We start from the raw sequence: 57,671 nt of genomic DNA on the forward strand, positions 1-57,671 counted from the left end.
ACGAGTCTGAGGCATTGGGCCGTCAGTCGCAGCAACAACCAGGATCGCGCCGTCCATCTGCGCAGCACCGGTGATCATGTTTTTAACATAGTCGGCGTGGCCTGGGCAGTCTACGTGTGCGTAGTGGCGAGTCGGGGTGTCGTACTCAACGTGAGAGGTGTTGATGGTGATACCACGAGCTTTTTCTTCTGGTGCGTTATCGATCTGGTCGAATGCGCGAGCAGAACCACCGTAGGTTTTTGCCAGAACGGTAGTGATTGCAGCGGTCAGCGTTGTTTTACCATGGTCAACGTGGCCGATAGTACCGACGTTAACGTGCGGTTTTGTACGTTCAAACTTTTCTTTAGACATCGATTGTCCCTCTAAGACACGGATAAATCGGTGATATCACCACATCAACCAGGCGAAATGCCTGAATTGTTGAATACAGTAAAATTGAAACAGAGAGAAACGGGAAGGAGAAGTGAAGTGGTGCTGATACCCAGAGTCGAACTGGGGACCTCACCCTTACCAAGGGTGCGCTCTACCAACTGAGCCATATCAGCACGTATTGGAGCGGGCAGCGGGAATCGAACCCGCATCATCAGCTTGGAAGGCTGAGGTAATAGCCATTATACGATGCCCGCATCCTGAAACTCGGCTACCCAGTTCTTTCTGTAACAAAAAAAGAGATTTCTCTCTTTTTCAGTTTGAGCTGGCTAATTTTTCCAACCAGCTCCGGCGGCATTTACGCTGCCAGAAAGTGGTGGTGGGGGAAGGATTCGAACCTTCGAAGTCGATGACGGCAGATTTACAGTCTGCTCCCTTTGGCCGCTCGGGAACCCCACCGGACTTGATGGTGCCGACTACCGGAATCGAACTGGTGACCTACTGATTACAAGTCAGTTGCTCTACCTACTGAGCTAAGTCGGCATCAAGTAGCGCGCATTCTATGGATACCTGCGCGGTCATGCAACTAAAAATTTGCATAAAACGTTCTTTCGCTCACATTTTATGCGAACGAAGCGCTAAGCGCTGTAAAAGTAGTCATTGTGGGTCAAATAATCAACATGCACGCGTGATTTACACCGTATACACCATAGCGTGACGGCTTCCGCGTAACGCAGCGCTATCCATCTTTTTTCTTATTATTCCTGCCATCTGGTGTTAACCTCCTGCCCATTGTCCAAAATTAACTGTGTGATGAGCCACGATCCGGCAGTATAGCGCTGGCTCACTGAAGCATGCTTATGAGCAAAAAAGAGCAAACGTTAATGACGCCTTATCTTCACTTTAACCGCAGCCAGTGGGCTGCCCTGCGTGATTCCGTCCCTATGACGCTGACGGAAGGTGAAATCGCACGGTTAAAAGGGATAAACGAAGATCTGTCCCTGGAAGAGGTGGCAGAAATTTATCTCCCCCTCTCTCGCTTGCTTAACTTCTATATCAGCTCGAACCTGCGCCGCCAGGCTGTGCTGGAGCAGTTTCTCGGGACGAACGGTCAACGCATTCCTTATATCATTAGTATCGCAGGCAGCGTGGCCGTGGGTAAAAGTACCACCGCGCGTGTCCTGCAGGCGCTGTTGAGCCGCTGGCCGGAACACCGCAGCGTGGAACTGATCACCACCGACGGCTTCCTGCACCCGAACGAAGTGTTAAAAGAACGCGGGCTGATGAAGAAGAAGGGCTTCCCGCTCTCTTATGATATGCACCGTCTGGTGAAATTTGTCTCTGACCTGAAATCCGGCGTGCCGCACGTGACTGCGCCAGTCTATTCGCATCTGATCTACGATCGCATCCCGGGTGGGGATAAAACGGTGGTCCAGCCGGACATCCTGATTCTGGAAGGTCTGAACGTACTGCAAAGCGGGATGGACTATCCTCACGATCCGCATCACGTATTCGTCTCGGATTTCGTCGATTTCTCTATCTATGTCGATGCGCCGGAAGACCTGCTGCAGAACTGGTACATCAACCGTTTCCTGAAGTTCCGCGAAGGGGCATTCACCGACCCGGACTCCTATTTCCACCATTACGCCCAGCTTTCTGAAGAAGAAGCGATCAATGTGGCAACGGGGCTGTGGAATGAGATCAACTACGTGAACCTCAAAGAGAACATCCTGCCGACGCGCGAGCGCGCGAGCCTGATCCTCACCAAGAGCGAGAAGCACGCCGTAGACCAGATTCGCCTGCGGAAATAATCAAGCAGACATAAAAAAACCGGCTTAGCGCCGGTTTTTTCGTTATGCCTGTGGCTTCTCGCCATTTTCATCCTGATCGACCGCGAAGCAGGCAACCAACTGGCCGCCATAATCCTTCAGCTGCGGCTGGAGCTGGGTGCACGGGCCGAAGCGACGACTGCAGCGGGCGTTGAATGCACATCCCGGCGGTGGATTCAGCGGACTTGGCAGTTCGCCCGTCAGCTTAATACGCTCGCGACGATCGTCCGGGTTGAGACGCGGCGTCGCAGACAGCAGCGCCTGGGTGTACGGATGGCGAGGGTTATTAAAGATCTGGTCTTTGGTCCCCTTCTCCACGCAGCGCCCCAGGTACATCACCATTACCTCATCAGCAATATGCTCCACCACCGACAGGTCGTGGGAGATGAACACGTAAGACAGCCCCAGCTCCTGCTGGAGATCCATCATCAGGTTCAGTACCTGCGCACGTACGGATACGTCGAGCGCGGAGACCGGCTCATCGGCAATCACCACGTCCGGATCGAGCATCAGCCCGCGAGCAATCGCGATACGCTGACGCTGGCCGCCGGAGAACATGTGCGGATAGCGATCGTAATGCTCGGTTTTGAGGCCGACCTTCGCCATCATCGCCAGCGCTTTTTCGCGACGCTGCTCCTTACTCAGATTACTGTTGATCAGCAGCGGCTCTTCCAGAATCTGTCCGACTTTTTTACGCGGGTTCAAAGAACCATACGGGTTCTGGAACACAATCTGGATTTTCTGGCGGCGCAGCTTCTGCGCCTGCGGATCGTGCTTGAGCAGATCCTGCCCCTGATAATAAAGCTCCCCGCCAGTCGGCACTTCAATCATCGTCAGCAGACGGCCCAGCGTGGATTTGCCGCAGCCTGACTCCCCCACCACCGCCAGCGTTTTACCGCGTTCGAGGTTAAAAGAGACGCCGTCCAGCGCTTTCACCAGGCGTTCAGGGGCAAACAATCCCTTCTTCACCGGGTAGTATTTTTTCAGATCGATGGCCTGCAACAGCGGTTGTTGCGTGGTGGCCTGTTGCGTACTCATAGTGTTGGCCTCCCGGCATCATCGAGTGGGTAGTGGCATTTCGACTGACGACCGTCAGCCAGCTGGTTCAGCTCTGGCTCTTCTGCCCGGCATTTGTCCGTCGCATACGGGCAGCGCGGATTGAGCAGACAGCCCTGCGGACGGTCATATTTACCCGGTACCACACCCGGCAGCGACGCCAGACGCGCTTTATCCTGAGCAAACTCCGGCAGCGCGCGTAAAAGCGCCTGGGTATACGGGTGACGCGGCGCGCGGAAGATATCGTGCGAATTTCCGGTCTCGACCACCTGCCCGGCATACATCACGATGATTTTGTGCGCGGCTTCGGCCACCAGCGCCAGATCGTGCGTAATCAGCACCAGCGCCATATTCTCTTTCTGCTGCAGCTCCAGCAGCAGCTCGATGATTTGTGCCTGGATGGTCACATCCAGCGCCGTCGTCGGTTCATCCGCAATCAGCAGTTTTGGTCGACAGGCAATCGCCATCGCGATCATCACGCGCTGGCTCATCCCGCCTGAGAGCTGGTGCGGGTAAACGTCCAGACGTGATGCCGGGTCCGGAATACCCACCTGATTCAGCAGATCGATCGCGCGCTGACGACGGGTTTTCTTATTCCCGCCCTGATGCACCTTAATCGCTTCCATAATCTGGAAACCGACGGTGTAGCACGGGTTCAGGCTGGTCATCGGATCCTGGAAAATCATCGCCACTTCCGCGCCCACCAGCTGGCGGCGCTGTTTTTCAGAAATGCGCTTCAGGTCCTGACCGTTGAACTGCAGGTTTTCCGCCATTACGCGGCCCGGGTAATCAATCAGCCCCATGATCGCCAGTGAGCTCACTGACTTACCTGAACCGGACTCCCCGACGATACCAACCACTTCGCCCTGATTTACGCTGTAGCTGATGCGGTCCACGGCGCGAAACGGGGTGCCTTCGTCGCCAAAGTGCACCGATAATTTATCTACATTTAATAACGCCATCTCGTGCCTCTTACTGCTTCAGTTTGGGATCAAGCGCATCACGCAGGCCATCACCCATCAGGTTAAATGCCAGCACCGTCAGCAGGATTGCCAGACCCGGGAAGGTGACAACCCACCAGGCGCTTTGTGCGAACTGCAACACGTCGGAGAGCATGGTGCCCCACTCCGGTGTTGGCGGCTGCGCACCCATGCCCAGGAAGCCAAGAGCGGCCATATCAAGAATGGCGTTAGAGAAACCGAGCGACGCCTGAACAATCAGCGGCGCAAGGCAGTTAGGGAAGATATTAACGAACATCTGGCGCATCGCACCGGCACCCGCTACGCGAGACGCGGTGACGTAATCGCGGTTCACTTCCACCAGCACCGCCGCGCGGGTTAAACGCACGTAGTGAGGAAGCGCCACGAAGGTCAGCGCCAGCGCGGCGTTACCGATCGACGGACCGAAGATCGCCACCAGCACCAGCGCCAGCAGCAGGCTTGGCAGCGCCAGCATGATGTCGACGATACGCATGATGATGTTATCAACGATGCCGCCGAAGTAGCCGGCAACCAGGCCGAGTACGACGCCCATGATCAGCGACAGCACAACAACCAGGCAGCCAACCAGCAGCGACAGACGCGCGCCATACATCAGACGCGACAGCACGTCGCGGCCCACATCATCGGTACCCAGCAGGTGCGCCAGGCTGCCGCCATCCTGCCACGCAGGCGGAGCGAGCAGCGCATCGCGGAACTGATCCGCCGGGTTATACGGCGCAAGCACGTTTGCAAACACCGCAATCAGGATCATGATTGCGACATACACCAGCCCCACCACCGCGCCTTTGTTGCGCTTGAAGTAGTGCCAGAACTCCTGCATCGGCGTCATCGGAACCGGTGCAGCAACAACTTTGTTTTCAGAAACCTGTGACATGATGGCCCCTTACTTCTTATGACGAATACGCGGGTTCACCACGCCGTACAGCAAATCGACCAGCAGGTTGACGAGGATAATCATCGTCGCGACCAGCAGTACACCGCCCTGCACTACCGGATAATCACGGCGCTGCAGCGCGTCAATCAGCCAGCGGCCCAGGCCCGGCCAGGAGAAGATGGTTTCGGTCAGGATCGCCCCCGCCAGCAACGTCCCCACCTGGAGACCGATAACGGTCACAACCGGCAGCATGGCGTTACGCAGCGCATGGACGATAATGACGCGCATACGCGTCAGGCCCTTGGCGCGGGCGGTGCGGATGTAATCCTCGCCCAGCACTTCCAGCATCGATGAACGGGTCATACGTACGATCACCGCCAGAGGAATGGTGCCCAGCACCATGGCAGGCAGGATCATATGCGCGACGGCATCCATGAAGTTGCCCTCTTCACCCCAGATAGCCGTATCAATCAGCATAAAGCCGGTGAGCGGGTTGGTGTCATCCAGGAAAACCATATCGCTGACGCGCCCGGAGACCGGTGTCAGGTTAAGCTGCACCGAGACCAGCATGATCAGCATCATGCCCCACCAGAAGATAGGCATGGAGTAGCCGGTCAACGCCAGGCCCACGGCGGTATGGTCGAAAATAGAGCCACGCTTGACGGCAGCCAGTACCCCGACAGGAATACCCACCGCAGTGGCGAAAATCATGGCGCAGACGCCAAGCTCCAGTGTCGCTTTAAAACGCGGCACGAACTCGTCCCACACCGGAAGACGGCTTTTCAGCGAAATCCCTAAATCACCGTGCAACACGCCCCAGATATAATGGAGGTACTGCTGCCACATCGGCTTATCGAGACCGAGTTCCGCCAGCAGCTGTGCATGGCGCTCAGGGGAAATACCACGCTCGCCCGCCATAATCATTACCGGGTCGCCGGGGATCATATGGACGAAGGCAAAAGTGAGAAGGGTGATACCGATAAACGTGGGGATAACAAGTCCCAGACGTCGGAGGATGAACTGCAACATAACCCGGATTCTCTCTGATGACGCACGACCAGTGGCGTGACGTCTGTATTGCTCACAAATGTAAATTCCCTCTCCCTTCGGGAGAGGGTTAGGGTGAGGGGATGCATGCACGCCCCTCACCCCTGCCCTCTCCCAGAGGGAGAGGGAGAACACCCTACTTATTATTCAACAGATACGTTTTCGAAGTGGTGTTTGCCCAGTGGATCAACCACGTAGCCTTTCACTTCTTTACGCACTGGCTCGTACACGGTGGAGTGAGCAACAATCAGCGCCGGAGCCTGATCGTGCATAACAACCTGCGCCTGCTTGTACAGTTCAATACGTTTGTTGTGATCGTCGGTCGCACGCGCCGGCTGGATCAGGTCTTCAAACGGCTTGTAGCACCAGCGAGAGTAGTTAGAACCGTCTTTTGCCGCCGCGCAGCTGAACAGGGTGGCGAAGAAGTTGTCCGGATCCCCGTTATCACCGGTCCAGCCCATCATGACTGCCTGGTGCTCACCCGCTTTGGCGCGCTTCAGGTACTCGCCCCACTCGTAGGTCACAATCTTGGCCTGAACGCCAATCTTAGCCCAGTCTGCCTGAACCATTTCTGCCATACGGCGTGCGTTCGGGTTGTACGGACGCTGTACCGGCATCGCCCACAGCTCAACGGTGAAGCCTTTATCCTGGCCCGCTTCTTTCAGCAGCGCTTTCGCTTTCTCAGGATCGTAGCTGTAGTCTTTAACGTCGTCGTTATAGCCCCACATGGTTGGTGGGATCAGGTTTTTGGCTGCAACGCCTGCACCCTGGTAAACCGCCTTGATGATCGCTTCTTTGTTCACCGCGTAGGTCAGCGCCTGACGCACTTTCACGTCATCAAACGGTTTCTTCTCGGTGTTGAAGGAGAGATAGCCCACGTTCAGGCCAGCCTGCTCCAGCAGGTTGATGTTCTTGTCCTGCTTCATGCGGGCGATGTCAGCCGGGTTCGGGTACGGCATCACCTGGCATTCATTTTTCTGCAGTTTTGCGTAACGCACTGACGCATCAGGCGTGATGGAGAAGACCAGGCGGTCGATCTTCGGCTTGGTGCCCCAGTAGCCTTCGAACGCTTTATACAGAATGCGGGAATCTTTCTGGTACTGCAGCAGCTGGAATGGACCGGTACCGATTGGGTTCAGGTCGACTTTCTCCGGCGTACCGGCTTTGAGCATGTTGTCCGCATACTCTTTAGAGAGGATTGAGGCGAAGTCCATGGCCAGGTCAGCCAGGAACGGTGCTTCCGGACGCGTCAGCACGAACTGAACGGTATTATCGTCCACTTTTTTCACTTCAGAGATCAGGTCCGGCAGACCCATCCCTTCGAAGTATTCATAGCTGCCGCCAGACACTTTGTGGTACGGGTTCTGGGCGTTTTTCTGACGGTCGAAGGAGAACACCACGTCGTCGGCGTTAAATTCACGCGTTGGTTTGAACTCTTTGCTGTCCTGCCACTTCACGCCCTGGCGCAGGTGGAAGGTATAGGTTTTACCGTCTTCGCTGACGTCCCACTTCTCGGCCAGACCCGGAATCACTTCCGTGGTACCGGTTTTGAATTCAACCAGACGGTTATAGATCGGTACAGAGCTTGCGTCGTAAGTCGTACCAGAGGTAAAGAGCTGTGGGTTAAAGCCTTCCGGCGAGCCTTCAGAACAGTAAACCAGGGTTTTTGCCTGTACGCTTGCTGCCACGGTCATAGCCACCAGGCTCAGACCAAGCTTCAGCATCCCTGACTTCTTCAAGGAAATACTCATTATTCTGCTCCAATGTGATGTTTTGCTTTGTTGTGTTACGCCGCCAGACCTTTATTTATTTTTTACCCGGTCCGGTCGGTGATGCCCGAAGGCTTTAAAGGGATGGAGAATCCTTTCAGAAGAGCGTTTGAGTTGCAGCGCAGATCGTCCCTGAAATGCCCCTCATGCCCTACAATCTGTCAACAGAATGTGAAAACGTCAATACAGGTGACGGGGATTTACGCTGAGTGTGAGAAACCGCAAACAAAGATTAAAAAAACTATGTACGCCAGTTTTCAGCAGGGAAATTTATGCTACTCGCCATGTTGCAGCACAACTCTCTCCCTATTTCGCCACAATCAGTGATTAACTTTTATTCAGAATGGGTAAATTTTCTTGCAGAATGGTGATTATCTGAGCACTAAATACCGCGAACGTTAAAACGCACAGCGAAAAATGCTGAGGTTATCCATAAGCAACGCGAAAAAAGATCAATCTATATATAAAAAAATACAATGGATTATGTCACAAAATCGTTAACAGGCAGGTGGAAGCAGGTCTAAGGGGCGTTTTGGATACTCTGACGAGATAAGGCCATAATGCAAAAAGGGCTAACCTTACGGTTAGCCCTTTTCAGAATGTGGTCGGCGAGAGAGGATTCGAACCTCCGACCCACTGGTCCCAAACCAGTTGCGCTACCAAGCTGCGCTACTCGCCGAATGCGGAGCGCATCTTACTGCTGAGGTGCGCCCCCGTCAATCCCTTATTTTCAAAAAGCCATTCAACTGGCGATATTCTCGCCAGAGCAGCTACTGCGCGGCTTTTGCGGTGTTATCAGGGAGTTTACACCAGTTGTTGTTTTCGTTAATCCCACCATTCGGTGAGGTATAGCCGAGACAACCCATAATGGTGTCGTACAGCTCAACGTGACGACGCGGCACCTTCATCTCCGCCTCTTTCTTTAGTTGAGCAAACATCTTCGCTTTCTCCGGGTCTTCCAGATACTTGTCAGACATCCACACCATCATCGGTACACGGAACTGCTCCGGCGGTGCCATCTTGCGCGGCGTACCGTGCAGATGCTCATACTCATTGATGGATTCACCGTGGTCCGCCGCATAGAACACAATCGCTTTCTTATCGCGTACCTGGTCAATCACCGAATCAATAAAGTGATCCACATACAGTACGGAGTTGTCGTAGGAGTTGATCAGCTGCGCTTTGGTACAGTCTTTATCCACCCCGACGCACTCAGGCTTCCATTTGGCAAAGTTACGCGGGTAACGTTGGGTGTAGTTAAAGTGCGACCCTTTGGTATGAAGAATAATCAGATGCTTACCATCAGGATTATCGCTCAGGGACAGTTTCATCTCATCAATCAGCAGCATGTCATCGACAGATTTGCCACGGTTACGCGGCTCTGCGCCAATCTGCTCACGGTATGCAATGTTCTGCGCCATGGTATTGCTGTAGAACCACATTTCGCTCTGCATCGCATAGAGGGCAGACGTGAACCCAAGCTGATGCAGCACCGAGAAGACGTTTTGCTCTTTCAGCGTACGCTGCGGGTTGTCGCTCGCCCCGCCCTCGCGCACAAACATACAGCGCAGTGAGAGCTTGGTGGCGGTATCACAAGAATAGCCACGATAGGCAATCAGGTTTTTCTCCTGCGCCAGTTTCGGCGTGGTATCACGGTTATAGCCAAGAATACCCATATGATCCCAGCGCGTGGTTTCTCCGATAATAAAGACGACATAGGTATCGTCGATATCTTTTGGTGCGACGTAGGTAAACTTCTTCACCGGGTTCATCAGCGATTTGTTACCGGAAGATTCATCCACCTGCGCCCACGCATACAGCCCCAGCGCGGAAATCCAGTTAGACGGTAAATACGAGTTCGCCACTACACCGCCGTAGCTTGGCATATCCACGCCTGAGGTACGCTCATCATGCTTTTGCTTCACTTCCAGCAGACGAATTGGTCCCCAGACCATCAAACCGGCCAGCAGGACTATCGCGACGCTTCTGAAACGTTTGCCTGGCGTGCGAATCTGGTGCACTAGCGTGTACCGGCAACGGTTGCTCCAGATGAGCAGCAGCGGTAAGGCACTGACGGCTACCAGCCAGAGAATAAAGTGCAGCCCTACAACCTCTTTAGAGAGGTCGATATCCGTGGTCATCACTGAGGCAATAATGCCGTAGCCAATCACCACGTTCATAAAGGTCATGTAATAGCTGGCACCCGCCGAGCACAGCACGATAAACGTAGCCAGCACTCGCCACACGCGACGGCCAAACAGGGTAAGAATGCGGAATAAAAAGAAGGTGACCAGTACAGCAGCGACCAATTCGACAACCGCTGCAATTCCTTTCCAGACGGTAAAATCATGCGCGTAACCGTCAAACCGACGGATGAAAACTGCGCCATTCATAAACAGGCCGATGTACAACGCCAGCAAAAAGCAGAGCTTTTGTTGTGCCATCGATTTAATGTATTTCATGCAAACTACCCGGAAAAAGGGACGAAATCACCGATCATTTTTGTTTTAAAAATGAATAGGTTAAAGAATCGCTTAAGAAGTCGTTATCGGAAACGTCTACCCGCGTGGTAAGTAGACCACAGGGAAAAGAAAAAGTGGCAGCAGAGTGTGTGATCGGTACAGATATTTACAAAAAATTAAGAACGAGACGGTTTACCCAGATCATCAGTTTTTACACAAGAAAAAGGCCGGATAACCGGCCTTTTTCATCGTCATTAAGCATGCACCTCTTTGAACACTTCGCGCTGCGGCTGACGAATCGTGGTCGAGAGCGCCAGCGAGATAATCAGCAAGGCAAATATCACGCAGAAGGTCACGTAGAACCCGCCGAAGAGGGAGGCAATCAGCGAGCCGCAGATACTGCCGATCCCGAAGCCCAGATAGATAACGCCGTAGTTTTTCGCGAGATTATTCAGGCCAAAGAACTCGCTTACCAGTGACGGGAAGACGGTGATGGTGCCGCCGAAGTTAAAGGCCACGCAGGCAATCGCCGCGAAGAAGGTGGCTTCATTCAGCGGAGCGAACAGCAGCGCCGCCATACCGACCAGCGAGACCACCTGCCCAATCGTGATCACGCGGATGCGGGCAATTTTGTCAGACAGAATACCAAGGACCAGACGACCCGAGAGGTTAGCAATGGAGATCACGGTCACCGCGTTGGCCGCCGTGGCGGCATCCAGTTTCACCATCCCCTGCGCGATATCTTTCGCCACGCCGATGACATACAGACCGCTCATGCAGGCCGTCAGGAACATCACCGCCAGCATCCAGTACTGTGGCTTACGCATGGACTGCGCGAGGGTAAAGTCGTTCTCCACCACGCCGTTCACGGATTTAACCTCCTGCTGCGGCGCATCTTTCATCAGCGTGGAGCCGAACAGAATCATCACCAGAACAATTGCGCCCCAGATCATAAAGGTTTTTTCGAGGCCAACGGACGCCAGCAGGTGGGCGTCGATAAATTTGAACCCGAGGCTGCCCAAACCGTAAGAACCAATGGCAAACGCGGAGATTAAGCCTTTACGTTCCGGGAACCACTTCACGCAGTTTGACAGCGTCAGCAGGTACCCCGCGCCATCGGCCAGCCCCACCAGCACGCCGGCGCTCAGCCACAGCATCATCAGGTTGCTGGAATGCGCCGTCAGGAAAAAGCCCAGCCCCAGCAGAATGCCGGACGCCATGGTCACGCGCTTCACGCCAAAACGCTCCTGCAGCTTGCCCGCGACGGAAGATGAAATCGCCAGACCCAGGCTCAGCAGACCAAAGGAGAACGCGACCTGGCTGACCGGCGCGCCGAGTTTGTCGGAAAGCGCGCTGTTAAACAGGCTCCAGGTATAGACCGACCCCAGCGCAAACTGGGTGACGATGGTACCAAAGAGCGTGAGCCAGCGCGTGCGGTTATAGGTTGATGTGTTCATGGCAGTTGTCCTGCAAGAGAAATTAAGGAAGTTCGCTGAGGACAACGATAAACAAAACCTTAATACGCCTGGGGTAAAACGGCATGAAATGCAGGCGGAACGGAATGAAATGCCTGGAATCGGGAATGAATGGCCTGTCATGGGAATAAAGCGATAGCCTGTTAGTATCTGCTATCGCTGTAAAGCCCGTGGTTGTTGTATTCGAGATGTTATCGTAACGTTTAAAAAAGTAACAACTCTAGAAATTTGCGCTAACGCCAAGGGTGTATAAAAACTCCTCACCGGTGGAGGTGTGTTCCCCCTGAGCCAGCGACGCATACGCCGCCATGTGCGTATTAAAGGGAATATCCGTTCCCACGGTGACATCCATCCAGCTACCGTTTTGGGCAGGAGCTGGCGTTTGCGGCATGCCAAACTGCGATTTCCACTGATTTTCACCAAACTGCTGGTTGTAGCTGATCTGCGCCCAGGGACGGAGATCGCCGTACTGGGTATTCACGCGCCACCCCAGCGTGCTGACGCTGGCATGCCAGAGCGGGTCGGTGAGTGCCTGCGTCGACGCGCTATCACCAAACTCGTTGATCATCATGGGAGCCGTGCCGTCGTACCGCCACGCCACTACCGGCCCGGTGGTGATACGCGCTGAAACCGGAAAATTCCAGCCCATGCTCATCGCCCCCTCCGTGGTGCCGCCTGACGGAATATTCAGGGCAAGACCTGGCGCGTTTTGCGAAGACTGGATACGCTCCGCCAGAATATCCTCATAACGCGGTTGGTGATCCGCGTCCCATGTATAGCGTTCCGCCATATTATTTTGGGCGTCTGAAACGATATATTCCTGTTGCCAGGCAGACGCTGTATTACAAAAAAACAGGCAGGCTGAAATTCCCACCAGGCCAGAAGCAGCATGGCGACCACTGATTTTTTTTATCATCATCAACGCGACCCCAGAGAGAGCCGAATTCGGCGATATTTGTCGTTATTCAGGAAGACTTTAGAAGGCATTTGGCCCTGTATTAACTATTGTCTTTATACCAGGCACGTCAAGACAGACGGAATGAAATTTTTGCGAAATCAGTATCAATAAGGGAGATGACGGATGGAACGTTGCGGTTGGGTGAGCCAGGATCAGCTTTATATCGACTATCACGATCGGGAATGGGGCGTGCCGGAAACGGATGGCAAAAAACTCTTTGAGATGATCTGCCTGGAGGGCCAGCAGGCGGGGTTATCATGGATTACGGTATTGAAAAAACGCGAAAACTATCGCAACGCCTTTCACCAGTTCGATCCTGTCGCCGTCGCTGCGATGACCGATGAGGACGTTGAGCGACTGGTGCAGGATGCCGGCATCATCCGCCATCGCGGTAAGATCCAGGCCATCATCGGTAACGCACGCGCTTATCTGGCGATGGAGCAAAACGGCGAATCATTTTCAGATTTTGTCTGGACGTTTGTGAACAACGATCCGCAGGTTACCCAGGCCGCCACGCTCGCGGACATCCCGGCCTCCACCCCGGCCTCGGATGCGCTCTCGAAGGCCCTGAAAAAACGCGGCTTTAAGTTTGTCGGCTCCACCATCTGCTACGCCTTTATGCAGGCCTGTGGCCTGGTCAACGACCACGTTACCGGCTGCTTCTGTCATCCGGGAGGCCATCATGATCCGCAAATGGCAAAGTGAAAATACCGCGCCGCTTCTGAGCCTCTGGCTTGAAAGCACCACGGAAGCACATCCGTTTATCGAGCCGGGTTACTGGAAAGAGAACGAGGCCATGGTGCGGGATGTTTACCTGCCTTCAGCCGAAACCTGGGTCTGGGAACAGGATGGCAAACCTTGCGGATTTATCAGCGTGATGCAGTCTCAGTTTGTCGGCGCGCTGTTTGTGGCACCGTCATGCATCGGGAAAGGCATCGGGCGCGCGCTGCTGAACTATGTTCAACAGCGCTTCCCGCACTTAAGCCTGGAGGTGTACCAGAAAAATGTCCGGGCGGTGAACTTCTACCATGCGCAGGGCTTTCGCATTGAAGACAGCGCCTGGCAGGATGACACCCAGCACCCGACCTGGATCATGAGCTGGCAGGCGGATCAAACGCCGTTAAGGTAAGCGCGGGCCCCTGATATTTCTCGACCCAGGCCAGGGCCGTATTCCCAGCGCAACCGTTCCCCAGCTTCGAGCTGGGGAGATCTTTGGTCAGCACGTTAACCGCCCCGTTTTTACAGATACCACCTTCGGCGAGATCAAGGTCAGGCCATGCGCCCTGATGAATGCAGATCACGCCCTGTTTAATCCCGTCGCTCACCACCGCCCCTGCCAGCACCTGCCCACGCGAGTTCCAGACGCGCACCACGTCGCCGTCCGCAATCCCGCGGGCCTGCGCATCGAGGGTATTCAGCGTGATCGGCTCTCGCCCGGCGACCGCATACTGCTCGCGCAGGGAGGTATAGTTAAGCTGGCTGTGCAAACGGTGCGCGGGATGCGCTGACAACACCTGCAGCTGCTCCGGCCGGGCATTACCGTGCCACTCGTCCGGCTCAAGCCACATAGGGTGTGGCGGGCAGTCGGCATAACCAAAGCTGGCGATGCGCTCGCTGTGGATCACAATCTTTCCGCTCTCGGTTTTCAGCGGGTGGTTCTCGGGGTCGCGGCGGAAATCGGCAAAACGGACAAACTTCGCGTTCTGTTCACTCTCCGGCATCTCGACGATCTGGTTCGCCTCCCAGAACTCAGCAAAGGGCGGAAGCGTCACGCCCTGCGCCGCGCCGCGCTGTCCGGCAATCTGGTAGAAGGTCTCCAGCCATTGCAGATCGCTTTTCCCTTCGGTAAAACGCGCGCGACCGCCCGCTTCCCACAGCTCGCTCAGTTCAGCAAACACGTCAAAATCATCACGTGCTTCATCTCGCGGGGCCACTACGCGCTTCATCGGGACCATATGCTGGTTGCTGTAGTCGCCGGTCATGGTGAGATCGTTACGCTCAAACGAGGTGGTCGCCGGGAGCACGATGTCGGCGTGTTTGGCCGAGCCGGTCCAGAAGCACTCGGAAATCACCACCAGCTCCGGCTTTTGCCAGGCGCGGATCAGGCGGTTGGTATCCTGATGGTGCGTGAAGTTCGACCCGCCCGCCCACCAGACAAATTTAATATCCGGGAAGTGGCGGTCGAGACCATTGTGCTGATAAAAACCGCCCGGATTCTCCAGGGCCTCAACAATACGCGCCACCGGAATTTTATCCACCGCATCCACGCCGCCCTGCACCGAGCCTTGCAGAGACGCCAGCACCGCCGCTTTACGCGTGGGGTTACCGCCATTGGCAAAATGATAGGAGAGACCAAAACCGCCGCCCGGCGTACCGATCTGCCCAAGCATCGCGGCAAGGGTCACCAGCATCCAGTGTTTCTGCTCACCAAACTGCTGGCGCTGCATCCCCCAACCGGACATTAACATCGTGGTGTTTTTATGGAACAATGCCGCCAGTTCGCGGAGCTTCTCTGCAGAAACGCCACAAATCGCTGCTGCCCACGCTGCCGTTTTCGCCACCCCATCGGACTGGCCCGTCAGGTAGTCGGCGAATTTATCGAAGCCGGTGGTACAGCGCGTCAGGAATTCGACATCGTGCCAGCCGTTTTCGACCAGCGTATGGGCGATACCCAGCATCATTGCCACGTCGGTGCCCATATGGGGGGCAATCCACTCGGCGCTGTCGGCGAAGAAATCCATGGTTTCAGAGCGCATGGGGTCAATGCAGATGATGCGCTTGCCACTTTTGCGCAGCGCGTCGAAATATCCAATGCCCTGCTCGTCGCTGGCATTCCAGGCAATTTTCAATGTGTTAAGGGGGTTAGCGCTCCAGAGCACGACCACATCGGTATGCTCCAGCACCAGCGGCCAGCTGGTCTGCTGCTGGTATACTTCGTTCCCTCCCACGACGTACGGCATGATCGCCTGCGCCGCACCGGTGGAGTAATCCCCCAGATGACCGGTATAGCCTCCCGCCAGGCTCATATAGCGCTGCAGCAGCGTTGAAGCCTTATGCAGAACCCCGTTAGAACGCCAGCCGTAGGACCCGGCGAAAATGGACGACGGACCGTAACTGTCGCGAATGCGCTTGTGCTGGGCGTGGATAAGCGCCAGCGCGTCATCCCAGCTCACGCGAACAAACTCATCCTGACCGCGAACTCCCTGCGGCTTATCCGGCGAGGCCAGAAAACCTTTACGCACCATCGGCCAGCGCACACGCGTTTTGCTATGCACCTGATCGCGAACGACGGTCTGTAACGAGTTGGGATGTTGGGTTGGCAGTGCCCCGCGGGACGACAGAACATTTTCGCCATCAGTTTCGACCAGCATCGGTCCCCAGTGGGCGGCGGTCAGAATGGTTTTCGTTGAGGTGCTCAAGCGTGCGCTCCTGGTTGCGTGCAGGTTTTACGGCCTTCTTGCTGAGGCAGTTTATGGTTTGTCACAAATTTCAGAGTTATACCCGGAATTTTCTCCGTATCTGGACGTCATAATCAACTGCCACGCTCGCCGTGGCAAAGAATAAAAAGGATTAAGGAAAGAAGATGAAAAAACGCGTACTCGTTATTGCCGCTCTGGTGAGCGGTGCCCTGGCTGTTTCTGGCTGCACAACCAACCCTTACACCGGTGAACGCGAAGCGGGTAAATCCGGCATTGGCGCAGGTATCGGCTCGCTAGTCGGCGCAGGCGTTGGGGCGCTCTCCTCCTCCAAGAAAGACCGCGGCAAAGGCGCGCTGATTGGCGCAGCGGCAGGCGCAGCGCTTGGCGGCGGCGTAGGCTATTACATGGACGTGCAGGAAGCGAAGCTGCGCGACAAAATGAAGGGAACCGGCGTGAGCGTGACGCGCAGCGGCGATAACATCATCCTGAACATGCCGAACAACGTGACCTTCGACAGCAGCAGCGCAACGCTGAAACCGGCGGGTGCGAATACCCTGACCGGCGTGGCGATGGTGCTGAAAGAGTACAACAAGACCGCTGTAAACGTGATGGGCTACACCGACAGCACCGGCAGCCAGGATCTGAACATGCGTCTGTCCCAGCAGCGCGCCGATGCCGTGGCCAGCTCGCTGATCACCCAGGGCGTTGAAGCGAACCGCATCCGCACCAGCGGCATGGGCCCTGCCAACCCTATCGCCAGCAACAGCACGGCGGAAGGCAAAGCGCAGAACCGCCGCGTTGAGATTACGTTAAGCCCAATTCAGTAATCGCATTTCCCCCTCTCCCCGTGGGAGAGGGTTGGGGTGAGGGCACCAGACCGCACCCCAGGTAAGCGCAGCGCCACCGGGCAAATTACTTGATTCGTCCGATTTTCCCGCTAAGGTATTCTCACTAAATTCAGGGAAATCAGCGATGAGCAAACCAGCCCGGGCCACCATCAGCGACGTGGCGAAAGCCGCCAAAACCGGTAAAACCAGCATTTCGCGCTACCTCAATGGCGAGAAACACCTGTTGTCCGACGCATTGCTGGCGCGTATTGAACAAGCCATTGCCGATCTCGACTATCGTCCCAGCCTCATGGCGCGCGGGCTTAAACGCGGTCGCACCCGCCTTATCGGGCTTATCATCGCCGATATCACCAACCCCTATTCCGTGAACGTGCTTAGCGGTATTGAAGCCGCCTGTCGTGAGAAGGGTTTCACGCCGCTGGTCTGTAATACCAACAACGAAGTCGATCAGGAGCTGCATTACCTCGACCTGCTGCGCAGCTATCAGGTGGAAGGGATCGTGGTTAACGCGGTGGGCATGCGCGAAGAGGGGTTAAACCGCCTGCAGCAATCCTCCCTGCCGATGGTCCTTATCGACCGTAAAATCCCGGAATTTGCCTGCGATGTGGTCGGGCTGGATAACACCCAGGCCGCCACGACCGCCACCGAACATCTGATTGAGCAGGGCTTCGAGGCCATTCTGTTTCTGAGTGAACCGCTGGGGATGGTCAACACCCGTCGCGAGCGCCTGAGCGCATTTCGCGCCACGCTGGAGCGATATCCCGGCGTGATAGCCGAAAATGCCGAAACGCCGCTTCACGAAGCGGGGCAGCTCGACAACACCCTGCGTCAGTTCCACACGCGCCATCGCGGGATGCGCAAAGCCGTTATCTCCGCCAACGGGGCGCTGACGCTCCAGGTCGCCCGCTCGCTCAAGCGTATTGGCCTGCACTGGGGCAGCGATATCGGTCTGCTGGGGTTTGATGAGCTGGAGTGGGCGGAGCTGGCCGGCGTCGGCATTACGACACTCAAACAACCCACCTGGCAGATTGGCTATGCTGCTGTTGAACAAGTGGTTCGTCGTATTGAAGGCACCAGCGATGCCGTTCGCGAGCAGGTCTTCTCCGGCGAGTTGATCGTTCGCGGCTCCACCGCGCGTTAAATTTCCCTTGTGATAGCGATCATAAATTCAACATCCTGACCTTTTCTTTGGAACCGGTTCCATCTAGCGTAATAGTATTGATATGTTGCGATGGAGTCCGAAGATGGGCAGGAAAATTATGGTGGTCACCGCCGCGTACGGTGCGGAACAGGTGCGACAGGCGGGCGGTCAGCGGGCGATGCTGCCCGTAATTGCAGGCGCAGGGGCAGACGGCGTGGAGATCCGCCGGGAACTGTTCAGCAGCGACGAGCTGCTGGCGCTGCCGGCGCTGGGAGAATCCATTGAGCTGCTCGGCCTGCTGGCGTGCTACTCCGCCCCCGCCGCCCTGTTTATGCCCGACGGCACCCTCAACCCGGACCTGACCCGCTATCTCTCTGAGGCCAGCACCCTGAACGCCCTGTGGCTGAAGGTTTCCCTTGGCCATTTCCGCGACGCGCAGCCTCTCGACGCCCTGCGTAGCCTGCTGAACGCAAGCGGCATGGTGCTGGTCGTGGAGAACGATCAGACCGACTGCGGACAGCTCGCCCCCATGCAGCGCTTCCAGGCCGCCTGCCGGGAAATGGCGCTCCCCGTCACGCTGACCTTCGACATGGGCAACTGGCTGTGGGTTGGCGATTCGCCTGAAGAAGCCGCACGTCATCTGGCCCCTGCGGTGAGCTATATCCACGTTAAAGCCGCCGTGCCGCATAAAGATAACTTCCGCGCCGTGGCACCGGACCACGCCGATGCGCGCTGGCTGGATCTGCTCGGGCAGCTGCCTGCCGATGCCCCACGCGGGATCGAGTTCCCGCTGGAAGGGACGGATTTAACCGCGGTTACCCGCCATTACGTCAACCTGCTGCGCGAGGAGTAAATCATGCACAAGACGCTGGATGTCATCACGATCGGCGAAGCCATGGCGATGTTTGTCGCCACTGAAACGGGCGAACTGAGCGCGGTAGAGCACTTTATCAAGCGCGTCGCAGGCGCAGAGCTGAACGTCGCGACCGGCCTGGCACGTCTCGGCCTGAACGTGGGCTGGGTCAGCCGCGTGGGGGATGACAGCTTTGGCCATTTCGTTCTCGATTCGCTGAAAAAAGAGGGTATCGATGCTGCAGGCGTGACCCTCGACGGACGCTTCCCTACCGGGTTTCAGCTTAAATCCAAGGTCGAAAATGGAACCGATCCCATTGTGGAGTATTTCCGCAAAGGATCGGCCGCAAGCCACCTCTCTGTTGCGGATTACCACGCAGACTATTTCGCCTCCGCGCGCCACCTGCACCTGAGCGGCGTGGCGGCAGCGCTCTCTGCCAGCTCGTATGAACTGTTGGATCATGCGGTAGCCACTCTGAAAGCCCAGGGAAAAACGATCTCGTTCGATCCTAACCTGCGTCCGGTGCTGTGGAAAAGCGAAGCGGAAATGGTCGAGAAACTGAACCGTCTGGCGTTCAGAGCGGACTGGGTTCTGCCGGGGCTGAAAGAAGGGATGATCCTGACGGGTGAAAATACACCGGAAGGCATTGCTGATTTCTATCTGAATAAAGGGGTAAAAGCGGTAGTGCTGAAGACGGGTGCCGATGGCGCATGGTTCAAGACGGCCAACGGCGAACAGGGCGCGGTCGCGGCGGTGAAGGTTGAGAACGTTGTCGACACGGTCGGCGCGGGCGACGGTTTTGCCGTTGGCGTAATTAGCGCCCTGCTGGAAGGCAAAACGCTGCAGCAGGCCGTCGCGCGGGGCAACAAGATTGGCTCGCTGGCCATTCAGGTGCAGGGCGACAGCGAAGGATTACCCACCCGAGCACAGCTCGGAGTATGAATTCCCTCTCCCGGTGGGAGAGGGCCAGGGTGAGGGCAACAAGCCGCACCAGATAATTAAGCCACCGTGTACCCTACAGACAACGGCGGTAACAACCTCAACAACAGAGGCAAGCCTATGAACAGTTCGACCAATGCAGTAAAACGCTGGTGGTACATCATGCCAATCGTGTTTATCACGTACAGCCTGGCGTACCTTGACCGTGCCAACTTCAGCTTCGCGTCCGCGGCGGGGATCACAGAGGACCTTGGCATCACAAAAGGTATCTCCTCCCTGCTGGGTGCCCTTTTCTTCCTGGGCTACTTCTTCTTCCAGATCCCCGGCGCGATTTATGCGGAACGCCGCAGCGTGCGTAAGCTGATCTTCATCTGTCTGATCCTGTGGGGCGCCTGCGCGTCACTGACCGGCATGGTGAACAATATTCCTGCCCTGGCCGCCATTCGCTTTATCCTCGGCGTCGTTGAGGCGGCGGTTATGCCCGCGATGCTGATCTACATCAGCAACTGGTTTACCAAATCTGAACGCTCGCGCGCGAATACCTTCCTGATCCTCGGTAACCCGGTCACGGTACTGTGGATGTCGGTGGTGTCCGGCTACCTGATCCAGTCCTTCGGCTGGCGCGAAATGTTTATCATCGAAGGGGTGCCGGCGATTATCTGGGCCTTCTGCTGGTGGGTGCTGGTGAAAGATAAACCTGCCCAGGCGAAATGGCTTTCCGAAGATGAAAAAGCGGCGCTGCAGGCGCAGCTGGACAAAGAACAGCAAGGTCTGAAGGCGGTACGTAACTATGGTGAAGCCTTCCGCTCGCGTAACGTGATCCTGCTCTGCGCGCAGTACTTTACCTGGAGCATTGGCGTGTACGGTTTTGTGCTGTGGCTGCCGTCCATTATCCGCAGCGGCGGTGAAAACCTCGGCATGGTCGAAGTAGGCTGGCTGTCATCCGTACCGTATCTGGCGGCAACCATCGCGATGATTATCGTTTCCTGGGCGTCGGACAAGCTGCAGAACCGCAAGCTGTTTGTCTGGCCGCTGCTGCTGATTGCTGCCTTCGCCTTTATTGGCTCCTGGGCCGTGGGCGCAAACCATTTCTGGGCCTCTTATACCCTGCTGGTGATTGCCGGTGCGGCCATGTACGCCCCTTACGGACCGTTCTTTGCCATCATCCCGGAGATGCTGCCGCGTAACGTTGCGGGTGGTGCAATGGCATTGATTAACAGCATGGGGGCGCTGGGCTCGTTCTGCGGCTCCTGGTTCGTCGGTTACCTGAACGGTGCTACCGGCAGTCCGTCCGCATCGTACGTCTTTATGGGGGTGGCGCTTTTCGCCTCTGTGTGGCTTACTCTGGTTGTTAAGCCTGCTAATAATCAACAACACCCTGTCGGCGCTCGACACGCCTGAATCCTTAAAAATCAACGGAGATTAGCATGAAGCCGTCCGTCATTTTGTATAAAGCACTGCCGGAAGATCTGCAGAAACGTCTTGAAGAACACTTCACCGTCACCCAGGTGAAGAACCTGCGCCCGGAAACCGTGGCACAGCACGCCGACGCGTTCGCCAGCGCCGAAGGCCTGCTGGGTTCAAGCGAGAAAGTGGATGTCGCCCTGCTGGAGAAAATGCCGAAGCTTCGTGCTACCTCTACCGTTTCCGTGGGTTACGACAACTTTGATGTGGACGCCCTTAACGTCCGCAAGATCCTGCTGATGCATACGCCGCATGCCCTGACGGAAACCGTGGCCGACACGCTGATGGCACTGATGCTCACCACAGCCCGTCGCGTAGTGGAAGTCGCCGAGCGCGTCAAAGCGGGCGAGTGGACAAAAAGCATTGGTCCGGACTGGTTCGGCGTGGACGTTCACGGTAAAACGCTGGGCATTGTCGGTATGGGGCGTATCGGGCTGGCACTGGCGCAGCGCGCGCATTTTGGTTTTAACATGCCGATTCTGTATAACGCGCGTCGCCACCACAGTGAAGCCGAAGAACGCTTCAACGCCCGTTACTGCGAGCTGGATACCCTGCTGCAGGAGGCCGATTTTGTCTGCCTTGTCCTGCCGCTGACGGACGAAACCCGTCATCTGATTGGCAAAGAAGCGTTTAAGAAAATGAAGCAGTCAGCCATTTTCATTAACGCGGGTCGTGGCCCGGTGGTGGATGAGAAGGCGCTGATTGAGGCCCTGCAGAAAGGTGAGATCCATGCAGCAGGTCTGGACGTCTTTGAGCAGGAGCCGCTGCCGGTGGATTCGCCACTGCTTTCGCTGCCTAACGTGGTTGCGCTGCCGCACATCGGCTCAGCCACCCATGAGACGCGCTACAACATGGCGGCCACTGCGGTCGATAATCTCATCGCCGCCCTTAGCGGAAAGGTGGAGATAAACTGCGTGAACCCGCAGGTGCAACGATAGAAACGAAAAAACCCGCCAGAAGGCGGGTTTTTGAATTTTGTGCTACTGGGTTGGAAGCTTACAGGCTTACAACGTTACCAGCTGCTGGGCCTTTAGCGCCGCTTTCGATGGTGAAGGACACTTTCTGACCTTCGTCCAGAGATTTGTAGCCATCGTTCTGGATAGCAGAGAAGTGTACGAACACGTCTTTAGAGCCATCGTCAGGAGTGATGAAGCCGAAACCTTTATCAGCGTTGAACCATTTAACCAGACCAGTCATTTTAGCAGACATAGAAATTACCTTATTAACAAATATATTGTGCCTTCCGGCTTGATGGATTGCGTTACAGATTTTTAAGCGATGAAGGAAGGGTCACAACGAAGGGTATCTATGGATAACAATCTGGACTGCTTTACTAAACTGCTTTAGGTCTGTGTAACAAACCGACGGGGATAGTTATACCGATGTGGTAGAGGAATGACAAGCGTTATTTTCGCTATGCATAAAAAACCCCGCCAGAAGCGGGGTTTTTCGGTTTATTCTGTGGCAGTGACTGCGGCACTCCAGGCCTGGCTAAAGGCCTGATGCTGGGAGGCCAGCGGCCCAATCAGCGTATTGTACTGGCTTGCCTGCTGCGAGGTCGGGAACTGAATACCGTTGGCAACAAAGCTCACCTGCGTATTCTGCTGGGCGATAAAGTCACCCACCTGGACCAGCTGCTGCGTGAAGATTTGCGCGGCCGGGATCAGCGGTTGCAGCGCTTCAGACGGCTTGGTCACCACTTTCTCATACACTTTGTCGAAGACCGGTTTGAGATCGTCGCCCTGCTTCAGCGCAGAACGTGACGCGTCAGCCTGCATTTTCGCATTCTGCAACTGCTGGCTCAGCACGCCAAGCGCACCGTTGGACTGGCGAAGCGGTTCACGCTGCGTCATATAATCCTGCGGAACGCGAATGGCGTTCACGCTATCCACCACGGGACGGATACCGGAATCCATCGCCTGGCTCACCTGCTGTGAATAACCATATAGAATGGCGTAATCGGACACGAAGGGGCCAAACTGTTTTTTCTGATCCGCAGTCAGCGTCGGCAACCGTTCGCCGCTGCGCATCACTGTATTCTGCAGAAAATCGATAAACGCTTTGCGCTGATCGCCTTCTTTATCAAAACACCCACTCAGGCTAACAACCATCAACAACGCCGCAATAGGCGCAAACCAGCGAGAGCAGGACTTTCCTGTCGCCATTTTATTACTCCTTTCACCCAAAAAAGCGCACACCGGCACACGCGTGCCCGACGCTGACAAGGATAGTCCAGGTCAGCCTTGCAAGATACTCTTTTCATGCAAAACGGCTATTGCCGATTTATTTCTTACCATTTACAAAAAAATACCTGGCGAAGCCGACATATGACTAATCAGGGAATTAGCATAACTATCCATATCGCTGAATCGGGTAAAGCGAGCTTGACCGCACGATTAATCACACCCGTGACGATCCTGGGTTGGTATTAGGGACTATTCTTAATTGGCTCTCTGATGTTCTTGATCACGATGTGAGATTTAAGAGGAGTCCTCAATGGAATATAAAGATCCTGAGTTTGAACTGCTGAGCAGTCTGGAACAGATCATTTTTAAAGATGTACCGCAGACGATTACCCTGCAACAAAAATCCAATCCCTTTACAGAATATGAGCAATTGCGCAAAGGGACAGGACTGAAAACGGAAGAATTCGCCAGAGCGATGGGTGTCAGCGTGGCTATGGTGCAGGAGTGGGAGTCAAAACGTGAGAAACCCACTCCAACCGAGTTAAGGCTGATGCGCCTGATTCAGGCCAACCCTGCACTCAGCAAACAGATAGCGTAGTGAAGATTGAATGCCCCCGCCTTTGCGGGGGCTTGTGTTTTAAAGGCTATCACAACGCCAGCCCGCCTCTTCCCACACCAGCTCATGCGTTAATGTTAATCCTCTTAGAAAAGCCTCATCGTGTGATACTACCAGCAGAGCCCCGGGGAAACCGGCCAGCGCGGCTTCAATGGCCTGGACTGAGGCCAGATCCAGATGGTTGGTCGGTTCATCCAGCAGCAGAAGCTGCGTGGACTCCGCGCGCCACAGCACGCAGGCCAGGGCGGCCTTAAGACGCTCGCCGCCGCTGAGCTCCGCCAGCGGGAGCATCACTTTGTCAGCCCCCAGCTGAAGCTGCGCCAGACGGGTTCGCAATACCCCCTCTTCCAGAGGCGTATGACTCAGGTTGAGATGCGTCATGACCGACTGCGAAAGATCGAGCCGGGACAGATGTTGGTCGAGATAAGCGCAGCTGGCGGATACCTTACAGGTACCCGAATGGGGGACAATCTCGCCGAGGAGGGTTTTTAACAGCGTCGATTTTCCGCAGCCGTTCGGCCCCTTTAACGCCACGCGCATCGGTCCATCCATCCGCCAGTTTAGCGGAGGAACAGGCACATGCGGCAGCACCAGATCCTCCAGCACCAATACCTGCTTCCCCTCCGGGATCTGACTCCCCGGCAGGGTGAACATGACCGGGTTATCGTCTTCAACGCGTTCACGCGCCTTGTTAACCGCGGCGTTCAGCGCTTCATTTTGCTCGCTGTGCTGTTTTTTCCAGGAGCCGATCCGCTCCTTTGCCGCGCCTTTATATTTGACCCGCTCGAACGACGCGATATTCAGGGTATCGACGGTGCGCAATGTCTTTGCCGAACGCCGCTGGCTGTCGTCATGCTCTTTTTGCATCCGTGCCCGTGTACGCTTGCGCTCGGTTGCCGCATGTTCCAGCGCCGAGCGGGCCGCCTGCTGTTCGGCATCGCGCTGGGTTTGATAATCCGCATAATTCCCGCCGTAGCTGCGCAGACCCGAGGCGCTCAGCTCAAGGATACGGGGTACCTGAGCCAGTAACTCACGGTCATGGGAGGCCACCAGTACTCCGCCCTGATACCGACTCAACTGGTCGTAGAACCACGCCCGGCCTTGTCGATCAAGATGGTTAGTGGGTTCGTCCAGCAGCAGGAAATCCGCTTTCGCCGTAAACGCCCCACACAGCAGGGCGCGAATGCGCTCGCCGCCGCTGAGTTCAATGGCGGGCTTATCCGGATCAAACGGTGGGAGCTGCGCATTCATAAACGCCTCGCCCAGGCGCTCAGCGACATCCCAGTGGCCATCGAGCAACGCCAGATCGTCAGGCTGGTAATCGCCGCTGTCGATGCGCTTACGCGCCTTAAAAATCGCGTCATACCCGAGCAGTTCAGCCAGCGCCGTCTGCGGAGAAATAGCGTGCTGCTGCGCCACCCAGGCATGCGAGCCAAAGCGTTCAATATGACCGGTAGCCGGTTCGTCCATCCCCGCCAGCAGACGCAGCAGACGCGTTTTCCCGCTGCCGTTGCGGCCAACCAGCGCGCACAGGGAGGGTTCCAGCGTGAGATTCAGCGGACCAAAAAGAATATCGCCCGTCGGAAACTGACAGGTGACCTGATGCAAAATAAAAGAAGGGGACTGCGCAAAATGAGCCATAAGCACTCCTGAATGAAATCAAAACATCCCCTGCCGACGCGGTAGCGTTTAGCAAGGATCGAAATTCATCAGTCGTGTTTGTTCATTTTTGGGGGGCGCTCCAGCGCGAGAAAGTTAACGCGGATAAGGATAGCGGTAATGGGTTGACCATTTCAAGGTTAAATTTTGGGCGACTTATACTCCCTCTCCCTTTGGGCTGAGGGATCCCCACAAATTAATGCGAGCAGTGAACAATCCCCTCGCCCCTTTGGGGAGAGGGTTAGGGTGAGGGGGAGCATACGGCTCTGGTGGTCATTCCGTTCACTTTATGTTCCTTGCTACTCTGTAACAACAATACCCGTGAACGTGCCAGGGTGGCTCAGTCGCCACCACCCTGGCTACCCGGGCTCCCGGCGGTAAATCGCCGCTACGCGGTACCTTCGGCTTATTCCTTCCGGCTTATCGGGGACGGGCGGAGGTAACATCCCTGTAAAGCCCGCCCTCTCGGCGCATCCATGCGCCTCGCCCCGGCCTGCAGGAAACGCCTCAGCGATTTACAGCCGGACCATAGCGTCGCTGTAAGACCTCTGCCCGCAGTATGCTTTTCATTGCGGTAATTTTGCGAGTCTCTTTCCAGAAATGGTAATATTCTCAGTGGCATAGCTCAAATCTATTGCCGCCTGTCTTGATGAGCAGTAAGTTCTCTTTGCACCTGCAAAATCAGGTGCCGGGTTTAGCATCCTGGCTTATCTTATCGGCGGCACATTATGTGCAGCATGCTTTGCTACATCTCAATGGTGGGCTGAGCAGGGGCATCGAAAGATGCGCCGGTATCCGATAAGGCCGGTAATGCTAACTCTGTTCAGTCCACCACCAGCGAAGTTAGCATTTCCGGTGGTGGAAGCTTTATCACTTATCGGAGGCTGCCAATATGGCTACTACCCCAACCCAAGCTCATTCTTTATTCACCCTGCCCTTCAACCACGCCACCGACTTCACCGAACTGGCGGATAACTGCGAACGTTTTACCGACGCACTGGTAGATTGCGAAGAACCCGCCCCAAAAATGGCGCTTTACGGCAGACTTTATGCCTGTCTGAATCTTCTGCAACCCACGCTTCTGGATCCTGTTCCGGACGCTTTAAAAGCCAGCCTGACCGTGAAGGAACTCCCGTCACGCGTTCCGGCTTTCGAACCCGAATGCGATCAGCTGGGGCGCTACTGTCAGGAGCTTACGCAGATGCTGATGAACGGCTCACTGCCGCGACAAACTGAAATCGTGATGGAAGATTTGCTGTGCGAGCTGGTCAGCTACTTTGCTGATACGCTGAAGGCACCGCGCTGGCTGCAGACAGACGAAGGCACAATCGCGATCGGCTAAACCTGCCGGATGGCGCTGTGCTTATCCGGCCTACGAAAGCCCCATAAAAAAACCCGCCGAAGCGGGTTTTTAGCATTTGTCACAACGGGCACATTACTGCAGCAGCGAAATATCCGCCACGCGCAGGAACAGCTCACGCAGTTTCTCGAGCATAGAGAGACGGTTAACGCGCAGCTCTTTATCTTCTACGTTCACCATCACTTTCTCGAAGAAGGCGTCGATAACGTCACGCAGCTCGGCCAGCTCCACCAGCGCTTCCTGGTAGCGACCTTCCGCGAAGACCGGCTCGAGCTTGTCGCGCAGCACCACAACCTGCATCGCCAGAGCGATCTCTTCCGGCTCTTTCAGCGTCGCGGCGTTTACGCGCTCGTTCAGCGTCTCGTCGGATTTCGCCAGAATGTTGGATACACGCTTGTTGGCCGCGGCCAGGGCAGATGCTGCTTCCAGCGTACGGAAGTGGGAAACCGCCTTCATACGCGCATCGAAATCAGCCGGACGGGTCGGACGACGCGCCAGCACCGCCTGAATGGTGTCAACGGTGTAACCTTCGTCCTGATACCAGGCGCGGAAACGACCGAGCATGAAGTCGATGACGTCATCCACCACGTTCGCGTTGGTCAGCTTATCGCCGTACAGACGCACCGCTTCTTCGGTCAGGGTCTGCAGATCCAGGTTCAGGTTCTTCTCAACGATAATACGCAGCACGCCCAGCGCAGCACGACGCAGCGCAAACGGGTCTTTATCGCCTTTCGGATGCTGACCGATACCGAAGATACCCGCCAGGGTGTCCATCTTATCGGCAATCGCTACGGCACAGGCAACCGGGTTGGACGGCAGTTCGTCACCCGCAAAGCGCGGCTGATACTGCTCGTTCAGGGCCACAGCCACGTCTTCCGCTTCGCCATCGTGACGCGCGTAGTGCATGCCCATCACGCCCTGGGTGTCGGTAAATTCGAACACCATGTTGGTCATCAGGTCGCACTTGGACAGCAGACCCGCACGCGTCGCGTGGTTAACGTCCGCACCAATTTCACGGGCAATCCAGCCGGACAGCTCCGCAATGCGGTCGGTCTTGTCGCGCAGCGTCCCCAGCTGCTGCTGGAACAGCACGGTCTGCAGGCGCGGCAGGTTATCTTCCAGACGCTTTTTACGGTCGGTATTGAAGAAGAACTCGGCATCCGCCAGACGTGGACGCACGACCTTCTCGTTACCGGAGATAATCTGGATCGGATCTTTCGATTCGATGTTCGCCACGAAGATGAAGTTCGGCAGCAGCTTGCCGTCGTTGGCGTAGACCGGGAAATACTTCTGGTCACCCTTCATGGTGTACACCAGCGCTTCAGCCGGTACGGCCAGGAATTTCTCTTCAAACTTCGCGGTCAGCACAACCGGCCATTCAACCAGAGAGGTCACTTCTTCCAGCAGGCTTTCGCTCAGGTCGGCGTTACCGCCAATCTGGCGCGCCGCTTCTTCGGCGTCCGCTTTGATTTTGGCTTTACGCTGTTCGTAGTCGGCAATAACTTTACCGCGCTCCAGCAGGATTTGCGGATACTGGTCGGCATTGTCGATAGTGAACTCAGGCTCGCCCATAAAGCGGTGGCCGCGGATCACGCGATCGGACGCCACGCCCAGAATGGTGGCCGGAATAACGGTGTCGCCCAGCAGCAGGGTCACGGTGTGAACCGGACGCACGAAGTGCACGTCAGACGCGCCCCAGCGCATCAGCTTAGGAATCGGCAGCTTCGCCAGAGACGTGGCAATCATGTCCGGCAGCAGCGCTTCCGCGCTTTCGCCCTTCACGTGCGCACGGTACAGCAGCCACTCGCCTTTATCCGTGGTCAAACGCTCGGCCTGATCAACGGTGATGCCGCAGCCGCGCGCCCAGCCTTCAGCCGCTTTGCTCGGTTTGCCTTCCGCGTCAAAGGCCTGGGCAATCGCCGGGCCACGTTTTTCGACTTCGCGATCCGGCTGAGACGCCGCCAGATTTGCCACTTTCAGCGCCAGACGGCGCGGTGCAGCAAACCACTCAATGTTACCGTGTGCCAGGCCAGCGTTATCCAGCTCGGCAGTCACGTTCGCAGCGAAAGATTCAGCCAGGCTGCGCAGGGCTTTTGGTGGCAGCTCTTCGGTGCCGATTTCCACCAGGAAAGTTTTCTCAGACATGGCCGCCTCTTATTTGTTTCGGTTGCACATCGGGAAGCCAAGGGCTTCACGGGACGCGTAGTAAGCTTCTGCAACGGCTTTGGTCAGGGTACGAATACGCAGGATGTAGCGCTGACGTTCAGTCACGGAGATGGCTTTGCGGGCGTCCAGCAGGTTGAAGCTGTGGGCGGCCTTCAGAATACGCTCGTAGGCAGGCAGCGGCAGCGGAGTCTCCAGCGCCAGCAGCTGCTGCGCTTCTTTCTCATACTGCTCGAAGCAGGTGAACAGGAAGTCCACGTCCGCGTATTCGAAGTTATAGGTGGATTGCTCCACTTCGTTCTGATGGAACACGTCGCCGTAGGTGGTTTTACCCAGCGGGCCGTCGCTCCAGACCAGGTCGTAAACGCTGTCTACGCCCTGAATGTACATCGCCAGACGTTCCAGACCGTAGGTGATTTCACCGGTGATCGGCTTACATTCCAGACCACCCACCTGCTGGAAGTAGGTGAACTGGGTCACTTCCATGCCGTTCAGCCACACTTCCCAACCCAGACCCCAGGCACCCAGCGTTGGGTTTTCCCAGTTATCTTCCACGAAACGGATGTCGTGGATGGTTGGATCCATACCCAGCTCTTTCAGCGACCCGAGGTACAGTTCCTGAATGTTGTCGGGTGATGGCTTAATCACCACCTGGAACTGATAGTAATGCTGCAGACGGTTCGGGTTCTCACCGTAACGACCATCGGTCGGACGACGGGAAGGCTGCACATAAGCAGTCGCCATTGGCTCTGGACCCAACGCGCGTAAGCTGGTCATCGGGTGTGAAGTGCCGGCGCCGACTTCCATGTCCAAAGGTTGAACAATGGTACAGCCCTGACGAGCCCAGTAATCCTGTAAGGTCAGGATCAGGCCCTGGAAGGTCTTGGTATCAAACTTTTGCATAGTATTTCGTGCTGGATACGTGTGGTTTTAAATGGAAGGGACCAGTATACCCGCTGGCTGCAAGATATACAGTACGAAACGGGGTTGTTTAGGGAAAATTGGGAAATAAGCCTTCCAGCCAGAACGCTGACGGCGTCTGGCTGTTGATTATACGAGCAGACTAACGCATGGAGAGGTGTAAAAACTGACCGTCCGCATCAAACGAGCAGACAAAGCCCTCTTTGCGCGACGTATGGCCCCGCAGCTCATAGCTGCCCTGAAAACGTTCGAAGCCGGTAACGTCAATTTTCTGCACGTCCGAGTTATAGCGGCGAGCAGCCCGATCTTTACAGAGCGCTTCCATATTCAGTGAACGTTCCGGGCTCATTTTACCCTGCTGCGCTTTTTGCACAGGGGCTTCCTGTGGCGCACTGCATCCCGCCAGGATCAACAGCAGAAAGAGTGACGCCACACGCTTCATCATCATTTTTATTACCGCCCTGGTCAGTGGCTGTTATTTTTAGTATCAACGCTTTTATAGATTATGGTCCGGCATTCTGCGAATCTCGTGGCCTCCCGACAAGCCTGCGGAATAAAACTCAGAATTTTCCAAACGAAGACATTTGGACAATGGGAGTCACACTCAATTTACAGGGAATACGAGGAACTGATGCAGTCAAAAATTAACTGGATTGATAACCTGCGAGGAATAGCCTGTCTGATGGTGGTCATGATCCACACGACGACCTGGTATGTCACGAATGCGCACAGCATCAGCCCCGTTAACTGGGATATCGCCAATATTCTCAACTCTGCGTCGCGCGTCAGCGTGCCGCTGTTCTTTATGATTTCCGGCTTTCTCTTTTTTGGCGAGCGCAGCGCGCAGCCGAGGCACTTCATCCGCATCGCGGCCTGCCTGGGGTTCTACAGTGCCGTTGCCTTGCTCTATATCACTCTGTTCACCTCAATAAACGCCGGACTATCGCTGAAATACGTGCTGCAAAAACCGGTGTTCTATCACCTGTGGTTCTTCTTCGCCATTATCGTTATCTATCTGGTCTCCCCGCTCATCCAGGTAAAAAACGTCAGCGGTAAAATGCTGCTGGCCCTGATGGTGGTGGCTGGCATTATTGCCAACCCGAATACGCTCTCACAGAAAATCGACGGATTTGAGTGGCTGCCGGTCAATCTCTATATCAACGGCGATACTTTTTACTACGTGCTTTACGGCATGCTGGGGCGTGCCATCGGGATGATGGATACGCAAAAACGCGGTCTGAACTGGCTCTGCGGGGCGCTGTTTATCGCTGGGGTGGCGGTGATTTCACGCGGGACGCTGCACGAGCTGCAGTGGCGCGGCAATTTTGCCGATACCTGGTATCTGTATTGCGGGCCGATGGTCTTTATCTGTGCCGTCTCGCTGCTCACGCTCGCCAAAAACACCCTGAACGCGCGTCCCCTGCCCGTGCTGAGTCTTATCTCGCGGCACTCTCTCGGGATTTACGGTTTTCACGCGCTGGTGATCCACGCGCTGCGCACGAGAGGTATTGAGCTAAAAAGCTGGCCGGCGCTGGATATCGTCTGGATTTTTGCCGCCACGCTGGCGATCAGCCTGCTGCTGTCGATGCTGCTGCAAAAAATCGACGCTCGCCGCTTCGTCAGCTAATGCTTCGCTGTCGGGCGCGATGGTACTGGCGCGGGGAGGAAAACCCTGCCGCCAGTGAAGCCTGCTCCACGCCGCGCCCCTGCAATAGCCATTGCTCCGCCACCGCCAGACGCAGCTGCTCCAGATAATCGCGAACGCTAATGCCTAAATGTGACTGGAAAAGCCGGGTGAGATGACGCGGGCTGACGTGCGCCAGTGCGGCAATGTCAGGCAAACTCCACGTTTTTTGCGGCTCGGCGGTGAGCGCATCCTGCGCCCGATGAATCGCCGGATGAAGATGATTGCGGTAGCGTAGCCACGGAGATAGCTGGGGATCGTCACCGGAACGGCGGAACCAGACCACCATCTCACGCGCCACGGTCAGCGCCTTTTCGGGACCGCACAGGCGGTTAATCATATGCAGCGTCAGATCGATGCCCGACGTGATCCCCGCGCTGGTCCAGATGTTCTCGTCCTGCACAAAGATGCGGTTTTCTTTAATCGTCGCCGTGGGTGCTGCGGTGCGTAAACGGCTGATAACGTCATGGTGGGTGGTGCACTGCCGATTGTTCAGCAGGCCCGACTTCGCCGCCAGTAAGGCTCCGGAACAGACGCACATCACCGTGATATCCCGGCGCTGAATGACCGGCTGCAGGCGCATCAGCCAGTGCTGTATCTGTAACGCCTGTGGTGTCGAAAACTGACTGCGGGAGTCGCTCACGCCGGGCAATACCAGCAGGCTCCCCTCAGGAAGCCTTTCCGGTAACGGCTGGATGCCGCTCATCGTCAGGCCTATCGACGTCGGAACCTCCGGTTGCGGGCCGATGTAATGCAGACGAAACGCGTCGCCAGCCAGCACAAAGGTCTCTGCCGGGCCGGTCATGTCTAATGACAGCACACCGGGCAACATCACGAACCAAACGTCGATGCTCATTACAGGGACTCCAGCGTCTCCGCTACCGTTTTAATCTCGGCAAAACGCCCCGAAAGTACCGTCTCGGTACGGTGGCGAATTTCCGCTGCGCTCAGGGTAATGCCCCTGTACGTCATCGGAAACGTCAGCGTTGCCTCACTGACAAAGGTCACAGCATAGCCCAGATCGGATGCCACCCGGGCGGTGGTTTCGCAGCATTGCTCAGTGCGAATGCCGCAGATAATCAGCTGGTTGATATCACGCTCGCGCAGCCAGCGATCGAGCCCGGTATCCGTGAAGGCATTATGGACGTGTTTCTGGAAAACTACATCCGGCTGATGACGTAAAAAGGCCATCGGTTTGACAAAGCCGCTCTCCAGGGTAAAGGGACCGTCTTCATCCACATGAAAAATATCAACGACCGGAATATTGCGCGCCTGGCAGCCTTCAATCAGCCCCAGCATCGCCTGCTGAAAGGCAGGAATATCGTCCTCCTGCCAGTAATTGCGATGATGGAACGACTGCTGAGTATCAATATTGATGAGTGCAATGCGTGACATGGTGGATCTCCTCGCCAGTGGGTGTGACACCATACTGGCAAGGAAATAAAGGCACGCACAGACCAAAAAAGGACATCCTCGTGCCGCGGTCGGACAAGCGTGTTTACGACATCAGCGGCAGCAGCTGCTGATAGATTTTACGGAATACCGCGCGCCTTTCCGCGTACCGCGCATGGTTTGCCGCGTCAGGGAAATGCGCCTGCTCAAGGGTAAGCTGCGGCAGCAGTTGCGAAAGCGGTTGTTCCGGATGAATGGCTATCTGCGCCAGACGCGCGGCGCCGAGCGCGGGGCCAACATCCCCTCCCGTACGAAAATCCAGCTGCAACCCGCTGATATCCGACAGCATTTGTCGCCAGTAAGGGCTTCGCGCACCGCCGCCAATCAGGGTGACGCTTGCGGGTTTCAGGCCGCAGTCATGGACCACGTCCATCCCGTCGGCCAGCGCATACCCCACCCCTTCCAGAACCGCACGCGCCAGTTCTGCCGGGCCATGCTGATGGGTTAAGCCAAAGAATACCCCTTTCGCTTCCGGGTTGTTGTGCGGCGTACGTTCTCCAGAAAGATACGGTAAAAACCAGACGGCACCCGCAGCGTCATCCGCCTGCTGTGCTGCGGCAATCAACGCAGGAACATCAGCCATCCCGGTCAGCTTCGCCGCCCAGTCCAGGCACGACGCTGCACTCAGCATCACCGACATCAAATGCCATTTTCCCGGAAGCGCATGACAGAAACTGTGCACAGCGCTTTCGGGATTACTGCGATAGCCGTCGCTGACGGCAAAATAGACGCCAGAGGTTCCCAGAGACAGCATCGCCTGCCCTGCCTCAACCATGCCGACGCCCACGGCACCCGCAGCGTTGTCACCGCCCCCGGCAACCACCGGTACAGCAGGCATATTCCAGCGTTCCGCAACGTCTGGCAGCAGTGTGCCTGTTACCTCGCTACCTTCGAACAGCGCGGGCATGTGTTCACGGGTCAGGTGGCAGGCATCCAGCATCGCCTCGCTCCAGTCACGTTTCGCCACGTCGAGCCACATCGTGCCGGCGGCATCGGACATGTCGGAAGCAAAATCGCCCGTCATACGAAAGCGCAGATAGTCTTTCGGTAGCAGGACTTTCGCCACCTGTCGGAAAATATCCGGCTCGTGTCGCTGCACCCACAGCAGCTTGGGGGCGGTAAAGCCGGGCATCATCAGGTTGCCGGTGATCTCACGAGACGTGGGTACACGCGCCTCAAGAAGCGCGCACTCTTCTGCACAGCGGCCATCGTTCCAGAGAATGGCGGGTCGCAACACGCGATGCTCGCTGTCCAGCAAGGTTGCACCGTGCATTTGCCCGGCAATCCCCAACGCTTTCACATCACGCAGAGAATGCTGTTCACCTAACGCCTTGATTGCACGATCCGTTGCCTGCCACCACTGCTCCGGGTCCTGTTCCGACCACAGCGGATGCGGACGTGAAACCTGCAGCTTTTCCGTCTGCGTTGCTAACACCTCGCCCTGTTCGCTTAACAGGATGGCTTTCACACCCGATGTGCCAAGATCGATCCCGATATACATTACGGTGACTCCTTTAACAGAAATGCCCGGTGGCGCTAACGCTTACCGGGCCTACGTGCTGTTATTTATCGAACAGGTAGTGATTGACCAGATTTTCCAACAGCTCCTGGTGCCCGCTCTGGTGCTGCGGTGCCAGCTGATGTTGTTCAGCGTACTTCGCGATCTCCGCAAGTGATAACTGACCTTTCAAAATTTGCTGGCCCAGCTCACTGTTCCAGCCGCTGTAACGCTTCGCCACGCGTTTATCGAGCTCGCCGTCTTCAATCATACGTGCCGCCACTTTCAGCGCCAGCGCCATGGTGTCCATCGCGCCAATGTGGCCGTAGAACAGATCGTATTTGTCGGTGCTCTGGCGACGCACTTTGGCGTCAAAGTTCAGGCCGCCGGTAGTGAAACCACCCGCTTTGATGATTTCGTACATCACCAGCGCATTCTCTTCCACGCTGTTCGGGAACTGGTCTGTGTCCCAGCCCAGCTGCGCGTCGCCGCGGTTAGCATCGACCGAGCCAAAGATGCCCAGCGCAATCGCAGACGCGATCTCATGGTGGAAAGAGTGGCCCGCCAGCGTGGCGTGGTTGGCTTCAATGTTCACTTTGATCTCTTTTTCCAGACCGAACTGCTTCAGGAAGCCATACACCGTCGCCACGTCATAGTCATACTGGTGCTTCGTCGGTTCCTGCGGCTTCGGCTCGATCAGCAGCGTGCCGCGGAAGCCGATTTTGTGCTTATGGTCGACAACCATCTGCATAAATCGGCCAATCTGCTCGCGCTCCTGACGCAGGTCGGTGTTGAGCAGGGTTTCATAGCCTTCACGTCCGCCCCACAGGACATAGTTTTCACCGCCCAACTGATGCGTGGCGTTCATTGCCGTCACCACCTGCGTGGCCGCCCAGCTAAACACTTCTGGATCCGGGTTGGTTGCCGCGCCCGCGCCGTAGCGTGGGTTGGTAAAGCAGTTTGCCGTGCCCCACAGCAGCTTCACGCCGCTTTGCTGCTGTTTCGCCGCCAGTACATCCACCATCTGCGCAAAATTGTTCAGATACTCTTTCAGCGATGCGCCTTCCGGTGACACGTCCACGTCATGGAAGCAGTAGTACGGCACGTTCAGCTTGTGGAAGAACTCAAACGCGACATCGGCTTTGCGTTTCGCCAGTTCAAGGGCCTCACCCGGCTGCTGCCACGGGCGGTCAAAGGAACCCACGCCGAACATATCGGCGCCGTTCCAGCAGAAGGTATGCCAGTAACAGGCGGCAAAGCGCAGATGATCTTCCATGCGCTTACCCAGCACCAGCTCATCCGGGTTGTAGTGACGAAATGCTAAAGGATTGGTCGTTTTTGGGCCTTCGTAACGAACACGATCGAGTTGGTCGAAATAAGCTTGCATATTGAGCTCCATAATCAGGGTATGCGGCGAGTCGTTGATACAGGAGTAATAGTGAATAGACATTTTGGGTTGCTCAATTACGTTATTTCACACTGCTATTGAGAGAATGCACAACTGTGCGCTGGCTCGCAAAATAATGCGCAGACAAACTATTTCTCGGCGCGTATTCCAGAATCAAATGTAATTAAGACGTTACGTATTTTAAAATCCGATCGCGGTCATAAATTCAGAAATAAACCAAATATCATAATGGGAAGATAAAAATCTGTAATTGCCAGCCCGCCTTTCCGCGTTAAAAATTTGCTGCGTCTCAGCAGTGAATGTTTCTTTTATCTCAGCAACGCATCCCCCTACAAAAAGGCCTAATAATTATGAAGATAAAGAACCTGACTCTAACGCTCTGCACTACGCTCCTCCTTGCAAGCTTTGCAGGACATGCCAAAGAGGTCAAAATTGGCATGGCGATTGACGACCTGCGCCTGGAGCGCTGGCAAAAAGATCGCGATATTTTTGTTAAAAAAGCAGAATCCCTCGGTGCCAGCGTGTTTGTTCAGTCGGCTAACGGCAACGAAGAAACACAAATGTCGCAGATCGAGAATATGATCAACCGTGGCGTCGATGTGCTGGTCATTATCCCCTATAACGGCCAGGTATTAAGTAACGTGGTGAAAGAAGCCAAACAGGAAGGCATAAAAGTGCTGGCCTATGACCGCATGATTAATAATGCGGACATTGATTATTATATTTCGTTCGACAATGAAAAAGTCGGGGAATTACAGGCGCAAAGCCTGATCGACAAAGTGCCTCAGGGCAATTATTTCCTGATGGGCGGCTCTCCGGTGGATAACAACGCCAAACTGTTCCGTGAAGGACAAATGAAAGTCCTTAAGCCGTATATCGACAACGGGAAAATTAAAGTGGTCGGCGATCAGTGGGCCGACGGCTGGCTGCCAGAAAACGCGCTGAAGATTATGGAAAACGCGCTGACGGCCAACAACAACAAAATTGATGCGGTTGTGGCCTCCAACGATGCCACCGCAGGCGGTGCTATCCAGGCCCTGAGTGCACAGGGGCTGGCCGGTAAAGTCGCCATTTCAGGACAGGATGCCGATCTGGCTGGCGTAAAACGCATTATCGCAGGCACCCAAACCATGACGGTCTACAAACCGATTACCCAGTTGGCCAATACGGCGGCGGAAATCGCCGTAGAGCTGGGCAATGGCAAACAGCCTAAAGCAGACGCAACGCTGAATAACGGGCTGAAAGACGTTCCGGCTCGCCTGCTCACACCGATTGAAGTCAACAAAGAGAACATTGACGCCACCGTGGTTAAAGACGGTTTCCACAAGAAGAGCGAACTGTAATCCGGCGCGGCCCCTGCTCTGCGGGGGCGCATCACGTTGTACTGTTCTTCCCTCGGGTTATGTGGAGCGGTTATGCCTTATTTACTTGAAATGAAAAGCATCACCAAACGCTTCGGCACGGTGAAAGCCGTCGACAACGTCAGCCTCCGGTTGAACCCCGGCGAAGTGGTTTCGCTGTGCGGTGAGAACGGTTCGGGCAAGTCGACGCTGATGAAAGTGTTGTGCGGGATCTACCCACACGGCAGCTACGAAGGCGAAATCGTCTTTGCCGGTGAAGTTATCCAGGCGACACACATCCGCGATACCGAACGCAAAGGCATCGCCATCATCCACCAGGAGCTGGCGCTGGTGAAGCATCTCACCGTGCTGGAGAACATTTTCCTCGGGGCCGAAATTTCCCGCCACGGCGTGCTGGATTACGACACCATGACGCTCCGCTGCGAAAAGCTGCTGGCGCAGGTGAGCCTCAACATTTCACCGGATACCCGCGTGGGGGATCTGGGCCTCGGGCAACAGCAGCTGGTCGAAATCGCGAAAGCGCTCAATAAACAGGTCAGACTGCTGATCCTTGATGAGCCAACGGCCTCGCTCACCGAGCAGGAAACTGCGGTTCTGCTCAATATCATCCGCGACCTGCAAAATCACGGCATCGCCTGCATCTATATTTCGCACAAGCTGAACGAGGTTAAAGCCATTTCGGACACCATCTGCGTGATCCGCGACGGGCAGCACATCGGCACGCGTGAAGCCGCGGGCATGAGTGAGGATGACATCATCACCATGATGGTAGGACGCGAGCTGACGGCGCTCTACCCGAATGAGCCTCACACCAAAGGTGATGAAGTGCTGCGCGTGGAAAATCTGACCGCGTGGCATCCCGTTAACCGCCACATCAAGCGTGTGAATAACGTCTCGTTTTCTCTGCACAGCGGCGAAATTCTCGGTATTGCCGGGTTAGTCGGCGCCGGGCGCACGGAGGCCGTACAGTGTCTGTTTGGCGTGTGGCCGGGACGCTGGGAGGGCACGATTTATATCGACGGCCAGCCGGTGAAAATCGACAACTGCCAGCAGGCGATTGCCCGCGGCATTGCCATGGTGCCTGAAGACCGCAAAAAAGACGGTATCGTGCCGGTCATGGCGGTGGGGAAAAATATTACGCTTGCGGCGCTCGATCGGTTCTCCGGCGCGTTGAGTAGCCTGGACGATGCCGCCGAGCAGCAGTGCATTCTCCAGTCACTTGCCCGGCTGAAGGTCAAAACCTCCTCACCAGAACTGGCCATTGGCCGTCTGAGCGGCGGCAACCAGCAGAAGGCAATTCTGGCGCGCTGCCTGCTTCTCAATCCACGCATATTAATCCTTGATGAGCCCACGCGCGGGATTGATATCGGTGCCAAATATGAAATCTACAAACTGATTAATCAGCTTGTACAGCAAGGGATTGCCGTCATTGTCATTTCGTCTGAGTTACCCGAAGTGCTCGGCCTGAGCGACCGCGTGCTGGTCATGCACGAGGGAAAACTGAAAGCCAACCTGATTAACCAGAACCTGACGCAGGAGCAGGTGATGGAAGCCGCTTTAAGGAGCGAACGTCATGTCGAAAAGCAATCCGTCTGATATCAAAGTCGCCGTTCCGACGCCCGGTGCGTTTGCAGGGCTAAAAGCGCTGAACCTGCAGGTTTTCGTGATGATCGCGGCGATTATCGTCATCATGCTCTTCTTTACCTGGATGACCGATGGTTCGTACCTCAGCGCGCGTAACGTCTCTAACCTGCTCCGCCAGACCGCTATCACCGGCATTCTGGCCGTCGGCATGGTGTTCGTGATTATCTCCGCGGAAATCGATCTGTCGGTCGGTTCAATGATGGGGCTCCTCGGCGGTGTGGCGGCGATTTTTGACGTCTGGCTCGGCTGGCCGCTGCCGCTGACCGTGGCGGTCACGCTGGTATTGGGGCTGGTACTGGGGGCCTGGAACGGCTGGTGGGTAGCCTACCGTAAAGTGCCGTCGTTCATTGTCACCCTGGCGGGGATGCTGGCCTTCCGTGGGATCTTAATCGGCATCACCAACGGTACCACCGTCTCCCCGACCAGCGCGGCCATGTCGCAGATTGGTCAGAGCTACCTCCCGGATGGCGTGGGCTTTACCATCGGCGTGGCGGGATTGCTGGCGTTTGTTGCATGGCAGTGGCGTGGACGCATGCGTCGTCAGGCGCTGGGGCTGGCGTCGCCAGCATCCACGTCGGTGGTGGGACGTCAGGCGCTCACGGCCGTCATTGTGCTGGGCGCCATCTGGCTTTTAAACGACTATCGCGGTGTTCCGACCCCCGTGCTGCTGCTGACGCTTTTACTGCTGGGCGGCATGTTTATGGCCACGCGCACCGCGTTTGGCCGCCGTATTTATGCCATCGGCGGCAACCTTGAGGCTGCTCGCCTCTCGGGCATTAATGTTGAACGCACCAAACTCGCGGTCTTCGCCATTAACGGCCTGATGGTCGCCATCGCCGGGTTGATCCTCAGCTCGCGTCTGGGGGCGGGTTCCCCCTCCGCCGGTAACATCGCCGAGCTGGATGCTATCGCCGCCTGCGTTATTGGCGGCACCAGCCTCGCAGGGGGTATCGGCAGCGTCGCGGGCGCGGTGATGGGGGCATTTATCATGGCGTCGTTGGATAACGGGATGAGTATGATGGACGTCCCGACGTTTTGGCAGTATATCGTCAAGGGGGCCATTCTTTTACTGGCAGTCTGGATGGACTCGGCCACCAAGCGACGGGCCTGATAACGGTATTGTGACTTAATTGGGAAGTGAGCCATGTTTGAAAAGCGTCACCGCATTACGTTGTTATTCAATGCCAACAAAGCCTACGACCGTCAGGTGGTAGAAGGCGTGGGTGAATATTTGCAGGCGTCGCAATCCGAGTGGGATATCTTTATTGAGGAAGATTTTCGCACCCGTCTGGAGAACATCAAAGACTGGCTTGGCGATGGCGTTATCGCCGACTATGACGACCCCGTCATTGAGCAACTGCTGACCGACGTCGACGTGCCGATCGTGGGCGTCGGCGGCTCCTACCACTCGCCCGAACACTATCCGCCGGTTCACTATATCGCCACCGATAACCATGCCCTGGTCGAGGCCGCGTTTCTCCATTTAAAAGAGAAAGGCGTCCATCGCTTCGCGTTTTATGGTTTACCCGCCACCAGTGGCAAGCGCTGGGCCGTTGAGCGTGAGCACGCGTTTTGCCAGCTGGTCGCGCAGGAGAAGTATCGCGGCGTGGTCTATCAGGGGCTGGAAACTGCCCCGGAAAACTGGCAGCACGCGCAAAACCGCCTGGCGGACTGGCTGCAAACGCTGCCGCCGCAAACCGGTATTATTGCCGTAACGGACGCCCGCGCGCGCCACGTGCTGCAGGTCTGCGAACATTTACACATTCCGGTGCCCGAAAAGCTGTGCGTGATTGGCATTGATAACGAAGAACTGACCCGCTACCTTTCCCGCGTGGCGCTCTCCTCCGTTGCCCAGGGCACGCGTCAGATGGGCTATCAGGCGGCGAAGCTGCTGCATCGCCTGCTGGATAAAGAATCTCTGCCGCTTCAGCGCCTGCTGGTGCCTCCTGTTCGCGTCGTAGAACGTCGCTCAACCGATTATCGCTCCTTAAGCGACCCGGCCGTCATTCAGGCCATGCACTATATTCGCAACCACGCCTGCAAAGGGATTAAAGTCGATCAGGTGCTGGATTCGGTGGGCATTTCGCGTTCGAATCTGGAGAAGCGGTTCAAAGAAGAGGTGGGCGAAACCATTCATGCCGTCATTCACGCTGAGAAGCTGGAAAAGGCACGCAGCCTGCTCATCTCCACGTCACTGTCGATCAACGAAATCTCGCAGATGTGCGGTTACCCGTCTCTGCAATATTTCTATTCGGTGTTCCGCAAAGAGTATGACACCACGCCGAAGGAGTATCGGGATCGCCACAGCGAGGTGCTGATTTAGAAAAGAAAACGCCTTCCAGTGGAAGGCGTTTTTTGAGATTACATATGGGCGGCGATTAAGCGCTGGTTATCCTGGTACATGGCGAACAGATAGTTGTTATAGCTCTGTCCCTTCGTCGAATAACCTTTCAGCTTGTGGATCATCGTACTGGCCGTCACTTCCTGGTCCGCTTTACGCAGCTGAGCGCGTGATTTACGGAACGATGAGTAGGCCGGGTGCGTATTCAGATTCACCACGTAGGCGCTGACGGAATCCTTCACAGATTCAAACTGCGAATAGCCTTTCACCTTGCCAGGGGCATTGTTACAACGACCTTTCACGCACTTCATGCCGAAAAGGTTGTTGTTGCTACGCGCAAGCTTAGAAGTCCCCCAGCCGCTTTCGGCAGCAGCCATGGTCGCAACCATGCTGCCCGGGATGATATCCACACGCTCAAGGAGAGCATTCCACGGCACACGACGCGTGTTACCGTTCCAGCTCAGCTTATAGCGCTGCGTGATATCTTTCAGACGCGCGCGCTCTGACGGCGACCAGCGGCTATCGTACTGTTTGGAGATCAGCCAGTTACGATCCGCAGTAATCGCGGCATTTTGACTCGTGATGTAAGGCATTACCGTCCGGAGAAACGCTTTTTTCCTTGGTGTTCCGGAAGGGTATTTTCGCAAATCAGGAAGTGAACTACTCTTTGCACTATTGCGAGAATACTCTTGTTTACTGCTAACCTTACTACTTGTCGTCTTTATTACGTGGGCTTTCTTACTCGTTGTATCCGTGTGCGTCTTCGCAAGCACCTCACCCGAAAATGCCGTGGTGAGTAACATGAGTATCGCAGCCCCATATCGTCGAATGGGAGTCGATATCATTAGGTCTCCTGGTCGGATGTAATCATCCCAACACCTTATTTTTTTCACAAATTTGAGAGCGGAATCTCAAATCATATCAAAAATAGACTTCAAGAGCACGTATAGAAATAGTCCAATTCCGAAACTATGTCACCTGAAACTTGCTCATAAAAACATCATTTCCGAAAATATGTGTGCGTTCTCGCAGATAACTGCCTAATTTTGCGCAAGATCACTCATCCTCACGCATCCTCCCGGCAGAAAGCGACAGGGGATGAGCTTTTCCCCTCTGCCTGCTGGCACACTGGTCAAAAATGCCGCGACAGGAAAAAGGAATGAAACGCACCGCATTAGCCTTTCTGATGTTACCCGCACTGGCACATGCCGACTGGTCATCGCCGGGGTTTAGCGCATTTAGCGCCGAAGGCACCGGAGTCTTCACCAGCCAGGCAAAGCTTGCGAAGGGTACGCGTCCTCTTACGCTGAGTTTTGACAAGACGTGCTGGCAGCCCACAGGCGCGATAAAACTCAATGAGATGCTGTCGCTCAAGCCCTGTGACGGCACACCGCCGCAGTGGCGACTTTTCCGCGACGGTGAATACCTGATGCGGATTGATACCCGTTCCGGCACGCCCACCCTGCTGCTGACGATTCAGAGTGCCGCAGAACAGCCGGTTGCAAACGTCATCCGCCAGTGTCCGAAGTGGGACGGTAAGCCGCTGACGCTGGACGTCAGCCATACCTTCCCGGAAGGCTCCGTCGTGCGCGACTACTACAGTAAACAGACGGCGACGGTGCAGAATGGAAAAATAACCCTGCAGCCAGCCGCCAACAGTAACGGCCTGCTGCTGCTTGAGCGCGCCGAAACCGACAAGCCGGCACCGTTTAGCTGGCAAAACGCCACCGTCTATTTTGTACTGACCGACCGCTATGTGAATGGCGATCCGAGCAACGACAACAGCTATGGCCGCCATAAAGACGGCATGCAGGAGATTGGCACGTTCCACGGTGGCGATCTGAAGGGGCTGACCAGCAAGCTCGATTACCTGCAGCAGCTGGGGGTGAATGCGCTCTGGATAAGCTCCCCGCTTGAGCAGATCCACGGCTGGGTAGGCGGCGGAACCAAAGGTGATTTCCCGCATTATGCCTATCATGGCTACTACACCCAGGACTGGACAACGCTCGACGCCAATATGGGAACTGAAGATGATTTACGCCAGCTTGTCGACGAAGCGCACAAGCGCGGGATCCGCGTTCTTTTCGATATCGTCATGAACCACGTTGGTTATGCCACGCTGGCAGACATGCAGGAATATCAGTTTGGTGCCCTGTACCTGCAGGGTGATGAGCTGAAAAAGACGCTGGGAGAACGCTGGACGGACTGGAAGCCGGGCGCAGGCCAGACCTGGCACAGCTTTAACGACTACATCAACTTTAGTGACAAAGCCGCATGGGAAAAATGGTGGGGTAAAAAGTGGATCCGCACCGACATCGGTGATTACGATAACCCCGGCTTCGATGATTTAACCATGTCGCTGGCATTTCTGCCGGATCTGAAAACGGAATCCACGACGCCTTCCGGATTGCCAAACTTTTACCAACACAAGCCCGATACCCACGCGAAGGCCATCAAGGGATATACCCCGCGCGACTACCTTACCCACTGGCTCAGCCAGTGGGTCCGTGACTACGGCATCGACGGTTTCCGGGTGGATACGGCTAAACACGTTGAGCTTGCGGCCTGGCAACAGCTGAAAGACCAGGCAAGCCAGGCGCTGGCCGCCTGGAAAGGGGCGAACCCGGACAAAAAGCTCGACAACGCACCGTTCTGGATGACCGGGGAATCCTGGGGCCACGGGGTGATGCAAAGCGATTATTACCGCCACGGTTTTGATGCGATGATCAACTTTGATTATCAGGAGCAGGCGGCAAAAGCGGTGGATTGCCTGGCCGATATGGATCTCACCTGGCAGCAGATGGCGGAGAAGCTGCAAAGCTTCAACGTGCTGAGCTATCTCTCATCCCACGATACGCGTCTGTTCCGCGAAGGAGGCCAGCGCGCAGCGGAATTGCTTCTGCTGGCGCCGGGCAGCGTACAAATCTATTACGGGGATGAATCCGAACGTCCGTTCGGGCCGACAGGCTCCGACCCGCTGCAGGGTACCCGGTCAGATATGAACTGGCAGGACGTCACGGGCAAGCAGGCCCTAACCGTCGCCCACTGGCAAACGCTGGGTCAGTTCCGTGCCCGCCATCCGGCGATCGGTGAAGGCAAACAAACCACGCTGTCGCTGAAAGAGGGGTATGGCTTCGTGCGCGAGCACAAGGGCGATAAGGTGATGGTGGTATGGGCGGGTAATCAATAATTATCCCCCTCACCCTAACCCTCTCCCCGCAGGGGAGAGGGAACCGTACGGCGCCGTCTTTTCCCCCTCGCCCCTTTGGGGAGAGGGCCGGGGTGAGGGGAAATCCCACCAGAACTATTCACTACCCAAATCCACTCCCGCCCTATAAAACAACAAATCCGACCACATCACCCGATTTGCACCAGCACGGTGCTAGCGTTATGGTTACCCACTTTCAAAATAAGCTCGACAGATCACCTGCTATGACGTTTTCACTTTTCGGCGACAAATTTACCCGCCATTCAGGCATTACTCGCCTGATGGAGGACCTCAACGACGGGCTGCGCACACCGGGCGCAATCATGCTCGGCGGCGGAAACCCGGCTCAAATCCCGGAGATGACGACCTATTTCCAGACGCTGCTCGCTCAAATGCTGGAAAGCGGTAAAGCAACCGATGCGCTTTGCAATTACGACGGCCCGCAGGGTAAAACCGAGCTGCTGGCACTCCTCGCCGAAATGCTGCGTGACGAGCTGGGTTGGGATATCGAACCACAGAATATTGCACTGACAAACGGCAGCCAGAGCGCGTTTTTCTACTTGTTTAACCTGTTCGCAGGGCGTCGCGCCGACGGCACCACCAAAAAAGTGCTGTTCCCGCTGGCACCGGAGTATATTGGCTACGCTGATTCCGGTCTGGAAGAGGATCTGTTCGTCTCCGCGCGCCCGAATATTGAGCTGCTGCCGGAAGGCCAGTTCAAATATCACGTCGATTTTGAACACCTGCATATTGGCGAAGAGACGGGCATGATCTGCGTATCGCGCCCGACCAACCCAACGGGCAACGTGATCACCGACGACGAACTGATGAAGCTGGATGTACTGGCAAATCAGCACGGCATCCCGCTGGTGATCGATAACGCCTACGGCGTACCGTTCCCGGGCATTATCTTCAGCGAAGCACGCCCGCTGTGGAACCCGAACATCGTCCTGTGCATGAGCCTTTCTAAGCTGGGTCTGCCGGGCAGCCGCTGCGGCATCATCATTGCCAATGAGAAAATCATCACCGCCATCACCAATATGAACGGCATTATCAGCCTTTCACCGGGCGGCATTGGCCCGGCAATGATGTGCGAAATGATCAAACGCAAGGACCTGCTGCGTCTGTCGAATGACGTGATCAAGCCTTTCTATTACCAGCGCGTTCAGGAGACGATTGCGACAATTCGCCGCTACTTGCCGGAAGAACGCTGCCTAATCCACAAACCGGAAGGGGCGATTTTCCTCTGGCTGTGGTTTAAGGATTTACCCATCACCACCGAACTGCTTTACCAGCGCCTGAAAAAGCGCGGCGTATTGATGGTGCCGGGCGATTATTTCTTCCCGGGTCTGGATAAGCCGTGGCCGCATACGCATCAGTGCATGCGCATGAACTACGTCCCCGATCCAGAAAAAATCGAAGCGGGTGTTAAAATTCTCGCCGAAGAGATCGAAAAAGCCTGGCGCGAAGGCAATTGTTAAATAATAAGGCTCTTCAAATGAAGAGCCTTATTTTTCCGTGATCTGAATCTTATATTAAGGATATATCCTGTAGCGTTTAATTTATCATCTCTCTTGAGTTTCCTTAGGAATATTCCTTTAATTTACACTCACTAACTTTCCCGTCAATAATTAAGCATCAATTAAAGATCTTAACTTATTGTTATTTTGAAATAACCACCTGCAACACCGCAAAATACCTTATTAAGTCACTTTCATGCATATTTAAAAATACTGCATATACTCACTAATACGCCGCTCGGCGTTCTTTTGCGTGGAGTATTCATATGCTACCTAATAATGTTAGTCGCATCAGCGCTATTGCTGTTGCGGTACTGCTCGCGTTCTCTCTTTCTGCCTGTAGTGGAAGCGGTGGCGGCTCTCATCACTCAACGGCCAAAAATAACCCTGCGACTGGAAGCAGCAGCGGCTCAGGTGATGGAAGTGGCTCGACCGCGAGCAATGGCGGTTCGGGCAGCAACGGCTCGGGTACCGGGACAGGCGCGGGTGGCGGAACGGGTTCTGGATCAGGATCGGGCTCAGGAGGCAATGGCAGCGGAGGAACCGGAACAGGCAACACGGGCGGTGGCGGAACCACTACCGCAGGCGCAAATACCATACTGGGTGATGCCGGTAAAACAGTAACCAGCGTCGGCTCTACGGTGGATGGTCTTGGAAGCCAGCTGCCGACAAATAATCCCGTCACGTCAACCGTTTCAACCACCGTCAGCGGTGTTGGCAGTGCTGTGTCCACCGTGGGGACAGGCGTCACGACTGGCGTTGGCGATCCAAATAACCCGAACGGTGTGGGTACCACGGTTAAAGGCGTGACCACGTCGGTCACCTCCCTTGGCAATACCGTTTCAACGGTAGGCACGGGCCTGGCGAGCTCCACTTCCGGAACACCGGTCAGCGGCGTAACCGGCCTGACGGGCAGCGTGGTCAACAGCACCGGGCAACTGGTCAGTAACACCGGCACGGGTCTCACCAACACGGTAAGCAGCCCTGCGGTCACTCAGGTAACAACCGATACCACGACCCTGGCTAACAAGACGCTGGGCGGAGTACAGGGCGTGACGCAAAGCGTAGGCACCACAACGGGTCTCGGCACACCGGTCAACGGTCTGCTGACACAGGTGGGTGGCACCGTCAGCGGCGTGGGGACCAACGTCAGCAACAGTAATAGCGGGCTTAACGGCGTGGGTCAGGTCGTCCAGAACGTCGGCCAGACGGTGACGGATAGCGGCACGCTGGTTAAACCCGCCACCTCGACGACCGGAGGAGGTTCAGGCGCTCTCACAGCCAATGCAAATGTGGCGGCCACGAACAACAGTTTGGGTGCAACGGTCAATACGACCCTCAGTACCCTGACGTCGGGCGTTACGGCCACAGCAACAACACATTAACCACCGGTCAAACAGTAATCTGCTTATTGTCATTCTGCGCCCCTGGTTCAGGGGCGCTTTATACGGCGACACTCCCCCTAACCGGGAATGATGAACAGGGATAGCGCGATGAAACACCACTTCCTTTTTTCGCTGACGGGGCTGGTTGTGCTGAGCATGGCCCGCGCCGATACACTGCCCTCTATTATTAACCCTGATAACCCGGCGCAAGTCTCTCGTAACGTTGCCCCAGAACAAACTGAGGCTGTCCCCCAGCCGAAAGTCAAAATAGAAAAACCGCAGTCAACGCTGACGCCTGAAACGCCCATTACCATTCATCACATTCAATTTATTGGCGGCACGCGTTATCCCTTGCAGGAATTGCTTCAGCCCTTCAGGCCGTACGCCGGAAAAACCGTGCCGCTAAAAACGCTCACCGGGCTGGTAAATGATATTACGGCGCGCTATAAGGCCGACGGTTTTCCGCTCTCCTATGCCTGGCTGCCGGATGATAATTTCCAGCAGGGCAATATTAAAATTGTTCTGGTTGAAGGGTATGTCGCTCACAGCGACATCACCAGTAATAACCCTCATATCGCCGAGCGTCTTAAACGATTGTCAGAAAAAATCATGGCGGAAAAACCGCTGTCACAGGATACGTTCGATCGCTATAGCCAGCTGATGACCCGTACCCCTAACGTTCCGGTCACGGCCAACGCGCAGCTGCCAACCAATATCTATGGCGCGGCGGCGATGCAGATAACCGGTAATCAGGAGCGGAGCTGGAATATCGCTTCCACCATCGATACCCGTAAAGGGCAAGATTTAATGATGCTGAACGGCACGCTCAGCAACATGACAAGCTATGGCGATCAGCTTGGTGTGGCCACGCTTGTACCGTTAGATAGCAACACGCGAAAAAACTATGTCGGTCTCAACTGGCAGCAGTTTTTAAACGATGAAGGGCTGACCATGCAGCTAAAAGGCAGCTATTACCGTGAAGATCCGCGAGATTTTTCTCCCCTGCTCTCTTTGCCGAACAATATCAAAGTCGATTCGAAGCAAAAAACAACGCAATACAACGGGGGCGTGACGTTTGGCTATCCCCTGCTGCTGACGCAAAAATCACAAATTAATCTGACCGGCGGTTTTGATTACACCGACCGCCAGGATGATTATGCCCTGCAGGCCAGACTGCAGGGCAAAACCTATAGTCTGAACTCCGTCAACCAACACGCGCGTTATCCCGCGCTGGAAGTGGGCATTAATGGTGCACATCAATTCACAACCGCCAGCATCAGCGGCAGGCTCAACGTCCATCAGGGTATTGATGCGATGGGTGCGGATATCGTCTCAGCCCCTAAACCCGATATGAATTTTACGCTCACGAAAAGCTATCTGGACGCTGCCTGGCTGTTTGCCGACAAATGGCGGCTATCAACGTCCTGGGAGGGAGACTGGTCAAATAACACGTTGCCGGAGCCCGAACGCGTTAGCTTCGGTGCCCAGCGCTTTGGCCGTGGATACCAGGACAGTGAAGCAAGCGGTGATTACGGCTATGGCGGGCAGGTAGAACTGCGCTATATCCAGATGCGAAAAGAGAGCACCTGGCTTGCCACAATCCAGCCCTACATCCTGGCCGATACCGCGCAAACCTGGTTTAACACCTCCGGTTTGCCTCATCAACGGCTCGGGTCAGTGGCGACCGGGGTGATGATAGGCGATACGCGCCACTATAGCGTCACGGTGGAGGCGGCAAGACCCGTCGGGGATGTTCCGACAGACAGTCGCAGCAGAGACTGGCGCTACAGTCTGACGTTCACGTGGAATTTCAATAAAATGCAGTAAGCTTTTCAGCCCGAATACTGGCAGGATCAACGCAGCGCAGCGCGTGGGTTGGACAGGCCTCCACGCAGGCCGGTCCGCCTTCGCGATGCGCACATAAATCACATTTCAGCGCCTGCGCTCTATTTCCCTCCAGACGAACCTGCATCGCCCCAAACGGACAGGCCACCACACAGCTTTTGCACCCAATGCAGCGCGTCTGCTCAACGAGCCAGGTGCCCGCCGTACGGCTGATGGCATGGGTTGGGCAGACATTGGCACAGGGCGCGTCCTCGCACTGATGGCAACCCACCGCTGTAGTGTAAGCGTCCCCCTTCACCACCCGAAGGCGGGAGGTGAAAGTCTGTGCGGTGAAGTCGTCCTGATGCGCAACCGCGCAGGCCACTTCGCAGGTGCGGCATCCGATGCATTTTCCCGCATCCGCCATGATAAATCGGTTCATCAGTTACGCCTCGCGCACGTTAAAACCCAGCTCTTTTGAGATAGCCTCTGCCGTTTCGCGCAGCGGCTTGAGCAAGTTCTTCTCACCCACCTGCTTCATGCGCGACGTCGACAGCGAGATAGAGATTGCATACGGGACGCGGCCGTGGATATCAAACACCGGCACGGCAATACAGGAAACGCCCAGCTCGTTCTCTTCTTTGTCCATCGCCATGCTGCGATCGCGAATTTCCGCCAGCTCATCATACATCGCGCTCAGCTCAGTGATGGTGTTGCGCGTCAAAGGTTGGATCTGTTCCTGATGGCTCTCCCAGTAGCTCGCCACGTAATCCTGATGACCAAACGCCATGTAGATCTTGCCCATTGCGGAGCAGTAGAGCGGCATATGCTGGCCGATATAGGCGCGCGTGCGCAGCATACCGGTTGTCGGTTCGAGCTTGTAAATCAGGATCGCGTGGTCGTCTTCCCGGCTGGAGAAGTTCACCGTCTCGCCGGTCGCAATGTTCAGCGCCTCAAGGTGCGGAGCGGCCACGTGAATGATATTCAGCGACGACAGCGCCTTTTGCCCGACGGCGATAAATTTGGTAGTCAGACGATAGCTGCCCGCCGCGGGCGCCGGGGTCACGTACCCGCACGACTGTAGCCCCTGCAGCAAGCGGTGCACGGTGCTCTTATTCAGCCCCGCCAGTTCCGATAAATGCGCAAGTGGACACCCGTTCGGATAGTTGCTGAGGATCTCAATCAGCATCAGGCCGCGAAACAAGCTCTGGCTGCCTGCTGGCCTCTCTTTCTCTTGCGTCATTTCGCTCTCTTTCATGCTCATTACATGGCTCCTGTTTAGCGCGTCCTGATGGTAGCGCAAAGTGTGGGTCAGTTCACGATCTCAACAGAAAAAACACAACCAGTTGATTTTAATCGATTTTGAAAAACATGAATGTCGTTGATCTGACAAAATTTGATCGCTATATTTGAAATCAGATTTCGCATAGTGAAATTTAGCGATAAAAAAGCACTCGCACTTGCCCTTAAAAGAACAGGAGAACAGGGATGAAAGTGACCTTCGAAGAGTTGAAAGCGGCGTTTAATCGGGTTCTGCTCGATCGCGGCGTGAAAGCGGAAACCGCAGACGCCTGCGCCGACATGTTCGCTCGCACCACGGAGTCCGGCGTCTATTCGCATGGTGTGAACCGCTTCCCACGCTTTATTCAGCAGCTTGATGCAGGCGATATCATTCCCGACGCTCAGCCCAAACGGGTGATGACATTAGGCGCCATCGAACAGTGGGATGCCCAGCGCTCCATTGGCAACCTGACGGCGAAAAAGATGATGGATCGCGCCACCGAGCTGGCGTCCGATCACGGTATTGGTCTGGTGGCACTGCGTAACGCGAACCACTGGATGCGCGGCGGTAGCTACGGCTGGCAGGCGGCGGAGAAGGGCTATATCGGCATTTGCTGGACCAACTCGATTGCCGTGATGCCCGCGTGGGGATCAAAAGAGTGCTGCATCGGCACCAATCCGCTGATCGTGGCTATTCCCTCTAACCCGATCACCATGGTCGACATGTCGATGTCAATGTTCTCCTACGGCATGCTGGAGGTGAATCGCCTGGCCGGGCGCGAGCTGCCGGTCGACGGCGGCTTTGACGACGAAGGTAACCTCACCCGAGAGCCGGGCGTGATCGAGAAAAACCGCCGTATTCTGCCGATGGGCTACTGGAAAGGGTCCGGCTTATCCATCGTGCTCGACATGATCGCCACTCTGCTCTCCAACGGATCTTCCGTCGCGGAAGTGACCCAGGACAACAGCGACGAGTATGGCGTGTCGCAGATCTTTATCGCCATTGAGGTGGATCGCCTGATCGACGGCCCAACTCGCGATGCCAAACTGCAGCGCATTATGGACTTCATCACCACCGCGCAGCGGTCAGATGAAAACGTTGCCGTCCGCCTTCCGGGGCATGAATTCACGCGCCTGCTGGAAGAGAACCGCCGCGACGGCATCACCATCGACGACAGCGTGTGGGCGAAAATCCAGTCTCTGTAAGGAGTGGGCCATGATATTCGGACATATTTCTCAGCCAAATCCGTGCCGCCTGCCGCGGGCGATTGAAAAAGCGTTAGATTTTCTGCGTACCACGGATTTCAGCATGCTAAAGCCGGGTGTGGTTGAAATTGAGGGACGCAACATCTTTGCCCAGGTGCTGGATCTCACCACCCGGGAACAGCACGAGAACCGCCCGGAAGTGCACCGCCGCTATCTGGATATTCAGTTTTTAGCATGGGGTGAAGAAAAAATCGGTATTGCCATTGATACCGGTAATAACGAAATAAGCGAATCATTACTGGAACAGCGGGATATTATTTTTTATCACGACAGCGAAAATGAATCCTTTATCGAAATGACACCCGGCAGCTATGCCCTATTTTTCCCGCAGGATGTGCATCGTCCTGCCTGTATTAAGAACAAGGAAGCCGCAATTCGTAAAATTGTGGTGAAAGTGGCCGTCAGCGAATTAGATTAATTTACTGATAAATACAGGAACGCAAAATGTCCAACACCAGTTTTATTATTGGTGCGTACCCCTGCGCACCCTCGTTTCACCAGAAAGGAGAACAAGAAGAACAAACCTTCTGGCGGGAACTTTCCGACACGCCGAATATTTGCGGGCTGGAACAGCCGTGCCTTGAAAATCTTCATCCTCTTGGCGACGAATGGCTGTTCCGCCATACGCCAGGTGAATGGCAAATTGTGGTCACGGCAGTGATGGAAACCATGCGCCGCCGCGGTATCAACAGCGCATTTGGCCTGGCGTCAGCCGATGAAACGCAGCGTAAAGCATGCGTGGACTTTTACCGGCATCTGCACCAGAAAGTTAACGCCGTGAACGCCCGTTATCCGGGCAAAGTGATAGCCCTGGAAATGCAGGCAGCCCCGCAGGCGGGCAATGTTTCCGTCGAACAAGCCACCGAGGCGTTTTCCCGCTCCATCCGTGAAATTACAGGCTGGGACTGGGGCTGCGATCTGGTGCTGGAACACTGCGATGCCATGAACGGCCCGGCACCGCGCAAGGGTTTCCTGCCCTTAGAGCAGGTGCTGGAGGTGGTGAAAGAGACGGATATCAGCGTCTGCATCAATTGGGCGCGTTCGGCCATCGAAGGCCGTAATACCACCCTTCCGCTTGACCATGTGCAGGCCGCGCTCAATGCCGGGAAACTGGGTGCATTGATGTTTTCGGGCACGACCACCCACGGGGAGTACGGAGAATGGCAGGATCTGCACGCGCCGTTTTCCTCATTCTGTGCCGACAGTTTGATGACAACTGAACACGCAAAATCACTCTTTACTGCGGCGAGCGCCGCAACGTTGAAATTCTCCGGTATTAAATTACTGGAAATAAATGCTAATGCTGATGTCAGCCATCGCATCGCCATTTTACGCGACGGTATCAGCGCAATGAATAAAGCAACGCAATAACAATAAGAAAAGTTTATTCCGGTTACCTTACTGAGAGATTAACTATGAATATTTCTACTCATGCTCTACATGCGGACATTCCGCGCCAGCGCTGGCTAAGAATCATTCCTCCCATTCTTATCGCCTGCATTATTTCATATATGGACCGCGTGAATATCGCATTTGCGATGCCGGGTGGTATGGATGAAGAATTAGGTATTACCGCAACAATGGCAGGCCTGGCGGGCGGGATCTTCTTTATCGGCTATCTGTTCCTGCAGGTTCCCGGCGGCAAGATTGCCGTGCACGGCAGCGGCAAGAAGTTTATCGGCTGGTCGCTGGTTGCCTGGGCGGTGATCTCTGTGCTTACGGGTCTCGTGACGAATCAGTATCAGCTGCTGGTGCTGCGCTTCTTACTCGGCGTGGCGGAAGGCGGGATGCTGCCCGTTGTGCTCACCATGATCAGCAACTGGTTCCCGGACGCCGAGCGCGGTCGCGCCAACGCGATTGTAATCATGTTCGTGCCCATCGCCGGGATCATCACCGCCCCGCTGTCGGGCTGGATCATCACCGCGCTCGACTGGCGCTGGCTGTTCATTATTGAAGGTTTAATGTCCGTCGTTGTGCTGGTGCTGTGGGCGTTCACCGTGTACGACCGGCCGCAGGAAGCGCGCTGGATTTCAGAGGCGGAGAAAAACTATCTGGTGCAAACGCTGGCGGCTGAACAGCAGGCCATCGCTGGCAAAGAGGTGAAAAACGCGTCGCTCGGCGCAGTGCTGTCCGACAAAACCATGTGGCAACTGATCGCCCTGAACTTCTTCTATCAGACCGGGATTTACGGCTACACGCTCTGGCTGCCGACCATCCTGAAAGAGCTGACGCACACCAGCATTGGTCAGGTGGGCATGCTCGCCATCCTGCCTTACATCGGGGCCATTGCGGGCATGTTCCTGTTCTCCACGCTCTCTGACCGCACCGGCAAGCGCAAGCTGTTTGTCTCCCTGCCGTTGATTGGCTTCGCGCTCTGCATGTTCCTCTCCGTGGCGCTGAAAGAGAGTACCTGGCTGGCCTATGCCGCACTGGTGGGCTGCGGGTTCTTCCTGCAATCCGCCGCGGGCGTGTTCTGGACCATTCCGGCGCGACTGTTCAGCGCAGAGATGGCGGGCGGCGCGCGAGGCGTGATCAACGCCCTGGGCAACCTCGGTGGCTTCTGTGGCCCGTATGCGGTTGGGGTGCTTATCACCCTGTACAGCAAAGATGCCGGCGTTTACTGCCTGGCCGTTTCACTCGCCCTGGCGTCGCTGTTGGCTCTGCTGTTACCGGCGAAATGCGATGCCGGCGCAGAGCCCAATCCCACGGTGACTCCGCATAAACGTGCGGCCTGATGCCCTCACCCCAGCCCTCTCCCACGGGGAGAGGGAGAAAACCGAACCGTAGGTCGGGTAAGCGAAGCGCCACCCGGCGAATAAGTGAGATGAAGATGAGTGAAAAAGAGCCCTTCTGGCTGGGTATCGATTGTGGCGGTACTTATCTGAAAGCCGGTTTATACAACAGCCAGGGCAAGGAAGTCTGTATCGAACGTCGCTCCGTTGCCACGCTCAGCCCGCGAGCGGGCTACGCCGAGCGGGATATGCATGAGTTGTGGCAGCACTGCCACGCTACCGTCGCCACGCTGCTCAAACATTCAGGCGTAAACGGCAACCGGATTAAAGGCGTCGGCATTTCTGCTCAAGGCAAGGGACTGTTTCTGCTCGATAAACAGGACCAACCGCTGGGTAACGCCATACTCTCCTCTGACCGCCGTGCGCTGGAGATTGTGCAGCGCTGGCAGCAGGATGGCATTCCCGAAAAACTCTACCCGCATACGCGCCAGACGCTGTGGACCGGGCACCCGGCCTCGCTTCTGCGCTGGGTCAAAGAGAATGAGCCGCAGCGCTATCAGCAGATTGGTAGCGTAATGATGGCGCACGACTATCTGCGCTGGTGCCTGACCGGCGTGAAGGGCTGCGAAGAGAGCAACATCTCCGAGTCCAATCTCTACAACATGAATACCGGGAAATACGACCCACAGCTTACGCGCTGGCTCGGCATCAGCGAGATTGACGGCGCCCTGCCGCCGATTGTCGGTTCAGCAGAAATCTGCGGGGAAATCACCGCTCAGGCAGCCGACCTTACCGGTCTCGCGGCGGGCACGCCCGTCGTGGGTGGACTGTTTGATGTGGTTTCCACCGCGCTCTGCGCCGGACTGCAGGACGAGCACACGCTGAACGCCGTGCTGGGCACCTGGGCCGTCACCAGCGGTATCGCCAGTACGCTTCGCGACAGCGAACCCTTCCCGTACGTCTATGGCCGCTACGTGCACCCGCAGCAGTATATCGTTCACGAAGCCAGCCCCACCTCGTCCGGCAACCTTGAGTGGCTCACCGCACAGTGGGGTGACATGTCGTTCAGCGAGATCAACCACGCCGTCGCCAGCCTGCCGAAAGCCGAAAGCGATGTGTACTTCCTGCCGTTCCTCTACGGCAGCAACGCCGGGCTGGAGATGACCAGCGGCTTCTACGGGATGCAGGCGCTACACACCCGCGCGCACCTGCTACAGGCGGTTTATGAGGGCGTGGTGTTCAGCCACATGACCCACCTCAACCGCATGCTCGAACGCTTTATTCACGTTCATGCCCTGCGCGTGACGGGTGGCCCAACCCATTCGGACGTATGGATGCAAATGCTCGCGGACGTCAGCGGGCTGGCCATTGAGCTGCCGCAGGTGGAAGAGACCGGCTGCTCCGGCGCGGCGCTGGCGGCGATGGTGGGTACCGGTGTGTTCACCGACTTCCACTCAGCGCAGCGTGCACTCAAACATGACATCCGGGTCATCGAGCCCGACATGCGCGCCCATGCGGCCTATCAGCGCAAGTATCACCGCTATCAGCTACTGATTTCAGCACTACAGGGCTATCACGCCCGAGTTAAGGAGAACAACCTATGAGCCGACCATTACTGCAGCTGGCGCTCGACCATACCTCTCTTCAGGCCGCGCAGCGTGACGTCGCGACGCTTGCCGATCACGTCGATATCGTCGAAGCGGGCACCATTTTGTGCCTGACCGAAGGACTGAACGCCGTGCGCGCCCTGCGTCAGCAGTGCCCGGATAAAATCATCGTTGCGGACTGGAAAGTGGCCGACGCCGGAGAAACGCTGGCAGAACAGGCGTTTGGCGCGGGCGCGAACTGGATGACCATCATCTGTGCCGCCCCGCTGGCCACAGTTGAACGAGGCCACGAGGTGGCCCTGCGCTGCGGAGGTGAAATCCAGATGGAGCTCTTTGGTAACTGGACGCTGGACGACGCGCGCGCGTGGCATCGCGTCGGCGTGAAACAGGCAATCTACCACCGCGGGCGCGACGCACAGGCGAGCGGTCAGCAGTGGGGCGAAGCGGATCTCGCGAAAATGAAAGCGCTCTCCGACATCGGTTTACAGCTTTCGATTACCGGCGGCATCACCCCCGCCGACCTGCCGCTGTTTAAGCAGATCAACGTTAAAGCCTTTATTGCCGGGCGCGCGCTGGCTGGAGCAGAAAATCCGCCGCAGGTGGCGCAGGCATTCCATTCGCACATTCGCGACATCTGGGGAGCGTAACCATGCGTCAGCATCCGTTAGGGATTTACGAAAAAGCGCTGCCAAAAGATCTCTCCTGGCCCGAGCGGCTGGTACTGGCGAAAAGCTGCGGGTTCGATTTTGTCGAGATGTCTGTCGATGAAACCGACGAGCGATTATCACGCCTCGACTGGCGCACCGCGCAGCGTGCCTCTCTGGTTGAAGCAATGCTGGAAACCGGGGTGTCTATCCCGTCCATGTGCCTGTCTGCCCACCGGCGCTTCCCGTTTGGCAGCCGCGATGAAACCGTGCGCCAACGCGCTCGCGAGATCATGATCAAAGCCATCAGGCTGGCGCGTGACTTAGGCATTCGCACCATTCAGCTCGCGGGTTATGACGTGTACTACGAAGAGCACGACGAAGGCACGCAGCAGCGCTTTGCCGAC

At 56.0% G+C, this 57,671-nt stretch carries 50 protein-coding genes, 5 tRNA genes and 1 pseudogene (1 of these 56 running past the window's edge); 28 read left to right on the forward strand and 28 right to left on the reverse strand.

Features of this window, described 5'->3' with window-relative positions; all coding sequences use genetic code 11:
* The 5 genes from AC0TNG_RS02080 to AC0TNG_RS02100 form a co-directional block, all read right to left on the reverse strand.
* The coding region (locus AC0TNG_RS02080) for a GTP-binding protein (protein ID WP_171048787.1) at positions 1-351 on the reverse strand (351 nt) is incomplete at its 3' end.
* Between the two features lie 118 nt (positions 352-469).
* Positions 470-545 (reverse strand) — tRNA-Thr (locus tag AC0TNG_RS02085).
* A gap of 6 nt (positions 546-551) precedes the next feature.
* A tRNA-Gly gene (locus AC0TNG_RS02090) sits at positions 552-626 on the reverse strand.
* A 117-nt stretch (positions 627-743) separates the two neighbouring features.
* Positions 744-828 (reverse strand) — tRNA-Tyr (locus tag AC0TNG_RS02095).
* 8 nt (positions 829-836) lie between these two features.
* Positions 837-912 (reverse strand) — tRNA-Thr (locus AC0TNG_RS02100).
* 317 nt (positions 913-1,229) lie between these two features.
* Between AC0TNG_RS02100 and coaA the strand changes: the two genes are divergently transcribed.
* Positions 1,230-2,180: a type I pantothenate kinase gene (gene coaA, locus AC0TNG_RS02105; protein ID WP_021242480.1), complete on the forward strand. Its 951-nt coding sequence runs from the start codon at positions 1,230-1,232 to the stop codon at positions 2,178-2,180.
* Between the two features lie 42 nt (positions 2,181-2,222).
* Here coaA and dppF read toward each other — a convergent pair whose 3' ends face one another.
* The 9 genes from dppF to AC0TNG_RS02150 form a co-directional block, all read right to left on the reverse strand.
* Positions 2,223-3,236 carry a dipeptide ABC transporter ATP-binding subunit DppF gene (gene dppF, locus AC0TNG_RS02110; protein ID WP_023309965.1) on the reverse strand — a complete coding sequence of 338 codons (1,014 nt, stop codon included), beginning with the start codon at positions 3,234-3,236 and terminating at the stop codon, positions 2,223-2,225.
* A complete protein-coding gene (dppD, locus tag AC0TNG_RS02115; protein WP_008502772.1) occupies positions 3,233-4,216 on the reverse strand; it encodes a dipeptide ABC transporter ATP-binding protein in 984 nt (327 codons plus the stop codon). The genes dppF and dppD overlap by 4 nt, the downstream gene beginning before the upstream one ends.
* 10 nt (positions 4,217-4,226) lie before the next feature.
* The gene (dppC, locus tag AC0TNG_RS02120; protein WP_024909088.1) at positions 4,227-5,129 is read right to left on the reverse strand and encodes a dipeptide ABC transporter permease DppC; all 903 of its coding nucleotides are present in this window, start codon (positions 5,127-5,129) and stop codon (positions 4,227-4,229) included.
* 9 nt (positions 5,130-5,138) lie between these two features.
* The gene (gene dppB / locus AC0TNG_RS02125) at positions 5,139-6,158 is read right to left on the reverse strand and encodes a dipeptide ABC transporter permease DppB (protein WP_024909087.1); all 1,020 of its coding nucleotides are present in this window, start codon (positions 6,156-6,158) and stop codon (positions 5,139-5,141) included.
* A 161-nt stretch (positions 6,159-6,319) separates the two neighbouring features.
* A complete protein-coding gene (gene dppA, locus AC0TNG_RS02130; protein ID WP_473712713.1) occupies positions 6,320-7,927 on the reverse strand; it encodes a dipeptide ABC transporter periplasmic-binding protein DppA in 1,608 nt (535 codons plus the stop codon).
* A 620-nt stretch (positions 7,928-8,547) separates the two neighbouring features.
* Positions 8,548-8,624, reverse strand: a tRNA-Pro gene (locus AC0TNG_RS02135).
* Positions 8,625-8,715: 91 nt separating this feature from the next.
* Entirely contained in the window at positions 8,716-10,407 is a 1,692-nt protein-coding gene (eptB, locus tag AC0TNG_RS02140; protein WP_024909086.1) for a kdo(2)-lipid A phosphoethanolamine 7''-transferase, read from the reverse strand.
* Positions 10,408-10,661: 254 nt separating this feature from the next.
* The gene (locus tag AC0TNG_RS02145) at positions 10,662-11,864 is read right to left on the reverse strand and encodes an L-lactate MFS transporter (protein WP_473701891.1); all 1,203 of its coding nucleotides are present in this window, start codon (positions 11,862-11,864) and stop codon (positions 10,662-10,664) included.
* 238 nt (positions 11,865-12,102) lie between these two features.
* Positions 12,103-12,801, reverse strand: a complete 699-nt coding sequence (locus AC0TNG_RS02150) for an autotransporter domain-containing protein (RefSeq protein ID WP_420277640.1) — start codon at positions 12,799-12,801, stop codon at positions 12,103-12,105.
* A gap of 162 nt (positions 12,802-12,963) precedes the next feature.
* Between AC0TNG_RS02150 and tag the strand changes: the two genes are divergently transcribed.
* Both tag and AC0TNG_RS02160 read left to right on the forward strand, forming a co-directional pair.
* A complete protein-coding gene (gene tag, locus AC0TNG_RS02155; protein ID WP_032650807.1) occupies positions 12,964-13,545 on the forward strand; it encodes a DNA-3-methyladenine glycosylase I in 582 nt (193 codons plus the stop codon).
* On the forward strand, positions 13,523-13,969 hold the full coding sequence (locus AC0TNG_RS02160) for an N-acetyltransferase (RefSeq protein ID WP_024909082.1): 447 nt from the start codon (positions 13,523-13,525) through the stop codon (positions 13,967-13,969). The genes tag and AC0TNG_RS02160 overlap by 23 nt, the downstream gene beginning before the upstream one ends.
* Here the strand turns inward: AC0TNG_RS02160 and AC0TNG_RS02165 are convergent.
* On the reverse strand, positions 13,932-16,211 hold the full coding sequence (locus AC0TNG_RS02165) for a molybdopterin guanine dinucleotide-containing S/N-oxide reductase (protein ID WP_473712736.1): 2,280 nt from the start codon (positions 16,209-16,211) through the stop codon (positions 13,932-13,934). The two genes, AC0TNG_RS02160 and AC0TNG_RS02165, sit on opposite strands and share 38 nt — an antisense overlap.
* Before the next feature lie 212 nt (positions 16,212-16,423).
* Between AC0TNG_RS02165 and AC0TNG_RS02170 the strand changes: the two genes are divergently transcribed.
* From AC0TNG_RS02170 to ghrB, 6 genes are all read left to right on the forward strand, one after another.
* The gene (locus AC0TNG_RS02170) at positions 16,424-17,086 is read left to right on the forward strand and encodes an OmpA family lipoprotein (protein ID WP_024909080.1); all 663 of its coding nucleotides are present in this window, start codon (positions 16,424-16,426) and stop codon (positions 17,084-17,086) included.
* 145 nt (positions 17,087-17,231) lie between these two features.
* On the forward strand, positions 17,232-18,248 hold the full coding sequence (locus tag AC0TNG_RS02175) for a LacI family DNA-binding transcriptional regulator (protein ID WP_008502761.1): 1,017 nt from the start codon (positions 17,232-17,234) through the stop codon (positions 18,246-18,248).
* 103 nt (positions 18,249-18,351) lie between these two features.
* The gene (locus AC0TNG_RS02180) at positions 18,352-19,101 is read left to right on the forward strand and encodes a sugar phosphate isomerase/epimerase family protein (protein WP_473701892.1); all 750 of its coding nucleotides are present in this window, start codon (positions 18,352-18,354) and stop codon (positions 19,099-19,101) included.
* A gap of 3 nt (positions 19,102-19,104) precedes the next feature.
* Complete coding sequence (locus AC0TNG_RS02185) at positions 19,105-20,043, forward strand: sugar kinase (RefSeq protein ID WP_473712715.1); 939 nt, start codon at positions 19,105-19,107, stop codon at positions 20,041-20,043.
* A gap of 117 nt (positions 20,044-20,160) precedes the next feature.
* Positions 20,161-21,441 carry an MFS transporter gene (locus AC0TNG_RS02190; protein ID WP_061716177.1) on the forward strand — a complete coding sequence of 427 codons (1,281 nt, stop codon included), beginning with the start codon at positions 20,161-20,163 and terminating at the stop codon, positions 21,439-21,441.
* Positions 21,442-21,467: 26 nt separating this feature from the next.
* On the forward strand, positions 21,468-22,442 hold the full coding sequence (gene ghrB, locus AC0TNG_RS02195) for a glyoxylate/hydroxypyruvate reductase GhrB (RefSeq protein ID WP_061716178.1): 975 nt from the start codon (positions 21,468-21,470) through the stop codon (positions 22,440-22,442).
* Positions 22,443-22,500: 58 nt separating this feature from the next.
* Here the strand turns inward: ghrB and cspE are convergent, their stop codons facing one another.
* A complete protein-coding gene (cspE, locus tag AC0TNG_RS02200) occupies positions 22,501-22,713 on the reverse strand; it encodes a transcription antiterminator/RNA stability regulator CspE (protein WP_003860775.1) in 213 nt (70 codons plus the stop codon).
* A 245-nt stretch (positions 22,714-22,958) separates the two neighbouring features.
* The gene (locus tag AC0TNG_RS02205) at positions 22,959-23,669 is read right to left on the reverse strand and encodes a DUF3053 domain-containing protein (RefSeq protein ID WP_024909075.1); all 711 of its coding nucleotides are present in this window, start codon (positions 23,667-23,669) and stop codon (positions 22,959-22,961) included.
* Between the two features lie 331 nt (positions 23,670-24,000).
* Between AC0TNG_RS02205 and AC0TNG_RS02210 the strand changes: the two genes are divergently transcribed.
* On the forward strand, positions 24,001-24,288 hold the full coding sequence (locus tag AC0TNG_RS02210; RefSeq protein ID WP_008502755.1) for an HTH-type transcriptional regulator: 288 nt from the start codon (positions 24,001-24,003) through the stop codon (positions 24,286-24,288).
* A 39-nt stretch (positions 24,289-24,327) separates the two neighbouring features.
* Here AC0TNG_RS02210 and AC0TNG_RS02215 read toward each other — a convergent pair whose 3' ends face one another.
* Positions 24,328-25,947: an ABC-F family ATP-binding cassette domain-containing protein gene (locus AC0TNG_RS02215; RefSeq protein WP_473712716.1), complete on the reverse strand. Its 1,620-nt coding sequence runs from the start codon at positions 25,945-25,947 to the stop codon at positions 24,328-24,330.
* 842 nt (positions 25,948-26,789) lie between these two features.
* Here AC0TNG_RS02215 and AC0TNG_RS02220 point away from each other — a divergent pair.
* Together AC0TNG_RS02220 and AC0TNG_RS02225 are read left to right on the forward strand one after the other, a co-directional pair.
* Positions 26,790-26,969 (forward strand): annotated as a pseudogene (locus AC0TNG_RS02220) (hypothetical protein); the annotation flags it as partial.
* Positions 26,930-27,307, forward strand: coding sequence for a hypothetical protein (locus AC0TNG_RS02225; RefSeq protein WP_473712737.1), 378 nt, complete (start codon positions 26,930-26,932; stop codon positions 27,305-27,307). The pseudogene AC0TNG_RS02220 and the gene AC0TNG_RS02225, both read left to right, overlap by 40 nt.
* Before the next feature lie 93 nt (positions 27,308-27,400).
* On the opposite strand, the gene glyS is transcribed toward AC0TNG_RS02225, so the two are convergent.
* The 3 genes from glyS to AC0TNG_RS02240 form a co-directional block, all read right to left on the reverse strand.
* Entirely contained in the window at positions 27,401-29,470 is a 2,070-nt protein-coding gene (gene glyS, locus AC0TNG_RS02230) for a glycine--tRNA ligase subunit beta (protein ID WP_473712718.1), read from the reverse strand.
* A 9-nt stretch (positions 29,471-29,479) separates the two neighbouring features.
* Complete coding sequence (gene glyQ / locus AC0TNG_RS02235; RefSeq protein ID WP_003860141.1) at positions 29,480-30,391, reverse strand: glycine--tRNA ligase subunit alpha; 912 nt, start codon at positions 30,389-30,391, stop codon at positions 29,480-29,482.
* Between the two features lie 160 nt (positions 30,392-30,551).
* Complete coding sequence (locus tag AC0TNG_RS02240) at positions 30,552-30,857, reverse strand: YsaB family lipoprotein (protein ID WP_024909071.1); 306 nt, start codon at positions 30,855-30,857, stop codon at positions 30,552-30,554.
* 183 nt (positions 30,858-31,040) lie between these two features.
* Between AC0TNG_RS02240 and AC0TNG_RS02245 the strand changes: the two genes are divergently transcribed.
* Positions 31,041-32,036 carry an acyltransferase gene (locus tag AC0TNG_RS02245; protein ID WP_248166148.1) on the forward strand — a complete coding sequence of 332 codons (996 nt, stop codon included), beginning with the start codon at positions 31,041-31,043 and terminating at the stop codon, positions 32,034-32,036.
* Here the strand turns inward: AC0TNG_RS02245 and AC0TNG_RS02250 are convergent.
* The 4 genes from AC0TNG_RS02250 to xylA form a co-directional block, all read right to left on the reverse strand.
* Entirely contained in the window at positions 32,029-32,949 is a 921-nt protein-coding gene (locus AC0TNG_RS02250) for a GlxA family transcriptional regulator (RefSeq protein ID WP_473712719.1), read from the reverse strand. The two genes, AC0TNG_RS02245 and AC0TNG_RS02250, sit on opposite strands and share 8 nt — an antisense overlap.
* Positions 32,949-33,488 (reverse strand): cysteine hydrolase family protein, encoded by a 540-nt coding sequence (locus AC0TNG_RS02255; RefSeq protein WP_267217747.1) that lies wholly within the window; start codon positions 33,486-33,488, stop codon positions 32,949-32,951. The genes AC0TNG_RS02250 and AC0TNG_RS02255 overlap by 1 nt, the downstream gene beginning before the upstream one ends.
* Before the next feature lie 103 nt (positions 33,489-33,591).
* Positions 33,592-35,046, reverse strand: a complete 1,455-nt coding sequence (gene xylB, locus AC0TNG_RS02260) for a xylulokinase (RefSeq protein ID WP_267217746.1) — start codon at positions 35,044-35,046, stop codon at positions 33,592-33,594.
* A 61-nt stretch (positions 35,047-35,107) separates the two neighbouring features.
* Positions 35,108-36,430 carry a xylose isomerase gene (gene xylA, locus AC0TNG_RS02265; protein ID WP_090420479.1) on the reverse strand — a complete coding sequence of 441 codons (1,323 nt, stop codon included), beginning with the start codon at positions 36,428-36,430 and terminating at the stop codon, positions 35,108-35,110.
* Between the two features lie 371 nt (positions 36,431-36,801).
* Here xylA and xylF point away from each other — a divergent pair, with 371 nt between their 5' ends.
* From xylF to xylR, 4 genes are all read left to right on the forward strand, one after another.
* Positions 36,802-37,794: a D-xylose ABC transporter substrate-binding protein gene (xylF, locus tag AC0TNG_RS02270; protein ID WP_032650791.1), complete on the forward strand. Its 993-nt coding sequence runs from the start codon at positions 36,802-36,804 to the stop codon at positions 37,792-37,794.
* Between the two features lie 72 nt (positions 37,795-37,866).
* The gene (locus tag AC0TNG_RS02275; protein WP_473712720.1) at positions 37,867-39,408 is read left to right on the forward strand and encodes a xylose ABC transporter ATP-binding protein; all 1,542 of its coding nucleotides are present in this window, start codon (positions 37,867-37,869) and stop codon (positions 39,406-39,408) included.
* Positions 39,386-40,567: a xylose ABC transporter permease XylH gene (gene xylH, locus AC0TNG_RS02280; RefSeq protein ID WP_045907874.1), complete on the forward strand. Its 1,182-nt coding sequence runs from the start codon at positions 39,386-39,388 to the stop codon at positions 40,565-40,567. Before AC0TNG_RS02275 ends, xylH begins: the two co-directional genes overlap by 23 nt.
* A 33-nt stretch (positions 40,568-40,600) precedes the next feature.
* Positions 40,601-41,779 (forward strand): D-xylose utilization transcriptional activator XylR, encoded by a 1,179-nt coding sequence (gene xylR, locus AC0TNG_RS02285; protein WP_021242460.1) that lies wholly within the window; start codon positions 40,601-40,603, stop codon positions 41,777-41,779.
* Positions 41,780-41,817: 38 nt separating this feature from the next.
* On the opposite strand, the gene AC0TNG_RS02290 is transcribed toward xylR, so the two are convergent.
* A complete protein-coding gene (locus tag AC0TNG_RS02290; RefSeq protein ID WP_032645431.1) occupies positions 41,818-42,642 on the reverse strand; it encodes a protein bax in 825 nt (274 codons plus the stop codon).
* 314 nt (positions 42,643-42,956) lie between these two features.
* On the opposite strand from AC0TNG_RS02290, the gene AC0TNG_RS02295 reads away from it, so the two are divergent.
* From AC0TNG_RS02295 to AC0TNG_RS02310, 4 genes are all read left to right on the forward strand, one after another.
* A complete protein-coding gene (locus AC0TNG_RS02295; RefSeq protein ID WP_417928004.1) occupies positions 42,957-44,987 on the forward strand; it encodes an alpha-amylase in 2,031 nt (676 codons plus the stop codon).
* A gap of 242 nt (positions 44,988-45,229) precedes the next feature.
* Entirely contained in the window at positions 45,230-46,486 is a 1,257-nt protein-coding gene (avtA, locus tag AC0TNG_RS02300) for a valine--pyruvate transaminase (protein ID WP_048992863.1), read from the forward strand.
* Between the two features lie 305 nt (positions 46,487-46,791).
* Positions 46,792-47,910, forward strand: a complete 1,119-nt coding sequence (locus AC0TNG_RS02305) for a collagen-like triple helix repeat-containing protein (protein WP_417928003.1) — start codon at positions 46,792-46,794, stop codon at positions 47,908-47,910.
* Between the two features lie 108 nt (positions 47,911-48,018).
* Positions 48,019-49,737, forward strand: a complete 1,719-nt coding sequence (locus AC0TNG_RS02310) for a ShlB/FhaC/HecB family hemolysin secretion/activation protein (RefSeq protein ID WP_473712721.1) — start codon at positions 48,019-48,021, stop codon at positions 49,735-49,737.
* On the opposite strand, the gene AC0TNG_RS02315 is transcribed toward AC0TNG_RS02310, so the two are convergent.
* Together AC0TNG_RS02315 and yiaJ are read right to left on the reverse strand one after the other, a co-directional pair.
* The gene (locus AC0TNG_RS02315; protein ID WP_061716192.1) at positions 49,721-50,176 is read right to left on the reverse strand and encodes a 4Fe-4S dicluster domain-containing protein; all 456 of its coding nucleotides are present in this window, start codon (positions 50,174-50,176) and stop codon (positions 49,721-49,723) included. The two genes, AC0TNG_RS02310 and AC0TNG_RS02315, sit on opposite strands and share 17 nt — an antisense overlap.
* 3 nt (positions 50,177-50,179) lie before the next feature.
* On the reverse strand, positions 50,180-50,998 hold the full coding sequence (gene yiaJ / locus AC0TNG_RS02320; RefSeq protein ID WP_021242452.1) for an IclR family transcriptional regulator YiaJ: 819 nt from the start codon (positions 50,996-50,998) through the stop codon (positions 50,180-50,182).
* 224 nt (positions 50,999-51,222) lie between these two features.
* Here yiaJ and yiaK point away from each other — a divergent pair, with 224 nt between their 5' ends.
* The 7 genes from yiaK to AC0TNG_RS02355 all read left to right on the forward strand — a co-directional run.
* Entirely contained in the window at positions 51,223-52,221 is a 999-nt protein-coding gene (yiaK, locus tag AC0TNG_RS02325) for a 3-dehydro-L-gulonate 2-dehydrogenase (RefSeq protein ID WP_463727237.1), read from the forward strand.
* Between the two features lie 10 nt (positions 52,222-52,231).
* Positions 52,232-52,699 (forward strand): YhcH/YjgK/YiaL family protein, encoded by a 468-nt coding sequence (locus AC0TNG_RS02330; RefSeq protein WP_473701897.1) that lies wholly within the window; start codon positions 52,232-52,234, stop codon positions 52,697-52,699.
* Between the two features lie 26 nt (positions 52,700-52,725).
* Positions 52,726-53,652: a DUF4862 family protein gene (locus AC0TNG_RS02335; RefSeq protein WP_473712722.1), complete on the forward strand. Its 927-nt coding sequence runs from the start codon at positions 52,726-52,728 to the stop codon at positions 53,650-53,652.
* A 44-nt stretch (positions 53,653-53,696) separates the two neighbouring features.
* Entirely contained in the window at positions 53,697-55,016 is a 1,320-nt protein-coding gene (locus tag AC0TNG_RS02340) for an MFS transporter (RefSeq protein WP_024909052.1), read from the forward strand.
* A 95-nt stretch (positions 55,017-55,111) separates the two neighbouring features.
* On the forward strand, positions 55,112-56,617 hold the full coding sequence (locus tag AC0TNG_RS02345; protein WP_473712723.1) for an FGGY-family carbohydrate kinase: 1,506 nt from the start codon (positions 55,112-55,114) through the stop codon (positions 56,615-56,617).
* Positions 56,614-57,267, forward strand: a complete 654-nt coding sequence (gene ulaD / locus AC0TNG_RS02350) for a 3-keto-L-gulonate-6-phosphate decarboxylase UlaD (protein ID WP_473712724.1) — start codon at positions 56,614-56,616, stop codon at positions 57,265-57,267. The genes AC0TNG_RS02345 and ulaD overlap by 4 nt, the downstream gene beginning before the upstream one ends.
* Before the next feature lie 2 nt (positions 57,268-57,269).
* On the forward strand, positions 57,270-57,671 hold the 5' end (the start) of the coding sequence (locus AC0TNG_RS02355) for an L-ribulose-5-phosphate 3-epimerase (protein WP_473712725.1). It continues 459 nt past the right edge of the window; only the first 402 of its 861 coding nucleotides appear in the window; the start codon lies at positions 57,270-57,272; its stop codon lies off the right edge, out of view.

It is taken from the genome of Enterobacter sp. PL_is514 (genome assembly GCF_055816715.1).

Bases quoted from the DNA above. Each gene is read 5' to 3' on its own strand.
- AC0TNG_RS02215 (WP_473712716.1), bottom strand. From the start codon at position 25,947: ATGGCTCATTTTGCGCAGTCCCCTTCTTTTATTTTGCATCAGGTCACC.
- AC0TNG_RS02180 (WP_473701892.1), top strand. From the start codon at position 18,352: ATGGGCAGGAAAATTATGGTGGTCACCGCCGCGTACGGTGCGGAACAG.
- xylB (WP_267217746.1), bottom strand. From the start codon at position 35,046: ATGTATATCGGGATCGATCTTGGCACATCGGGTGTGAAAGCCATCCTG.
- dppC (WP_024909088.1), bottom strand. From the start codon at position 5,129: ATGTCACAGGTTTCTGAAAACAAAGTTGTTGCTGCACCGGTTCCGATG.
- AC0TNG_RS02190 (WP_061716177.1), top strand. From the start codon at position 20,161: ATGAACAGTTCGACCAATGCAGTAAAACGCTGGTGGTACATCATGCCA.
- AC0TNG_RS02335 (WP_473712722.1), top strand. From the start codon at position 52,726: ATGTCCAACACCAGTTTTATTATTGGTGCGTACCCCTGCGCACCCTCG.
- AC0TNG_RS02170 (WP_024909080.1), top strand. From the start codon at position 16,424: ATGAAAAAACGCGTACTCGTTATTGCCGCTCTGGTGAGCGGTGCCCTG.
- ghrB (WP_061716178.1), top strand. From the start codon at position 21,468: ATGAAGCCGTCCGTCATTTTGTATAAAGCACTGCCGGAAGATCTGCAG.
- yiaK (WP_463727237.1), top strand. From the start codon at position 51,223: ATGAAAGTGACCTTCGAAGAGTTGAAAGCGGCGTTTAATCGGGTTCTG.
- AC0TNG_RS02145 (WP_473701891.1), bottom strand. From the start codon at position 11,864: ATGAACACATCAACCTATAACCGCACGCGCTGGCTCACGCTCTTTGGT.
- AC0TNG_RS02305 (WP_417928003.1), top strand. From the start codon at position 46,792: ATGCTACCTAATAATGTTAGTCGCATCAGCGCTATTGCTGTTGCGGTA.
- yiaJ (WP_021242452.1), bottom strand. From the start codon at position 50,998: ATGAGCATGAAAGAGAGCGAAATGACGCAAGAGAAAGAGAGGCCAGCA.
- AC0TNG_RS02345 (WP_473712723.1), top strand. From the start codon at position 55,112: ATGAGTGAAAAAGAGCCCTTCTGGCTGGGTATCGATTGTGGCGGTACT.
- AC0TNG_RS02315 (WP_061716192.1), bottom strand. From the start codon at position 50,176: ATGAACCGATTTATCATGGCGGATGCGGGAAAATGCATCGGATGCCGC.
- coaA (WP_021242480.1), top strand. From the start codon at position 1,230: ATGAGCAAAAAAGAGCAAACGTTAATGACGCCTTATCTTCACTTTAAC.
- dppA (WP_473712713.1), bottom strand. From the start codon at position 7,927: ATGAGTATTTCCTTGAAGAAGTCAGGGATGCTGAAGCTTGGTCTGAGC.
- AC0TNG_RS02330 (WP_473701897.1), top strand. From the start codon at position 52,232: ATGATATTCGGACATATTTCTCAGCCAAATCCGTGCCGCCTGCCGCGG.
- xylR (WP_021242460.1), top strand. From the start codon at position 40,601: ATGTTTGAAAAGCGTCACCGCATTACGTTGTTATTCAATGCCAACAAA.
- AC0TNG_RS02185 (WP_473712715.1), top strand. From the start codon at position 19,105: ATGCACAAGACGCTGGATGTCATCACGATCGGCGAAGCCATGGCGATG.
- cspE (WP_003860775.1), bottom strand. From the start codon at position 22,713: ATGTCTGCTAAAATGACTGGTCTGGTTAAATGGTTCAACGCTGATAAA.
- AC0TNG_RS02290 (WP_032645431.1), bottom strand. From the start codon at position 42,642: ATGATATCGACTCCCATTCGACGATATGGGGCTGCGATACTCATGTTA.
- AC0TNG_RS02310 (WP_473712721.1), top strand. From the start codon at position 48,019: ATGAAACACCACTTCCTTTTTTCGCTGACGGGGCTGGTTGTGCTGAGC.
- dppB (WP_024909087.1), bottom strand. From the start codon at position 6,158: ATGTTGCAGTTCATCCTCCGACGTCTGGGACTTGTTATCCCCACGTTT.
- AC0TNG_RS02275 (WP_473712720.1), top strand. From the start codon at position 37,867: ATGCCTTATTTACTTGAAATGAAAAGCATCACCAAACGCTTCGGCACG.
- avtA (WP_048992863.1), top strand. From the start codon at position 45,230: ATGACGTTTTCACTTTTCGGCGACAAATTTACCCGCCATTCAGGCATT.
- AC0TNG_RS02250 (WP_473712719.1), bottom strand. From the start codon at position 32,949: ATGAGCATCGACGTTTGGTTCGTGATGTTGCCCGGTGTGCTGTCATTA.
- xylH (WP_045907874.1), top strand. From the start codon at position 39,386: ATGTCGAAAAGCAATCCGTCTGATATCAAAGTCGCCGTTCCGACGCCC.
- AC0TNG_RS02255 (WP_267217747.1), bottom strand. From the start codon at position 33,488: ATGTCACGCATTGCACTCATCAATATTGATACTCAGCAGTCGTTCCAT.
- AC0TNG_RS02150 (WP_420277640.1), bottom strand. From the start codon at position 12,801: ATGATGATAAAAAAAATCAGTGGTCGCCATGCTGCTTCTGGCCTGGTG.
- xylA (WP_090420479.1), bottom strand. From the start codon at position 36,430: ATGCAAGCTTATTTCGACCAACTCGATCGTGTTCGTTACGAAGGCCCA.
- tag (WP_032650807.1), top strand. From the start codon at position 12,964: ATGGAACGTTGCGGTTGGGTGAGCCAGGATCAGCTTTATATCGACTAT.
- ulaD (WP_473712724.1), top strand. From the start codon at position 56,614: ATGAGCCGACCATTACTGCAGCTGGCGCTCGACCATACCTCTCTTCAG.
- AC0TNG_RS02295 (WP_417928004.1), top strand. From the start codon at position 42,957: ATGAAACGCACCGCATTAGCCTTTCTGATGTTACCCGCACTGGCACAT.
- glyQ (WP_003860141.1), bottom strand. From the start codon at position 30,391: ATGCAAAAGTTTGATACCAAGACCTTCCAGGGCCTGATCCTGACCTTA.
- AC0TNG_RS02175 (WP_008502761.1), top strand. From the start codon at position 17,232: ATGAGCAAACCAGCCCGGGCCACCATCAGCGACGTGGCGAAAGCCGCC.
- AC0TNG_RS02245 (WP_248166148.1), top strand. From the start codon at position 31,041: ATGCAGTCAAAAATTAACTGGATTGATAACCTGCGAGGAATAGCCTGT.
- xylF (WP_032650791.1), top strand. From the start codon at position 36,802: ATGAAGATAAAGAACCTGACTCTAACGCTCTGCACTACGCTCCTCCTT.
- AC0TNG_RS02340 (WP_024909052.1), top strand. From the start codon at position 53,697: ATGAATATTTCTACTCATGCTCTACATGCGGACATTCCGCGCCAGCGC.
- glyS (WP_473712718.1), bottom strand. From the start codon at position 29,470: ATGTCTGAGAAAACTTTCCTGGTGGAAATCGGCACCGAAGAGCTGCCA.
- eptB (WP_024909086.1), bottom strand. From the start codon at position 10,407: ATGAAATACATTAAATCGATGGCACAACAAAAGCTCTGCTTTTTGCTG.
- dppF (WP_023309965.1), bottom strand. From the start codon at position 3,236: ATGAGTACGCAACAGGCCACCACGCAACAACCGCTGTTGCAGGCCATC.
- AC0TNG_RS02165 (WP_473712736.1), bottom strand. From the start codon at position 16,211: ATGCTGGTCGAAACTGATGGCGAAAATGTTCTGTCGTCCCGCGGGGCA.
- AC0TNG_RS02205 (WP_024909075.1), bottom strand. From the start codon at position 23,669: ATGGCGACAGGAAAGTCCTGCTCTCGCTGGTTTGCGCCTATTGCGGCG.
- dppD (WP_008502772.1), bottom strand. From the start codon at position 4,216: ATGGCGTTATTAAATGTAGATAAATTATCGGTGCACTTTGGCGACGAA.
- AC0TNG_RS02160 (WP_024909082.1), top strand. From the start codon at position 13,523: ATGATCCGCAAATGGCAAAGTGAAAATACCGCGCCGCTTCTGAGCCTC.
- AC0TNG_RS02210 (WP_008502755.1), top strand. From the start codon at position 24,001: ATGGAATATAAAGATCCTGAGTTTGAACTGCTGAGCAGTCTGGAACAG.
- AC0TNG_RS02240 (WP_024909071.1), bottom strand. From the start codon at position 30,857: ATGATGATGAAGCGTGTGGCGTCACTCTTTCTGCTGTTGATCCTGGCG.